The 57,671-nt window shown below is 50.1% G+C and carries 40 protein-coding genes, 1 tRNA gene and 1 riboswitch (1 of these 42 running past the window's edge); of the genes, 20 read left to right on the top strand and 21 right to left on the bottom strand.

What is annotated here, in order from left to right; translation table 11 throughout:
* Nucleotides 1-745 precede the first annotated feature (745 nt).
* The 6 genes from ACO0LG_RS26465 to ACO0LG_RS26490 all read left to right on the top strand — a co-directional run bounded on the left by ACO0LG_RS26465 (nucleotide 746) and on the right by ACO0LG_RS26490 (nucleotide 7,489).
* Entirely contained in the window at nucleotides 746-1,330 is a 585-nt protein-coding gene (locus ACO0LG_RS26465) for a GspH/FimT family pseudopilin (protein ID WP_423031090.1), read from the top strand.
* 14 nt (nucleotides 1,331-1,344) lie between these two features.
* A complete protein-coding gene (gene pilV, locus ACO0LG_RS26470; protein ID WP_423031092.1) occupies nucleotides 1,345-1,881 on the top strand; it encodes a type IV pilus modification protein PilV in 537 nt (178 codons plus the stop codon).
* An 11-nt stretch (nucleotides 1,882-1,892) separates the two neighbouring features.
* Nucleotides 1,893-2,843 (top strand): PilW family protein, encoded by a 951-nt coding sequence (locus ACO0LG_RS26475; protein WP_423031094.1) that lies wholly within the window; start codon nucleotides 1,893-1,895, stop codon nucleotides 2,841-2,843.
* Nucleotides 2,840-3,415: a pilus assembly PilX family protein gene (locus ACO0LG_RS26480; protein ID WP_423031096.1), complete on the top strand. Its 576-nt coding sequence runs from the start codon at nucleotides 2,840-2,842 to the stop codon at nucleotides 3,413-3,415. The genes ACO0LG_RS26475 and ACO0LG_RS26480 overlap by 4 nt, the downstream gene beginning before the upstream one ends.
* Nucleotides 3,416-3,541: 126 nt before the next feature.
* Nucleotides 3,542-7,021, top strand: a complete 3,480-nt coding sequence (locus ACO0LG_RS26485) for a pilus assembly protein (protein ID WP_423031098.1) — start codon at nucleotides 3,542-3,544, stop codon at nucleotides 7,019-7,021.
* Nucleotides 7,022-7,039: 18 nt separating this feature from the next.
* Nucleotides 7,040-7,489, top strand: a complete 450-nt coding sequence (locus ACO0LG_RS26490; protein ID WP_423031100.1) for a type IV pilin protein — start codon at nucleotides 7,040-7,042, stop codon at nucleotides 7,487-7,489.
* 23 nt (nucleotides 7,490-7,512) lie between these two features.
* Here the strand turns inward: ACO0LG_RS26490 and nrdR are convergent, their stop codons facing one another.
* Entirely contained in the window at nucleotides 7,513-7,965 is a 453-nt protein-coding gene (gene nrdR / locus ACO0LG_RS26495; protein WP_110257305.1) for a transcriptional regulator NrdR, read from the bottom strand.
* A gap of 141 nt (nucleotides 7,966-8,106) precedes the next feature.
* On the bottom strand, nucleotides 8,107-9,357 hold the full coding sequence (gene glyA, locus ACO0LG_RS26500; RefSeq protein ID WP_423031103.1) for a serine hydroxymethyltransferase: 1,251 nt from the start codon (nucleotides 9,355-9,357) through the stop codon (nucleotides 8,107-8,109).
* Between the two features lie 89 nt (nucleotides 9,358-9,446).
* Nucleotides 9,447-9,583: riboswitch (ZMP/ZTP riboswitch) on the bottom strand.
* 198 nt (nucleotides 9,584-9,781) lie between these two features.
* Here glyA and ACO0LG_RS26505 point away from each other — a divergent pair.
* From ACO0LG_RS26505 to ACO0LG_RS26530, 6 genes are all read left to right on the top strand, one after another.
* Complete coding sequence (locus ACO0LG_RS26505) at nucleotides 9,782-10,534, top strand: SDR family NAD(P)-dependent oxidoreductase (RefSeq protein WP_423031105.1); 753 nt, start codon at nucleotides 9,782-9,784, stop codon at nucleotides 10,532-10,534.
* Between the two features lie 154 nt (nucleotides 10,535-10,688).
* Nucleotides 10,689-11,087, top strand: coding sequence for a tol-pal system-associated acyl-CoA thioesterase (gene ybgC / locus ACO0LG_RS26510; RefSeq protein ID WP_423031107.1), 399 nt, complete (start codon nucleotides 10,689-10,691; stop codon nucleotides 11,085-11,087).
* Between the two features lie 62 nt (nucleotides 11,088-11,149).
* Complete coding sequence (gene tolQ, locus ACO0LG_RS26515) at nucleotides 11,150-11,845, top strand: protein TolQ (RefSeq protein ID WP_423031109.1); 696 nt, start codon at nucleotides 11,150-11,152, stop codon at nucleotides 11,843-11,845.
* A gap of 15 nt (nucleotides 11,846-11,860) precedes the next feature.
* On the top strand, nucleotides 11,861-12,304 hold the full coding sequence (locus ACO0LG_RS26520; protein ID WP_422979529.1) for an ExbD/TolR family protein: 444 nt from the start codon (nucleotides 11,861-11,863) through the stop codon (nucleotides 12,302-12,304).
* A gap of 115 nt (nucleotides 12,305-12,419) precedes the next feature.
* Nucleotides 12,420-14,204, top strand: coding sequence for an autotransporter assembly complex protein TamA (locus tag ACO0LG_RS26525; RefSeq protein ID WP_423031111.1), 1,785 nt, complete (start codon nucleotides 12,420-12,422; stop codon nucleotides 14,202-14,204).
* Nucleotide 14,205: 1 nt separating this feature from the next.
* Complete coding sequence (locus tag ACO0LG_RS26530) at nucleotides 14,206-18,372, top strand: translocation/assembly module TamB domain-containing protein (RefSeq protein WP_423031113.1); 4,167 nt, start codon at nucleotides 14,206-14,208, stop codon at nucleotides 18,370-18,372.
* Between the two features lie 84 nt (nucleotides 18,373-18,456).
* Here the strand turns inward: ACO0LG_RS26530 and ACO0LG_RS26535 are convergent, their stop codons facing one another.
* The 8 genes from ACO0LG_RS26535 to ACO0LG_RS26570 all read right to left on the bottom strand — a co-directional run bounded on the left by ACO0LG_RS26535 (nucleotide 18,457) and on the right by ACO0LG_RS26570 (nucleotide 29,684).
* Nucleotides 18,457-21,342, bottom strand: a complete 2,886-nt coding sequence (locus ACO0LG_RS26535) for a M16 family metallopeptidase (protein WP_423031115.1) — start codon at nucleotides 21,340-21,342, stop codon at nucleotides 18,457-18,459.
* A gap of 107 nt (nucleotides 21,343-21,449) precedes the next feature.
* The gene (locus tag ACO0LG_RS26540; protein ID WP_423031117.1) at nucleotides 21,450-22,238 is read right to left on the bottom strand and encodes a hypothetical protein; all 789 of its coding nucleotides are present in this window, start codon (nucleotides 22,236-22,238) and stop codon (nucleotides 21,450-21,452) included.
* 130 nt (nucleotides 22,239-22,368) lie between these two features.
* Entirely contained in the window at nucleotides 22,369-22,878 is a 510-nt protein-coding gene (locus ACO0LG_RS26545; protein WP_423031119.1) for a DUF2867 domain-containing protein, read from the bottom strand.
* Complete coding sequence (locus ACO0LG_RS26550; protein WP_423031121.1) at nucleotides 22,875-23,264, bottom strand: DUF6463 family protein; 390 nt, start codon at nucleotides 23,262-23,264, stop codon at nucleotides 22,875-22,877. Before ACO0LG_RS26550 ends, ACO0LG_RS26545 begins: the two co-directional genes overlap by 4 nt.
* The gene (locus ACO0LG_RS26555; protein ID WP_423031123.1) at nucleotides 23,248-24,600 is read right to left on the bottom strand and encodes an ABC1 kinase family protein; all 1,353 of its coding nucleotides are present in this window, start codon (nucleotides 24,598-24,600) and stop codon (nucleotides 23,248-23,250) included. The genes ACO0LG_RS26550 and ACO0LG_RS26555 overlap by 17 nt, the downstream gene beginning before the upstream one ends.
* On the bottom strand, nucleotides 24,597-25,328 hold the full coding sequence (locus tag ACO0LG_RS26560) for a TetR family transcriptional regulator (protein WP_423031125.1): 732 nt from the start codon (nucleotides 25,326-25,328) through the stop codon (nucleotides 24,597-24,599). Before ACO0LG_RS26560 ends, ACO0LG_RS26555 begins: the two co-directional genes overlap by 4 nt.
* A gap of 421 nt (nucleotides 25,329-25,749) precedes the next feature.
* Entirely contained in the window at nucleotides 25,750-28,008 is a 2,259-nt protein-coding gene (locus ACO0LG_RS26565) for a helicase C-terminal domain-containing protein (protein ID WP_423031127.1), read from the bottom strand.
* Nucleotides 28,005-29,684: a VRR-NUC domain-containing protein gene (locus ACO0LG_RS26570; protein WP_423031129.1), complete on the bottom strand. Its 1,680-nt coding sequence runs from the start codon at nucleotides 29,682-29,684 to the stop codon at nucleotides 28,005-28,007. The genes ACO0LG_RS26565 and ACO0LG_RS26570 overlap by 4 nt, the downstream gene beginning before the upstream one ends.
* Nucleotides 29,685-29,903: 219 nt before the next feature.
* Here ACO0LG_RS26570 and ACO0LG_RS26575 point away from each other — a divergent pair, with 219 nt between their 5' ends.
* Both ACO0LG_RS26575 and ACO0LG_RS26580 read left to right on the top strand, forming a co-directional pair.
* A complete protein-coding gene (locus tag ACO0LG_RS26575; protein WP_423031131.1) occupies nucleotides 29,904-30,269 on the top strand; it encodes a hypothetical protein in 366 nt (121 codons plus the stop codon).
* A 60-nt stretch (nucleotides 30,270-30,329) separates the two neighbouring features.
* Nucleotides 30,330-31,268, top strand: coding sequence for a DUF5655 domain-containing protein (locus ACO0LG_RS26580; RefSeq protein WP_423031133.1), 939 nt, complete (start codon nucleotides 30,330-30,332; stop codon nucleotides 31,266-31,268).
* Nucleotides 31,269-31,430: 162 nt separating this feature from the next.
* Here the strand turns inward: ACO0LG_RS26580 and ACO0LG_RS26585 are convergent, their stop codons facing one another.
* The 8 genes from ACO0LG_RS26585 to ACO0LG_RS26620 all read right to left on the bottom strand — a co-directional run bounded on the left by ACO0LG_RS26585 (nucleotide 31,431) and on the right by ACO0LG_RS26620 (nucleotide 43,497).
* Entirely contained in the window at nucleotides 31,431-34,748 is a 3,318-nt protein-coding gene (locus tag ACO0LG_RS26585) for a type I restriction endonuclease subunit R (RefSeq protein ID WP_423031135.1), read from the bottom strand.
* Between the two features lie 41 nt (nucleotides 34,749-34,789).
* Entirely contained in the window at nucleotides 34,790-36,160 is a 1,371-nt protein-coding gene (locus ACO0LG_RS26590; protein ID WP_423031137.1) for a restriction endonuclease subunit S, read from the bottom strand.
* Entirely contained in the window at nucleotides 36,157-37,176 is a 1,020-nt protein-coding gene (locus ACO0LG_RS26595; RefSeq protein ID WP_423031139.1) for a PDDEXK nuclease domain-containing protein, read from the bottom strand. The genes ACO0LG_RS26590 and ACO0LG_RS26595 overlap by 4 nt, the downstream gene beginning before the upstream one ends.
* Nucleotides 37,173-39,506 carry a type I restriction-modification system subunit M gene (locus ACO0LG_RS26600; protein WP_423031141.1) on the bottom strand — a complete coding sequence of 778 codons (2,334 nt, stop codon included), beginning with the start codon at nucleotides 39,504-39,506 and terminating at the stop codon, nucleotides 37,173-37,175. Before ACO0LG_RS26600 ends, ACO0LG_RS26595 begins: the two co-directional genes overlap by 4 nt.
* A gap of 217 nt (nucleotides 39,507-39,723) precedes the next feature.
* Nucleotides 39,724-39,808: transfer RNA gene (locus ACO0LG_RS26605), tRNA-Leu, on the bottom strand.
* A gap of 93 nt (nucleotides 39,809-39,901) precedes the next feature.
* Entirely contained in the window at nucleotides 39,902-41,326 is a 1,425-nt protein-coding gene (locus ACO0LG_RS26610; protein ID WP_423031143.1) for an MATE family efflux transporter, read from the bottom strand.
* On the bottom strand, nucleotides 41,323-43,047 hold the full coding sequence (locus tag ACO0LG_RS26615; protein WP_423031145.1) for an ArnT family glycosyltransferase: 1,725 nt from the start codon (nucleotides 43,045-43,047) through the stop codon (nucleotides 41,323-41,325). The genes ACO0LG_RS26610 and ACO0LG_RS26615 overlap by 4 nt, the downstream gene beginning before the upstream one ends.
* A gap of 183 nt (nucleotides 43,048-43,230) precedes the next feature.
* Nucleotides 43,231-43,497: a type B 50S ribosomal protein L31 gene (locus tag ACO0LG_RS26620; protein WP_422638803.1), complete on the bottom strand. Its 267-nt coding sequence runs from the start codon at nucleotides 43,495-43,497 to the stop codon at nucleotides 43,231-43,233.
* Nucleotides 43,498-44,018: 521 nt separating this feature from the next.
* Between ACO0LG_RS26620 and ACO0LG_RS26625 the strand changes: the two genes are divergently transcribed.
* Nucleotides 44,019-44,648: a trimeric intracellular cation channel family protein gene (locus ACO0LG_RS26625; protein WP_423031148.1), complete on the top strand. Its 630-nt coding sequence runs from the start codon at nucleotides 44,019-44,021 to the stop codon at nucleotides 44,646-44,648.
* 21 nt (nucleotides 44,649-44,669) lie between these two features.
* On the opposite strand, the gene ACO0LG_RS26630 is transcribed toward ACO0LG_RS26625, so the two are convergent.
* Nucleotides 44,670-45,353 carry a TetR family transcriptional regulator gene (locus ACO0LG_RS26630; protein ID WP_423031150.1) on the bottom strand — a complete coding sequence of 228 codons (684 nt, stop codon included), beginning with the start codon at nucleotides 45,351-45,353 and terminating at the stop codon, nucleotides 44,670-44,672.
* Nucleotides 45,354-46,056: 703 nt separating this feature from the next.
* Between ACO0LG_RS26630 and ACO0LG_RS26635 the strand changes: the two genes are divergently transcribed.
* From ACO0LG_RS26635 to ACO0LG_RS26650, 4 genes are all read left to right on the top strand, one after another.
* Nucleotides 46,057-47,346, top strand: coding sequence for an efflux RND transporter periplasmic adaptor subunit (locus ACO0LG_RS26635; RefSeq protein WP_423031152.1), 1,290 nt, complete (start codon nucleotides 46,057-46,059; stop codon nucleotides 47,344-47,346).
* A gap of 72 nt (nucleotides 47,347-47,418) precedes the next feature.
* Nucleotides 47,419-50,574 carry an efflux RND transporter permease subunit gene (locus ACO0LG_RS26640; RefSeq protein ID WP_423031154.1) on the top strand — a complete coding sequence of 1,052 codons (3,156 nt, stop codon included), beginning with the start codon at nucleotides 47,419-47,421 and terminating at the stop codon, nucleotides 50,572-50,574.
* 2 nt (nucleotides 50,575-50,576) lie between these two features.
* Nucleotides 50,577-52,019, top strand: coding sequence for an efflux transporter outer membrane subunit (locus ACO0LG_RS26645; RefSeq protein WP_423031156.1), 1,443 nt, complete (start codon nucleotides 50,577-50,579; stop codon nucleotides 52,017-52,019).
* A 211-nt stretch (nucleotides 52,020-52,230) separates the two neighbouring features.
* Nucleotides 52,231-52,815 (top strand): hypothetical protein, encoded by a 585-nt coding sequence (locus ACO0LG_RS26650; protein WP_423031158.1) that lies wholly within the window; start codon nucleotides 52,231-52,233, stop codon nucleotides 52,813-52,815.
* Between the two features lie 143 nt (nucleotides 52,816-52,958).
* On the opposite strand, the gene rho is transcribed toward ACO0LG_RS26650, so the two are convergent.
* Entirely contained in the window at nucleotides 52,959-54,221 is a 1,263-nt protein-coding gene (gene rho, locus ACO0LG_RS26655; protein WP_110257254.1) for a transcription termination factor Rho, read from the bottom strand.
* 241 nt (nucleotides 54,222-54,462) lie between these two features.
* Nucleotides 54,463-54,789: a thioredoxin TrxA gene (gene trxA, locus ACO0LG_RS26660; protein ID WP_423031160.1), complete on the bottom strand. Its 327-nt coding sequence runs from the start codon at nucleotides 54,787-54,789 to the stop codon at nucleotides 54,463-54,465.
* 276 nt (nucleotides 54,790-55,065) lie between these two features.
* On the opposite strand from trxA, the gene ACO0LG_RS26665 reads away from it, so the two are divergent.
* Nucleotides 55,066-57,671, top strand: the 5' portion of a protein-coding gene (locus ACO0LG_RS26665) for a PD-(D/E)XK nuclease family protein (protein ID WP_423031162.1). Its footprint extends 145 nt past the window's final position; only the first 2,606 of its 2,751 coding nucleotides appear in the window; it begins with the start codon at nucleotides 55,066-55,068; the stop codon falls past the right edge of the window.

Here is a 57,671-nt window from a genome sequence, read left to right on the forward strand (position 1 = left end):
GTGAAACGATTACGCGCCAATGATAGTGCTGCAACCAGTGTGAAAGTAGGTTATCGTCAGGCTTTTATTCCGCATCCCCCCGCTTATTCAGTTAAGCGGGGGTTTTGCTTTTGCGCAAACGGAAAAACATGAAACCTCTTCGCCTCTCACCGCAGTAGGGCGCGCCGTGCGCATCAGCCAACGACTGGGCACAGCCTGCGCTGGAGCGACGGATTCGAGGGCAACTCTCGTGTCATCTGAACGGCTTGCTGCCAACATTCTCAGTGCTATTGGTGATTTGCACGACTTGCTGCCAGTAATTCTGGTGAATCTATGCGCTATCGGCATTGAAAATTAAAATGTGTTTTGCTGTCCTTGCGATTCTTTGTATTCTTTGGGCGCGAATATCCACCTTCGGGATAACTAACCTCGAAATCGTCGCTCCTGCGTAGCTGGAGGCTACCAGGCTGGCGCTTCGGCCGCGCTTGTGGATTAACGGAGGCGTCCGCTTGAGGATTTGCACTTGTCTAGTCACTTAATTGAGGCATATTTTGAGTATGCGTTGTGACAAGTTAATGCAAAAATATTAATTCATCGTTCTAAAGTCAAGGCGAAGAAGAAGACTTGCGTGGTATAAACTGATGCCTTCTGTACTGAGGATATGATTTTCAATATCCACTCATCAGTTTAAGCATACCGCTAATCGACTATCTTTTGATTCCAGGATGCAATTACGCATATCATGTCTGAAACTAAGGTGATAAAAATGACCAATCAACATCAAAACCGATCTGAGCGGCAAAGTGGATACACAATCATTGAGGTGATGATTGTTGTTGCCATTCTCGGAATTATTTCAGTATTTGCTGTACCACAGTTTAGAACCATGCTCAGTGGAGGCCGTGTGCGAACTACGACAGATTCACTGTTGCATGATTTGCTCCTGGTAAAGGCTATTGCAAGGGAACGGGGTGGCGGTGTAGTGATCTGCAAGAGTGATAACGCAGAAGCCGCGACACCTGCATGTTCTGCGGTGGCAAGTAATGCATCAGGCAATACTGGCTGGGGAGGTGGCTGGATTGCATTCAAGGATGCAAATAGTGATGGGCAATTTAATGCGGGTGATGATTTGTTGTTTGTTCAACCTGCAACCATGCGGGCTTTTACCGAAGGCTCTGTCGTTCCAAGCCCAAATGTACAGGCGCTGACTTTTAATGCGACAGGGCAAAATATGGGGGGGGCAGTGCAGTTTTACGTGAAAGGCAATGATCCTGATGCAACTCGTGACCGGTATGTATGTGTCGGCATTGGCGGGCGGATACTGGTTTCTAAAACTGCTGCCTGTAATTGAAAATTGAGAACGCCATGAAACAACATAAATTGAATAAGCAGGCTGGTGCGTCGATGGTGGAGATTGTTGTGACGATCATTATCATTGCAATTGGTTTGCTGGGCGTCGCCAGTTTGCAGGCAAATACAATGCGGTACTTGAAAGTTGCCAATCAACGTACCGAAGCTACTCAGGCCGCATATGATTTGAGTGAGCGCATGCGTGCAAATGGTCAGGGTGTCAAAGATCCTATCTCCGGCGCAGCATCATACACTTACACGACAGCCTATGCGACGACGGTGGCAAGTTTGCCTCCCATTCCGACTTGCGGCGGCCCCCGTTGCACTCCTGCTGAGGTTGCTGCCATTGATGTCAATGATTGGCTAAGGGGGCTGTCAAATCGCCTGACTGATGGTGCCGGATATATCGTGCCCGTAGTACCGACAGGGTACGATGTTATCGTCATGTGGAAGGAGGCTAACCTGACTATTGTTGACCCAGCATGTCCTACGGCTACCGCTCCAGCACCTGGTATAGGTGTGCGTTGTTTCACTGTCAGATTTTCGCCATAACTGAGGTAAATATGAAAATGACGAATTTACGCTATCAGCAAGGCCGGACTCTGGTGGAGTTGATGATCTCCCTTGCGATTGGTTTAATTATTATGCTGGCTGTTAGTACTTTGTATGTAACCAATACACAGACGTACAGGGTAACCGATGACAAAGCGCTCATGGAAGAAGATGGCCGTCTGGCTTTGGCTACTATGGCATTCAATTTAAGAATGGCTGGATATGGACAATTAATAAATGGTGCGCCTTCTACGGCCGCGGGTGGTGGTTTGAGTAATTATACTGGCGCAGGCCAGGCGATCGAAGGATGTACAGGCGGCTTCAATTCTGCCACTGCCGTTCCTCCCGTGTGTGCGGGTGGTACCAACCCCGACTCATTTCTGATCCGGTATGTGATTGATGGCCTCAATTCAAACTCCAGCGGCGGCAGTCCAGCAGATTGTTTGGGGCAGGCAGTGACAACAGTGCCTGCGATTGTTGAAAATCGTTTTTATGTTCAGCTAAATCCTGTAACTGGACGCAGAGAACTTTTTTGTGCAGGGAATGGTGGTACGGCACCGGGTGCAACCAATTTTTTACCTGGACAACCTATTGCAGATAATGTTGTTGATATGAAAGTAACCTATGGTTACGATCAGGATGACAATCAATCTGTTGATGGCTTTTATACTGCGGCGCAGTTGACAGATCCCGCAACGACTGTACCCATGCCAGACTATCAAGTTAAGGATCCAGATAGGGTCCCCGATGAAACCTGGGCACTTATGTCAAACCGCTTTTTTAAAGTACTTTCTGCGAGGGTTTGTATAGTGATGCGATCTGCTAACGACAACATTACGCCAACAGCACAAAAATATCGTGACTGTAGCGGCAATCTTGTCACGGCGACTGACAAAAGATTATATGCAGCTTTTTCTAGTGTCATTTCTTTGCGTGGCCGTACGAATGGGAGAACTTTATGATAAGAAATTACTCATCGCAACGTGGATTTGTGATGCTTACTTCCATGATTTTTCTTCTGGTCCTGACGATGCTGGCGATCACTGCGGTGAGACGTGCTACTCAGGAAGAGCGATTTGCGCGCAGTATCAGGGAGCAGAATCTTGCATTTCAAGCTGCAGAAACTGCTTTACGATATTGTCAAAAAGATTTTGAGTTAACCAATAAAGGTGGTGTGTTGCCAGCTGGGCTGGATAGGACTGTGAATAACATTCCCGTCAATTTATATGTACAGGCCAGCAATCTTAACCCTCCGCCAGTACTTTGGGCAACGAAGGCAAACTGGGCGACTAAAGGTTATCGCTTACCGGCAAACACTGTTCCAAATGTGACTAATCAACCGGAATGCATGATTGAAGAATGGTTCGTACCAATACCTGGGAATAATGCCTCATTTTCAGGTAATGCATCAAATGAGGGTACCAATGACCTTCGTCACATGATGAACTATGTCATTACTGCCAGAGGGGAGGGTAGTTCAAACCTTTCAGTGATCTGGTTGCAAGTGACTTTATACATTGGTTCCGCAACATAAACTGTGTTTTGTAATGCACAACCTGTCAATTTACAGTGTGGGGGCTTTGCCAAACATTGATGCATTAGTCCAATGGTATGGTAAATGGCTACTGGCAGCAGAAGAATGAACATTCAGGGGAAGACCATGAAGAAAATAAATAAACCGCTAATTGCTTGCATGATTGGCTCGTTGATGGGGCAATTGATTGTCCCTGGCTTGGCATACGCCACCATATCGAATGCGCCACCATTGGTGAAACCCAATGTGCCACCTAACATTTTTTATACTCTGGATGATTCTGGCTCCATGATGTGGGAAATGATGCCTGACGATATTCCCAGAACTGGTAACGGTGATGTTACAGGAACAGGCTACGATGATTATTGTGGAGGTTGCTGGGTAACTAACGTATTTCCTAAGCCGGCGAATTTATATAATGTCGGTGGGGCAGGTGATTACGGTATCCAGAACACAATTGTTGTTGGGTTTAACAATAACATTACGGTAGCGCGCTGGCGTTCGTCAGATGTCAATAAGGCTTATTACGACCCTAAGGTTTTTTATCAGCCCTGGGCTGATCCCAATGGCGGGATTATGCCAGCTGCTGTTCCTACCGCAGCCCTCTATAATCCGGTGGCACCAAATGGAGGTACAAACACCAATACGATTAATTTGACAATTAATCAGACATTTCCTGCTGGCGTGTATGGATGGCTGAACGATGCTGCTAATGCATATGATACCAACTCAAGAACCATTTTTCCGGCTCTATACTACGTCTACAAAGGTACCGGTGGTTGTAATCTTTCAACATTAACCTGTTTTGACCGCTATGAAATCAAAGCCGGGACGACATTTCCTGCGAAGGCGCCAACCCGTACAGATTGTCTTGGTAGCGCATGCACCGTAGCGGAGGAGATGCAAAACTTTGCCAATTGGTTTCAATATCATCGTTCACGTATTTTGACTGCGCGTGGTGGCAGTGGACAGGCTTTTTCCAAGCAAAATTCTACGATCAGGGTTGGATTCGGTACTATTAATACGAATGGCACTGTCATCAACAAAGTCTCAAATGACTTCAGCGCCACCAATAAGACCAATTTCTTGAATACTTTGTACAAGCAAAGAATGCCGGCCGCTGGTACATCCTTGCGCAAGGCCGTGGATGATATAGGCCAATATTTCAAAGACACCTCAAACACTGGCCCATGGCAAACTGTGTCAGGTTCTGGTGCTACTTCTACGCAACTTACTTGCCGTCAAAATTACAATATCTTGATGACGGATGGTTACTGGAACGGGTCAGCTGCAGGTGGCGGCCGCAATGGCAATTATGATGGCACCAACGGCCCAACAATGACCAGACCAGATGGATCAACATATCAATATACAGCCGCCAAACCGTACACCGATACTTTTAGCAATACGTTGGCTGATATAGCTTTTTATTATTGGGTGAATGATTTACGTCCAGACTGGACCGCAGCGAAGAAAAATGTGCCGACCACAGGTGCTGATCCTGCTTTTTGGCAACATCTGACGCAGTTCACGGTGGGTTTGGGTGTCAAAGGCACGCTGGATCCAATCAATGATTTACCCGCCCTGACGAGCGGTGCCAAAGTGTGGCCAGATGGTTCAACCAATCAGATTGATGATTTGTGGCATGCCGCTGTTAATTCCCGTGGTAAGTATTTTAGTGCATCCAATCCTACGGAGTTTGCAGCAGCACTTGATTCTTCTTTAAACACGATAGCAGAACGTGTCGGCGATGCTGCCGCTGTTGGCACATCCAGCAATACGGTACGCGCAGGTAGTAGTATCTTTACCTCGACTTACCGCACGTCTGACTGGTCAGGTCAATTGGTGCAAAGATTGTTGGATGATAATGGTGCCATTACAGGTCCTGGCTGGACTGCGACGACTCCCGTTTTCTCCACCAGACAAAATAATGTATTTACCTATATTGATCCGGCCATAAAAGGTAAAGTCTTTAATTACACTAATCTTGCACTTACGGACAAAGCTTATTTTGATACAGAGGCAGCTACTTATCCTGCTACCACCGTCACTGGAGCCAATATAGTCGATTACATTATAGGCGGCCCTGATTTGAGTCGTCTTCGCCCACGTACTGTTCCATTTGGTGATTTTGTAAATTCTGCTCCTCAATACATCAAAGAAGGTGATGACGGTGGCTATAGTTATATGCCAACTGGCACACCTGGCAAAGGTACATATGGCGCCTATTTGTTGAGTAAGTATAATCGTACTCCCATGGTATACATAGGTTCAAACGATGGCATGTTACATGCGCTGAACGGGACCACCGGCGTAGAGGAGTTTGCTTATATTCCTAAAGCAGTTATGAGCAATTTGCCATTGCTGTCGCGCACAACCTATGGACACAGGTTTTATGTTGATGGTACACCTGCAATAGGCGACTACTATGATGGTGGTTGGAAGACTGCTCTGGTTGGCACGACTGGCGCTGGTGGCAGAGCTGTTTACGCCATGGATGTCACAGTACCTACTCGCCCTACCTTTAATGAAGGCAAGATTTTGTGGGAAGTTAATTCTGTAACGCAACCTGAATTAGGATACACCATTGGTACTCCGCAAATCGGACGGATGCCAAATGGTGATTGGGTTGCCGTCTTGGGGAACGGCTATGAAAGCAATTCTAAAAAGGCCATGTTGTTCATCATTCGTCTGAGTGATGGCGTGGTTACCAAAATAGATACTGGTGTGGGAAATGCAACCACACCTAATGGACTGGCCACGCCAAAATTGATTGTTGGCTCTGATGCTACTATTAAAGCGATCTTTGCTGGTGATTTGCTGGGTAATTTGTGGAAGTTTGATGTAACAAACTCAGGTACTACAGTGGCATTTTCAGGGACACCTTTATTTCAGGCAAAAATTGGCGGCGTTCCACAGCCAATCACAGTCCAGCCTGATATGATTCCACACAGTAAAGGTGGAATGATGCTGCTGTTTGGAACAGGAAAAATTTACGAAACTGAAGATGCTTTGAATACTGACGTTCAATCTTTGTATGGCGTGTGGGATCAAACTGGTGTAGCTAGTGTCAGTTCTCCAACCTCCATATCAAGTAGTCAATCTGCCTTGCAAAAACGAACCTTGAGCTGGTCTGGTTCCAGTGCTTACACGGTCAGTAATGAAACGATTGACTGGACAAGTAAACGTGGCTGGTACATGGATTTAAACTTGAGTACAGGTGAACGTCTGACCATCGATCCGCAAATATTCTTTGATGAGATAGTTTTTACCACTATTATTCCGGCCAGTGCGGTAGATACTTGTTCTTCAGACGGTAAATCAACAACATTTATTTTGAATGCCGTGAACGGTAATGTTTTCCCTTACCCTACGTTTGATACGACTGGCGATAACAAAGTGACTTCTGCAGATGCGATTATTGCAGGTAAGCAGGGTGGTCTTACCTTCGGATCTACGTTGTTGAAAAATGGTCCTTCGGCAATTATTTATCAACCGGTATCGTCTGGTGCGGGTTTATCCGGTAACGGAATAAATCCCACAGCTATTGCTCCAAGTTACAACCCGACCAGACGTATCTGGAAACAGATATTGCGTACTGATTAATATCATAGAGGTGATCAAGTGCTAATTAAGAAATCGGAAGCGGGCTTTACCCTGATAGAAATATTGATCGTTGTGGTTATTTTGGGGATATTGGCCGCAATCTCTGTCCCCGCATATACCGATAATGTCAAGCGTAGCCGACGTGCGGATGCGCGTTCTGTGTTAACGCAAAATTCGCAATTCATGCAGAGCTTCATGACTGCGAATGATCGTTATGACAAGATGCGTGATAACACGCCGGTCGCCCTGCCTATGCTGGTGAGCCCGGTTGGTGCTACTGGCAGTAATATTGACTACGACATCAGTTTTGTTGCTGCTCCTACTGCGACCGCTTTTAGTATTCAAGCAGTACCAAGAGCGGGCGGTCGTATGAATGGCGATGCATGTGGTAGTTATATCATCAACCAAGTCGGTGCCAGGTCGAATGCCAGTAACACCTTATCTACGGATACTTGCTGGACGAAGTAAAAAAGTCAGGAAGAGCGCTCGTACTAGCTCTTCCTGACCTCTTGTATAGCCTCGGCAAACTCGGATACATCTTCAAAGCTCTTATAGACAGAAGCGAAGCGGATGTAGGCGATTTTGTCGAGGCGTTTCAATTCGCGCATGACCAGTTCACCCAGGTGACCGGACATGACTTCGCGCTCTCCGCTGGACAATAATTTTTCTTCTATTCTTTGTATTGCAGTCTCGACAGCTTCGGCTGATACCGGGCGCTTGCGCAGGGCCAGCATCAGACTGGCGCGTAATTTGGCGGTTTCATATTCTGTGCGGCTGCCGTTTTTCTTGACGATCACAGGCATCACCAGTTCTATACGCTCATAGGTGGTAAAACGTTTGTCACAGTCGGCACAGCGGCGTCGGCGGCGTATGACATTGCCTTCTTCTGAAACGCGGGTGTCGATGACCTGGGTGTCATCGTTGTGGCAAAAAGGGCATTTCATGACGTATAGTGCTCCAATGGTTTTTATAATTGATTTTATAATTTGATGATACAAAAAAGCCACTCAAGCGAGTGGCTTTTTATTGTGCTGCCTGATACTTAAGCCTTGCTACAGTTGAATCTCTTAAGCTTGATGAATCTATTACGCTTGATAAACTGGGAATGCATTTGTCAATTGTTTGACTTCAGCTTTCACGCGTTCTATCGTCGCTGCATCATGCGGGTTATCGAGTACGTCGGCAATCAGGTTACCCACTTTAATCGCTTGTTCTTCCTTGAAACCACGGGTAGTAAAAGCCGGACTACCGAGACGGATACCGGACGTGACCATCGGTTTTTGCGGATCATTCGGGATGCCGTTCTTGTTGCAAGTCATATGGGCAGAACCTAGTATGGCTTCGGCTTCCTTGCCTGTCAAACCTTTAGGGCGCAGATCGACCAGCATGACGTGCGATTCAGTACGGCCAGAAACGATACGCAGGCCGCGCGCAGTCAAGGTATTTGCCAGCGCAGCAGCGTTCTTGACGACTTGTTCCTGGTAAGCCTTGAATTCTGGTGTCAGTGCTTCTTTGAAAGCAACTGCCTTACCAGCGATAACATGCATCAAGGGGCCACCTTGCAAGCCAGGGAAGATCGCAGAATTGATCTTCTTGGCGATTGCTTCATCATTCGTCAAGATGATACCGCCACGAGGGCCGCGCAGGCTCTTATGGGTAGTCGATGTGACAACGTCAGCGAAAGGCACAGGGTTAGGATACGCACCTGCCGCGATCAGGCCAGCATAATGGGCCATATCGACCATGAAATAAGCGCCGATTTCTTTGGCGATTTTGGAGAAGCGTTCAAAGTCGATGCGCAGGGCAAATGCAGATGCGCCGGCGATGATCAACTTTGGCTTGGTTTCACGCGCCAGTTTTTCCATGGCGTCGTAGTCGATATCTTCTTCTGCATTCAGGCCGTAAGAAACAACGTTGAACCATTTGCCAGACATATTCAAAGGCATGCCGTGCGTCAGGTGACCACCTTCAGCCAGGCTCATGCCCATGATAGTGTCGCCCGGGTTCAGCAAGGCAAAGAAGACGCCCTGGTTGGCTTGGGAGCCTGAGTTAGGCTGTACATTGGCGAAATTGGCATTGAACAATTGTTTCAGGCGGTCGATGGCCAGTTGCTCGACAACGTCTACATGCTCGCAACCACCGTAGTAGCGCTTGCCTGGGTAGCCTTCAGCATATTTGTTGGTCAACTGGGAGCCTTGGGCTTCCATGACTGCTGGGGAGCAATAGTTTTCAGAGGCGATCAACTCGATATGCTCTTGTTGACGGACGTTTTCTTTTTGTATCGTAGCAAACAGTTCTGGATCTACGTTGGCGAGGGTATGATTTTTTGCAAACATGGCGGTTCCTGATTATTCCTGTTAATAAACAATGATTGTTGTTAATGAGGTGTCTGAAACGGATAGGGGCAGCCTCATTGCTCTTACCATCAGGCTACCCAGGCGCACGGCTGGAGTCAGATAGACTCCGAAATCTCACGCTTCCCGATGGATCTCCATCTTGGGCCAGGATGCTTGCCCGTCTAACAGGGCAGATATGGCCACTTCGCCAGTCACATGAGATGAAATGGTCTGAGGATTTTACGTGATGCCGTTTGAATGGGCAAGTGCCAGCAGTGTTATAGTAAAAATTAATTTTCACACAAGTATTGCCTTGAAATTTTTAGCTTCCCGATATTGGATAGCAAAACCACTTAAAATAGTATGCTTCAGAGCTGCAAACGTCAGCTAGGCAAATTACCCACAAAAATTGAAGGAATTCAGCATGATCGTCTTGATTACAGGTGCAAGTTCAGGTTTTGGTGAAGAAATGGCACGCAAATTTGTCCGCGAAGGTCATAAAGTCATTGCTGCAGCACGCCGCACAGACAGACTGAGCGCCTTGAAAGCAGAGCTTGGCACTGCCTTGTTGCCAGTCACGCTGGATGTGACCAGCAAAGACTCCATCAAACAGGCTTTGGCTGGATTAAGCGTTGAATGGAAGAATATCGATGTGCTGGTCAACAATGCTGGTTTGGCATTGGGCACAGAGCCAGCCCATCTGGCCTCCCAGGATGAATGGGACACCATGATAGATACCAATACCAAGGGCCTGGTGACAGTCACCAGAGCCATCTTGCCAGACATGGTGGCACGCGGCACTGGTACGGTCATCAATATAGGTTCAGTGGCTGGTGAGACGCCTTATCCAGGCGGCAATGTCTATGGTGCTACCAAGGCTTTTGTAGATCAGTTCACCCGCAACTTGCGCGCTGATCTGGTTGGCACTGGTGTGCGGGCTACCAATATTGCTCCTGGCCTTTGTGGTGGTACTGAGTTTTCCAATGTGCGTTTCCGTGGCAATGATGATGCTGCCGCCAAGGTCTATGAAGGCACGGTGCCATTGACGGCTGTTGATATCGCTGAAACAGCCTACTGGATCGCCACTTTGCCTGCGCATGTGAATATCAACCACATAGAAATGATGCCTACTTGCCAAGGCTACGGACCTCTGGTCATCAAGCGCACCACGGCATAATCCTCAAGCAATTTCTGGGATCGCTGATTTGCTCTGCTTGCTGCCAATTTATAGTGGCAGCAAGCGCTGCTTGAATGCGGCACGCACATTATTGAGCTGGCTTTGAGTGACAAAGAGTAAATATACGCACTGAATAGCTGGTAAAGTTTATACTATGAAAACAGAATTTGTATGGCCGGTCAGGGTCTACTATGAAGATACTGATGCCGGTGGCATCGTTTTTTATGCGAATTACCTGAAGTTTTTTGAACGTGCCCGCACCGAGTGGCTCAGGGCTGCAGGGATCAACCAGCAGCAAATGGCAGATGAGCATGGCTTGATGTTTGTCGTCAAAGCTACCGCAGTCGAGTATCATGCACCCGCCAGGCTGGATGATGAACTAAGACTCACCGTCGTGGTCGAAAAGCTGGGCAGGGCATCTGTACAGTTTGTACAAGAGGCCTGGTGTGGCCAGCGTTTGCTGGCCTCTGGCAAGATCAAGGTGGGCTGCGTCAGCAAGGCAGAAGTCAGGCCAGCGGCGATACCTGCTGAAGTGCTCGCAAAGATAGGCTGAGATTATTTTTATTTTAGGGCCGCAGCAATGCGCCCAGTGTTTTGTTTTTGAATTGATTCAATATGACTGTTACCCAAGACCTCTCATTTTTAAGTCTGATCACCAATGCGTCGATACTGGTGCAACTAGTCATGGCACTGTTGTTAGGTGTGTCGCTGACGAGTTGGACTTACATCTTCAGTAAAATGTTCGCCATCAAAAAAGCGCGCGGGCAAACTGAAGAATTTGAACGCAATTTCTGGTCTGGTGGCAACCTGGTTGATCTGTATGCTGCTGCGACCAACAGCCGCCGTACTGGCCGCGACACCAGTGGTGCGCTTGAGCGTATCTTCGAAGCCGGCATGAGCGAATACCACAAGGTAAAGACAGCCAATAAATCAACGCTGGATGCTACTGCCATGCTTGACGGTGCGCGCCGCGCCATGCGTGCGTCCTACCAGCGTGAGATGGATTTGCTGGAGTCACACCTGTCCTTCCTTGCTTCTGTGGGTTCGGTTTCGCCTTACATAGGCTTGTTTGGCACTGTCTGGGGCATCATGAATTCTTTCCGCGGTCTCGCGAATGTGCAGCAAGCCACACTGGCTGCTGTTGCCCCAGGTATTGCAGAGGCGCTCATCGCTACCGCAATAGGGCTGTTTGCCGCGATTCCTGCCGTGCTGGCGTATAACCGTTACTCTCACGATATAGACAGGCTGGCGATACGCTTTGAAACTTTTATCGAGGAATTCTCCAACATTCTCCAGCGTCAGTCACGCTAGGAAGAGTGAGATAGCATGAGTACCCTGCGTGGCGAACGTAAACGCAAATTCAAGGCAGAAATCAACGTCGTTCCATATATCGACGTGATGCTGGTGTTGCTGGTGATTTTCATGGTGTGTGCACCGATGACCAATCCCAGTGTCATCAACCTGCCTACTGCCGGGCAATCTACCCAGCCGCCTTCGGATTACATAGAAATCACTTTGCGACCTGATGCGGCTTCAACCATCAGCATCAATAGCAAAGCGGGCAACAATGGCAACAACCGCCAGGAAAGCAAGGAAGAAGCCAAAGACCGCAAGCAACTGATGCAAAAACTGCGTGAATACCATGACGCCAAGCCAGAGTTATCTGTGCTGGTGTCTGCCGATAAGGGCATCATCTATGACGAGGTCATACAAGTGATTTCAGAAGCAAAAAAACTGGGTATCAATCGCGTTGGTCTGGCGACCAAGTGAGTTTTTGCAGATGCAGATAAAACTGCGCCCTCTATTGCTATTATTCTGTGCTGCCGGTTTATGCGGTGCAGGCTTGGTGAGAGCGCAGCAGTCAGCCCAAACTGAAGCCCCGTCTGTGCAATCTGCTCCAACTGCTCCAGCTGCTGCATCTGCTCCACCTGTGCCAATGCCTGAGGCAGACAACGAAGCAGTTTCCACCACCAGCAGTGGCCGCTTGCAACTGGTCGCAGCCAAATCACACTGGGCTGATTTGCTAAGGGAACATATCCCTGAATTTGCCAGCAATACCGAAGCCCAGAATATTACGCCTGCACTGATCAAGAGATTACGCCTGGATATCAGCAATATCCTCACTACTGAAGGCTATTTCTCGCCGCAAATCCAGTTTGATAATCCTGATCAGGCTCTAGCGCCAGCCTCCACAAACAAAATCATCCATGTGACTGTAGAGGCAGGTCAGCGCACCATTATTGAAAATGTGTCTGTGAAGGTGCAGGGCCCCATGGCAGACGCGATTGACGCTGGCGACAAGGCTGTCACCAAAAGGCGACGGACTCTTCAGGAAGACTGGGGCCTGGCAGTCGGCCAGCCATTTCGTGATGCTGACTGGAGCGATTCCAAAAACCATCTGCTGGAGAGCCTGCGCTCAGATGCCTATGCTTCAGCGAGCATGACTTCCAGTGAGGCAAAAATTGACGCTGACCAGCATAGTGGCATTCTGCAAGTAGAGGTCGATAGCGGCCCGGTATTTACGCTTGGAGACTTACGTGTTACTGGTTTGCAGCGTTACCCCTCCTGGCTCATAGAGCGTTATCAGGCGCCTAAAAAAGGAGAGGTCTATTCACGTTCTCGTTTGCTGGATTTCCAGCGTTCCTTGCAAAACTCCGCTTACTTTGCCACTGTCGCTGTCGGTATAGACCCTGATCCAGAAAAAGCCGAGGCCGTACCCGTGGATGTGACCGTGGTAGAGCGCCAGGCCCGGGACCTGAGCTTTGGCCTGGGTTACAGCACCAATACCGGTTACCGCAGCGAAGTTGCTTACCGTGACCGTAACATACTTGACCAGGCCTGGGATTTACGTACTGCCGTCAGGCTGGAGCAGCGCAGGCAATTGGGATATGCCGATATTTACCTGCCACCGCGTGAAAGCAAATTCCTCGATTCTTTTGGTGTGCTGGTGGAGCGCGAAAATATCGCCGGTGTGCGCTCCAGCCGTTACGCTCTCGGCATCAAGCGCACTAGTACGCGCGGGCATCTCGAACAACGGCTGGGTTTGAATATCGTCAGGGAAAAAATTTCTTCTGATGGCGAAGCAGAAGAAATCAACAAGGCACTGGTTGCCAGCATAGGCTGGACCTGGCGTGATGTTGATCAGCCTTTTGATCCACGTAGCGGGCAGATTTTGCAATTTGATCTTGCCGCGTCTGAAAAAGCGTTGCTGTCTGACCAGCGCTTCATACGCAGCTATGCCAAATATCAGCGCTGGATACCCGTACGCAAAACAGACACCGTGATTTTGCGCGCAGAGCTTGGCGCAGTTTTTTCCAAAGACGAAGAGGGCATTCCTGAGGACTACCTGTTCCGTACCGGCGGCAGCACGACAGTGCGTGGCTATGGCTATCAAACCCTGGGCATACAGCACATAGGCAGCACACGCGGTGGCCGCGTACTGGCAACTGCCAGTGCTGAATATGTGCATTGGTTGAATTCTTCCTGGGGCGCTGCAACTTTTGTTGATGTGGGCAATGCCGCCGACAATTTCCGTGAATTGAATTTAAAGCAGGCCATCGGCGTAGGCGCACGTTACAAAACCCCGGCCGGGCCAATCGCACTTGATCTGGCTTATGGTCGCCAGACCAAGAAAGTCCGGCTGGATTTTTCTATTGCGATTGCTTTCTGATATGAGTGAAAACGAAAAAAAACAGACGGAGAAAAATCAGCCCGTTAAAAAAAAGCGACATCATTTGCGCAGGTTAAGCCTGTTCGTCCTCAAGCTGTTTTTTCTATTGATCGTCGTGTCCGGCCTCGTCCTGACCTGGATGTACAAAACTGAGAGTGGCACCAGAACTGCGCTGGCATTGATAGAAAATATCAGTCTTGGCAGCCTCAAGTTCCATGGTGTACAAGGTACTCTGGATGGGGAACTCAAACTCGACGAATTCAGTTTGATATCCCAGGATTTGCATATCAATGGCAGCGCCATCTCCTTGCGCTGGCGGCCGGGCGCTTTATGGCAACGTCAGCTTGATATCACCAGTTTGCAATTAAGCGCTTTGACTATCGCCAGTAGGTCCGGCAAAAAAGCCGCCAGCGTACCGGCTGATATAGGGCTACCCTTTAGCCTGAGTGCGCCAAAGCTGGCACTGGGGCGCTTGCACATCGCTACCCTGGCTGATGATGGCAAACAGCTGGAAACCCTGAAGCTCAGCGCACTGACTGGCAGTTTTTTTTATCAGGACAAATTATACAAAGCGCAAGCCGCACTGAGCAGCCCCTGGGGTAATTTGAAAGGTGAAGCCTCAATGGACAGCCGCACACCTTTCAAATTGGATAGCCACCTGAGCCTGCAAGGCCAGATCCAGGAAGGCATACCACCCGTCATCTTGCAGGGGATAGTTTCTGGCAATCTGCATGATATGCAACTCGCGCTGGAAGCTGCATTGGATGGAGCGGCAGAAAAAAATATACGCAATCAAAACCTGCAAGGACATGCCAGGGGACGTATCGATGCATTTACTGCACCGTATGTGCGCGAGCTGGATATCGATGTCCAACACTTCGACCCGTCCGCCTGGCAGGGAAATTCACCTCATGCAGACTTGCGTATATTGACGAAGTTGAAACCGGTAATGGGTGAGAAAAATGCAGAAAAAAATACTGAAAAAAACGCGCAAAAAATTACTGTATTTGGTTTGACGGGCCCTATCAATATTCAGAATAGTCAGGTTGCCAGCATCAATAAGCAAGGCTTGCCAGTGCAGTCACTGAGCACCAAATTATTCTGGCAAGGCCAGCATCTGAGCCTGACAGACCTGGCAGTGCAATTGGCAGGCAGGGGCAAACTGCAAGGACAGGCCGACGTTAATTGGCAATCGACACAATTGCAGGCTGACCTGAAATTGAACCTCTCCAATATCGACCTGAACCAGATCGACCAGCGGCTGCACGCCAGTAATATCAAGGGCCAGTTTTTTGCGCAGACTGCTAAAGACAAAAGCATCAATCTGCAAGCACAGTTGCAAGATGCCCGCGCCAGCCTGAAAGCAGAAGCCAGTTACCATCCTGAGAAACTGCGACTGGATTTGAACAAGTTTGATCTTCAGGCAGAAGATACACACCTGCAGGGTGCGGGCGACATCAGCTTTGCTGGCAAGCAGGCATTTAACCTCAAAGCCAGCCTCAAAGATTTTGACCCTGCGCGCTGGGTGGCAACACCGGCAGGCCGTTTAAAGGCAGACTTGAGTGCCCGTGGCCAACTGTCACCGCGCCTTGATGTGCAAGTCAATCTGCAACAATTGCAGGGCCAATATGCAGGGCAACCCGTGCAGGCAGCAATGGATGCGCGCTGGCTGCAAGACCAGCAACTACAAGTCAGGCAACTAGAGGCGCATTTTGGTAAAAATACAGTGACAGCACAAGGCAACTGGGGCGGTACTGACGATGTGCTGAAGTTCAATATTGATGCCCAGGATTTGAGTCACCTGAATCCCTTGCTCAGCAATTGGCAACTGGCATTAGGCGGCAACCTGAAGGCAGATGCCGTATTGCGTGGTCGTTTCAACGAGCCTGCAGGCAGTCTGGACGCGCTTGCACAGCAAGTCGTGATCAAGCGTGGCAAGCAGCAATTTACCATTGCGCAGTTAAAGTCCAATCTGAATCTGGCCAACGGTGCCAAAGGTCAATTTGATGGTGAGATCGTAGCCCAGCATCTGGGCGGTGATCTTCCAGCCCTGAGTTCAGCATCTGACAGTCCGGACAAGCTCGCGCAAGTCAGCCTCAAATTGCAGGGCAGGCGTGATGCCCACAAGCTGAGTCTGGAAACCGTCTTCCCTAATAAGCAGGCGCTGAGCCTGGTTGCCAATGGCAGCATGCAGACCAGTGAAAAAAATGACACTGCCTGGTCATGGAGTGGGCAATTGCAGGCCCTGAATTTAAATGGCAAACCGGACTTGCGCTTGCAAAGCGCAGCACCATTGCAGGTATCTGCACAGTCTGTGCGCCTGGGTAGCCTGTCGCTGCAGAGCGCACTGGGCAAGCTGGAACTGGAAGAGCTGGAGTGGACACCTGCCGCACTCAAGACCAAAGGTCAAGTCAGCGATGTGCAGGTGCTGGAAATTGCCAAGCTGTTTTACCCGCAAAATGCAGTCACAGGTAATCTGCGCCTGAATGCGCAATGGAAATTGCAATTGACTGAGCAGGCCCAGGGAGAAATCAAATTGCAACGCCAGAGCGGTGATTTGCGCTTCAATGATCCTGAAGGAACCGGTACTTCAGTCGCCCTGGGTATACGAGATATGCAATTGCAAATGAAGCTGGGGGGCCTTGTCGCCGGTAGTGATAGCGAAAACCTCAGTCTTGATCTGCTTGCTGATGGCAGCCGCCTGGGCCAATGGCAAGCGAAACTCAATTCCCGCTTAAGCAAACAAAACGATGCCTGGACCGTGCTGGCCAGTGCACCGCTCAATGGCCAGGTCACGGCAGCCGTACCTGACTTGCAGTGGCTGGGGCCCTTTATCAATTCCGGGCTGGTACTCAAGGGTAAACTGAACGCCGATGCTCGCTTGTCTGGCACCATAGGCAAGCCTGGCTATCGCGCCAACTTGGCGGGGCGTGAGATGGAGATCGCCTTCGCCTCAGAGGGTTTGTTATTGCCAAACGGCAGCCTGGATGCACAGATAGAAGACAAACATCTGAAACTGACGAATCTGCAATTCTCCAACACCGTCGCCAACATGCCGCGTCATGCGCAGTTCAGGGATGAGAACTGGATAGGCCGCAAAGGTGAGTTCAAGGCCAGTGGTGATATCGACATGGGCAAAGAGACTGGCAGCATACAGGCACAATGGACGCAGTTTCCACTATTGCAGCGTAAGGACCGGTGGTTGCTGGTATCCGGCCAGGCGAATATCGTTGAAGCCAATAATATCTGGAGCCTGACTGGCAAAGTGCTGGCTGACGGCGCCTACTTCAGGTTGCCCAAATTGCCACCGCCCAGCCTCTCCAGTGATGTCGTTGTCATACGCAAGACTGACAAGGCAGTCACTAAGGCAGCAGAATCAGACAACAATAGAAAAGGTCTCAAGACCCGCGTTGATGTCAGCTTCGATATGGGGCCGCGTTTCGTGTTTGTTGGTCGTGGCCTCGATACCGGCCTGGAGGGTAGCCTGCGCCTGCGTTCCAGCGATGGCAGCCCCTTGCAGGCGAACGGGTCCATACGCACCGTCAAGGGCGCGTATGAAGGCTATGGTCAGCAACTGGCGATAGAGCGGGGTATCCTGAACTTCCAGGGGCCTCCATCCAATCCTGGTTTGAATATCCGTGCCTTGCGCAAGGGTTTGCCTGTAGAAGCTGGAGTAGAAGTGGTAGGCACAGTCAGTGCACCGCAAGTCAGGCTGGTGTCAGAACCAGAAGTGCCGGATGCGGAAAAACTCTCATGGCTGGTGCTCGGGCGCGGCTCAGATCAGCTTGCCAGTGGCGATGCATCATTGCTGATGTCGGCAGCGACAGCGATATTTGGAGGTGATGGCAGCCGCAATGTACCGCGCGATATTGTGCAAGGTCTGGGCTTTGATGAATTCTCGATAGGTTCTTCTTCGAATGGATCGGGTAGCCGCCTGCCAGTGCAGACGATTGCCGGCTCAACCGGTACCACCAATGCTACTACCGACCAGGTAGTCAGCGTTGGCAAACGCATCATGCCGGGGCTGGTGTTGTCGGTGGAGCGTGGCTTGTCAGATGCCAGTGGCGGTATCAAGCTAAGCTGGCAACTGACCCGGCGCATCAGCATCACAGGCCGTACCGGTACTGAGTCTGCTGTCGATGTGAATTACACCTTCTCCTTCAATTAAGCCAATCTGAAAGCTAATCTGAAAAAGAAAAAGGGAGAGGCAAGCTGATGGATTCTCTCCCCCACATCTACTAGATAAATTAAATTACTTTGCGTCGTTTTTCTTTTCAGGGTACATGACGATCTGCGCATAGTTCTGGAAGTTGAAATAACGCTGCGCCGCTTCTTTGATCTGCGCCGGTGTAATTGCACGTATGCGTTTTTCCACCGTCAATATAGAATCGGGATCGGTTTTGTAATAGACCGCGCTTTGCAAGTGATTCAGCCAATTTTCATTGCTGCGTAACTCTTGCTGGTGTTCTTTTAGCCAGGATTGTTTGACCTTGTTCAAATCGTCCAGCTGTGGCCCGGATTGCTGTATTTTTTTGATTTCGGCAAACAGGGCAGCAATGACCTTGTCCACATTTTCAGGGCTACATGGCAATTCTGCATCTATGCTGTATCTGTTGGATGGAATACGTTCAAAAGAACCATTCAGGCCGCCGCTGTATATCAGCCCCTGCTTTTCGCGCAGTACATCAATGATCTTCAGATTCAGGATATCCACCATCGCATGAAAGCGCGCATTTTCTTCCCGCGTGTAAGTGGATGTGCCATTGAAGCTAAGCACCACAGTACTTTTTTCTTCATTGCCGGCGTAGACGTCTTTCTTGACGACGCCTTGAACGGGATCGATATGCAAATCCTGATACTCGGTCTTGATATCCGCATGGGGCAAGCTGGCGAGATATGTGGCGATCAATGGCCTGATCTTGTCGATTTCAAAGCTGCCGACAAAAACAAAGTGCAAGTCCTTGGCACTGCCAAAACGGGATTGATAAATTTCCATACTGCGGTCCAGCGAAATCTTGTCAAAATCCTCCACTCTTGCGAGGCGCGGCACGCGTGGATTATCTTTGTAGATTGTCGTGGTAATCGCTTCCGAGAAGATCGCCTCAGGGCGTGCCCAGGTGTTTCTTGCCAATTCCTTCTGTGAGCTGATCAGTGACTGGAACAGTGCTTCATCCTTGCGTGGGCTGGTCAGGCGCAGATACAGCAGCTGTAGCATGGTCTCTATATCGCTGGCACCAGATGCACCACCTATACTTTCAGAATAATTGTCCATGCTGGTGCGCACATTGGCTGATTTGCCTGCCAGCGTTTCCTGCAAATCTTTCTGGCTGAAATTGCCCATGCCCATACCCCAGACGACGGGATTACTGTAGTACACATTAAAGTAATCGGCATCAGAGAACAAAGACATGCCACCTGCGCGGCGTGCAGCCATCAAGACCTGGTCATTCTTGAAATCGGTTTTTTTCAAGGTAACTTTAACGCCATTCGATAAAGTCATCTCCACCAGACCCAGCAGTTTGTTTTCTTTTTCAGAAACAATCTTGCCGGGTGTAGGAAGGGTGCTCATCAAACTGGCGCTGGCCGCTTTTTCTGTACGGGCCTGCAATGGTTTTTGTTCTGCCGTCGCAGTCATCGCCAGCAAATCTGTTTCACTTGGGATAGTTTCGCCAGCCTTGTTCGAGCCCACGTAAAACGCCAGCCTGGTAGTGTCATCTGGCGTTGCATTCCTGGCGAACTGGTTCATTTCTTCCAGTGAAATACCTTCGGCAAATTCCTTGAAATACAGGTATTCATTCTTGATGCCGGGAATAGGTTCATTGGTCAGGAAATTGCGTATGTATTCTGCGGCAAAGGTTGCAGAATTTGATTTGCTGCGCTCATTGAACATGCTTTCATATTCACGCGCTTCAATTTTCTTGGCGCGGTCAAACTCCGCCGCCGTGAAGCCAAATTGACGTATGCTGTTTTTCTCTTGCATCAAGGCATCGAGCGCTGGCTGTATGCCAGCCTGTGACAACATCGCTGTCGAGATAAATGAATCATAGCCAGGCACGACTTGTTCACTGCCGGCAGAAGCACCCAGGAAGGGCGGGTTGGCCTGCTCAGTCAGTGCGCCCAGGCGACGGTTCAGCATGGACTTGTAAAAGCCGGCAATAATATCTTGCCGGTAGTCGGCAATGACATCGTGCGCGGGCTGCTTTACCAGCGGGTAACGCAGCATCAGCAGGTTATTGGTGGCCTCTTTATCGGTAATCACCATGGCCTTGGAGGCAGTGTTCTTCGGTATGTTGATTTGTGGCCTGACGCGGGCAGGCACAGGATTTTGCAAGCCTGAAAAATACTTGCGTATCATCTTCTCCGCTTCTGCCGGTTGCACATCACCGATAACAACCACGGCCATCAGGTCTGGCCTGTACCAATCCTTGTAAAAACGGCGCAGGGCATCATGCTTGAATTGCTTGATGATGTCCTCTTTACCTATGGGCAGGCGTTCTGCATATTTGGAGCCATTGAATACCTCTGGCAAAAACTGGCGCATCATGCGGTCACTGGCACCTTTGCCCAGCCGTGCTTCTTCGAGGATGATGCCGCGTTCCTTGTCGATATCGACATCCTTCATTTCCACGCCTTGCGCCCAGTCAGCCAATACCTGAAAACCTGTTTTCAGGTAGGCTGGCTTGTCGGTGGGAATAGGCAGGATGTAGACAGTCTCATCAAAACTGGTATATGCATTCAGGTCAGCACCAAATTTAACGCCTATGGACTGCAGGTAAGAAATCAGTTGATGCTTTTTAAAATGCTTTGAACCATTAAAAGCCATGTGCTCGGTAAAGTGCGCGAGCCCCTGCTGATCATCATCTTCCAGCACTGAACCTGCTTTCACCACCAGGCGTAACTCCACTTTCTTTTGTGGGCTATCGTTTTTCTGGATATAGTAAGTCAGCCCATTATCCAGCTTGCCCCGTTTCAAATCAGGATTGATGGGGAGTGGGTCATTCAGCCCTATCGCCGCCATTGCAGGCATGCTGAATGGCAGGCTGAACGCCAGCAAGAGAAGGCCGGCTAATGAGCTTTTGCTCAGCCTTTTGGCATAATTGGATGAAGATAAGGCTGAGGTATCGAGGGTATTCGGCATAAATAGCAGCGCGGGCTAGATAAAAATGCCAGTGTACTCTGTTGGCAGAAGGCTGGTGAGATGGGCTTTGTATCGATTTGCTACAGAAGCAGGTAGCTGCCAATTTTTTAACTGCCGCAACCCCCGCCACAGCCACCACCGCAACTGCTACCGCAACTTGATCCGCCGCCATCGCAGCCGCCGGAATCGCTGCTGCCACAGCTACTTCCCCCGCCACCGCAGGACGAGCCGCTATTGGCCGCCTGAGCCTGTTTCTTGATCATTTCTTCGTAAGCCAGGGTAGAAATCAAACCTGCGGCCAGCAACTGGGCAGCGCCAAAGCTTTCCGGGTAGGTGGATTCGCCGGTCCCAACACCCCGTGCACTCATATGTTGAAAGCCTATCCGGGCATATGTACCAAAGTAGGAATAACCCTGCGGCATGTGCAATTTTCGGTCAAGGGCAAACAACCGGGGTACGGATGGGCTGCCTGGCACGCTGCCTTCTGCCTGCTGTGCAGTGATCAGGCAATTGGCCAGTGCAGCATCCATTTCGCTGGCCATTTGTTCTGCTTCCACATGTGGTACCGTGCGTTGGTAGTGTTTGAGGCAGAAGTGATCCAGATTGATGGATGACCAGCTATTCCATGCATGCCAGACAGAATCTGCCGCCTTTGAGGGCAGGGCATAGGCCTGTTTGCTACGGCTGACATAATCGAAGAACATCATCAGTCCCTCAGCGGCGCGGGCAAAAAAAACGGCATCACTAGGGATGCCGGGGAATTCATCTTTTGCTGTTGCCTGCCAATGCAAGAATACTGCATTCGGTATGTCAACTAACTGACGCCTGTAGTCGGAAAATTCGGTGATATTTCTCGCCCGCATCATTTGGTATTTTTGTTTCAATTTACTTAGCATCGTCTTTAATCTCCTTTTCTCTTTTGTTTTAGTGATTTCATCTTAGAGGGAATTTATGACAAATGCATGACAAAAATGATGAGGGAAAATACGTATATGGTTTATCTCCTGCTTAATGGAAAATTCTGCTTTATGCTCTGGCGAGAATTGCAGGCGCAATGACTTTATGCGCTGGCCCGACGAAAAACATATACGCTCTCCCCAGATTATTGTGTACATGCACCACGGTGCTGAGAGCGATAAAAGGCTGGCCATCCCTGGTTTGCTTGGAGACCGATACCTTGACATCCAGATGCTTGTCAGAATCGCAGAGTATGACTTCTTCATCTGACTTGTACACCAGAGTAAATATCCCGGCCTTGTCACCGACCTGATAGGCTTCTGCAGGTTTGCTCTTGCTCAATGCCTTCATCCCACCTACGTTTTTTAAACCAAATAAAACCACCACTCGATTACGTATTCCCATCATGGCATTGACCCAGTCTGGTGTTTTGGCAACGGTATCCATATAGATTTGCATGGCGCTTAGGTCTGCATGATCGAAGCGCGTTTGAAAACAATCATAAAAATAGGCACCCGGTACATCCTCGGCGATGTTGCTATTGGCTGGGACTGCGGTTTCTGTGGTCTTGTTCTTCATGCTGCTTGTCCTGGGTTAGAAGGTATGTTCATCAAAGCGATTGCCGCAGGCATGGCCAGCCAAAAGCCGGACAAGGGCATCAGTATTACTGCCAGTATGCAGCAGAGCAGTAAGCCCAGACCCATCATGCCGGCTTCAGTAAAGCCCGATTTGCGCTCCAGGCTATTGATGCACATACCCAATAGTAAAAGCGGGGCGCCAAACAGCAGGAACCATGTTGCAGCGGATCGTAATGGATCGCGATTGACGGTATTAAATACTCCTCGCTCCAGCATGCCCATAAAAACAGGACCAAAGAATAAAAAGGCCGCTATCGTGTGCAAGGCTGCAACGCCGATCAGATAACGGCCTATCCAGATTTTCCGGGTTTTAGTTTGTGCTGACATGCGCTGCTCCTTGTCGGGTCCAGGCTATTTGTGTATTGACGACGGCACCCATTTTCCTGAGCATATTCATCAACCCCAGGTAGGCACGGTCAAAATAAGGTACGTCTTCATGCCAGCCCGCCAGGATGCCCGACAGCAGCCTGCTATGTTCGGCATTGATGGTTTTGGGATAGGGCGATTTATTGCTGAAGTCAAACCGCTTACTTTGAAATGCTTCCATCTTCCACGCATGCAGGTCAGCAAGTGCGGTTACGACACTATGATCAAATTCATCTTGTGTGACCGTATCTGAAAACAGACCCAGATCTATATACGCCAGCCGCAGGACACGATTACGTTCAGCAACATCGGTCATCAGCAAGGCACGCCAGCTGCGCGCCATGGCATCACAAAAATTGTACGAAATTTTATTCGTGCAACCAAAATCCAGTATTGCCAGGCGGCCCTCAGACATGAATAAAAAATTGCCAGGATGCGGATCTGCATGTATGCGGCCCAGCTCGCAAACACTGAACCAGAACCAGTCAAACAGCAGTTGCCCGTAGTGATTGCGCTGTGCCTGATCAGGCGCTGTCGCCAGCCATGCATCCAGGTGCAGGCCGTCGAGTCTTTCCATCGTTAGTACTCGCTTGCTCGACATCTCGTCCAGGCATTTGGGAATGACAATACCGGGCAAGTTCACATGCTCATGAAACCAACTGAGTTGCATTGCCTCATGCTCATAATCAAGCTCTTCCCCCATCTTGATTTCAAGCTCACTCATGAAGCGGTCTATGACCTCTTTACGCGGTAAGATAGTGCTGCCCATTGCCATAGTCTGAAAGATGCCGCGCAGCATACGCAAATCGCTGCCTATGGCAGATGCAATGCCGGGGTACTGTACCTTCACCGCCAGTTGCCTGCCATCGGCCAGTTGCGCATGATGCACCTGGCCCAGGCTGGCTGCGGCAAAGGCATGGGCATCAAATTGCGCATACAGATGTTCTGGTGCCTTGCCGAATTCTCGTTGAAAGACTTTATGGATCAGTGCACGGTTCAAGGGTGTCACCTGGTGGCAGCCTTTCGCTAGTTCACGGCGTATGCCTTCCGGCAAAAAATCCGCTTCCATACTCAGCAATTGCGATACCTTGAGTGCACTACCTTTTAGCTGGTTGAGCGCCCTGAACAGTATCCGACCAAGCTCAGCCTCATGCCGTTCTTGCGCAGCTTGCTTGTCATCATCGCTACGCAGCATTTGCCTTGCCTTGTGCCCCAGCTTGCTGGCACCTGCATGCGCCAATGCCAGACCAGTAATCGCAGTTCTGCCCAGCTTGCTGGCAGGCGGTGCCTTGTTCATCGCGCATCCCCCAAGCCATTGCGCATCAGCTTGACCATCTCCAGCAAACCAGAACCATTTTGCATGATGCGCGACAACTGGTTGCGCAGCATGAAGCTGGCCAGCTCGGATACCTTATTGACGATACCACTCTTCAAAGCCATCACCAGTATCGCCAGCGTCATGTCGACCAGTTGGGTTGTATTCGAAAATTCTTCAGAATCATCCTTGAGCCAGTAAGCGATGACAGCAAACAGATAATCTCCAAACAAACCACCTATCAGGTTCTTGAAATCGCAAGGGGAGATATCACCACGCTGTTCTGCTTCATCCAGCAAGCTGATAATTTCCTGTTTCAGGGTTTGCTGGCCTGGCATATTGTCGCGCATCATCAGTAGCGGAGATTTGCCAAAGATATCGCGCGTAATCTCGACAAATTCACGATCACCCAGCAAGAGTTCCAGCAAGGCATCTACCAGCCTTTGCAGCTTTTCTTGCAGGGTAAATTCGTCCCAACCCGGTGTTTCCTGCACCACTTCCAGCGTGATTTCTATGCACAGTTCGTAGTAAGCCAGCAGGATTTTTTCCTTGCTGGGGAAGTACTTGTAAATCGTCGCATCCCCTATACCCGCCTCACGGGCGATCTGCTTCATGGTGGCGGCGTCATAGCCTTTTTCTGTAATCAGATCAACGGCAGTGCGTATCAACGTGCGCCGAGTTTGCTCTTGCTGGGACTTGGAAGTTTTCATAATCGACACGAACTTCTATAAAAATGGTGATTGAGTTCCATTAATATATACTTTGTTTCGTTAAATAACAAGATTTACTTGTTTAATGGCGTGTTTGTGTTGATTGGGCGAGTTGGAGTATAGGTTGTGTTACGGTTTACCAGCCCAACTCTGGGCGTTTCAATAATGCATTCATTATTAAAAACCAAATATCGAACTCAGGTCGTTTACCCAGGTAGACGCCTGAGTGATTTAATGGCGTTTGTCGATAAACAGATGAATTATTTGGAAGCGTGCAACAAAGTGCGTAGGTTGGGCTACGCTTCATCAGCCCAACACTGTGCCTTTGCAAACGTATACGTTTTTTAAACGCAGAGTGTTGGGCCGGGCCTCGCTAGGCTGATACCCCGTAGCCCAACCTACGGGCAAAGAAGCATTTGCTTCAATTAACCACCCACCACCCAGGCAACAAAGCCCGCACATCCACCCGCCCAAACCGGTCATCAATCAAGTACACCACACCCTGATCATCCGTCTGCCGTATCACCCGCCCGGCAGCTTGCACCACCTTTTGCAAACCAGGGTAAAGATAAGCATAGTCATAACCCGACCCAAAAATCTTATCCATGCGCAGCTTGATCTGCTCATTGATGGGGTTCAGTTGTGGCAGACCTAAGGTAGCAATGAACGCACCGATCAGACGCGTACCCGGCAAATCTATACCTTCGCCAAACGACCCGCCCAGCACTGCAAAAGCAATCCCCTGGCTATCTTCAGTAAATTGCGCCAAAAACGCTTCACGATCCGCTTCATGCATACGCCGGGTTTGCAAACGCACAGGAATATCAGGGTGCGCTTTGACGAAGCTGCTGCTGACCTGCTCAAGATAATCAAAGCTGCTAAAGAACGCGAGATAATTGCCAGGCTGCGCGTGATACTGCCGCGCCATCAAGTCAACGATAGGTGCAACAGAACGCACACGATCGGCATAGCGGGTAGAGATGCTATCCACCACATGCACCTGCAATTGTTCAGCAGAGAAAGGTGATTCCACATCCACCCAGGCCGTGCCATCTGGCAGGCCAAGCGTATCGCAATAATAATTCCACGGGCTGAGCGTGGCAGAGAATAGGGTAGTCGTACGGCTAGCAGCAAAACGCGGCGTCAAAAAAGCAGCGGGCACGATATTGCGTATGCATAGCGTCGATGTGCCATGCGTTTTGCTGACATCGAATATCGAATGATCAGCAAAACTTTCTGCCAGGCGATTGAACAACAAGGCATCCAGATAAAACTGCTGCAAATCCGGTGCGAGTTGACTGGGATTGTCCGCAAAGTAAAGACCAATTTCTGTGCATAGTCGCGTCAACGCTGACAGGAGTTTTTCTGGTATCTCGGCATGGGGTTGGTAATCAGTTTCCTGTTCTTTTTCGAGTTGCCGCCAGGCGCGGTACAAACTGTCCAGAGTTTTCTTGAGCGCTGGCGGCGGTGCCTTGCGCAAGCGTTTCAGGCTATCGCGCTGCAACTCAGCGCTATACATCTGCCGCGCCCGCGTCACCAGATTGTGTGCCTCATCCACCAGCACAGCGACACGCCAGTTGTTAACTATCGTTAAGCCATGCAGCAATGCATAGAGATCAAAATAATAGTTATAGTCGCCTATGATGACATCCGCCCAGCGTGCCATTTCTATGCCCAGATAATAAGGGCAAACCTGATGTGCGAGGGCGACGCAACGCAAGCTTTCTTTGTCCAGCAATTGCTGTTCGGCAGCGGCGGTACGCGCAGCAGGCAGGCGGTCATAAAAACCTTTTGCGAGCGGGCAAGCATCGCCATGACAGGCTGCTTGGGGGTATTCGCAGGCCTTGGTCTTGGCGACCAGTTCCAGCGTGCGCAAGCACAGGTTTGGTGTGCTGTTCTGGATATTGCCCAGCGCATGCAAAGCCAGTTGTCGCCCCGATGATTTTGCGGTCAGATAAAAAATCTTGTCCAGCTTGTGCTCTGCCGCCGCCTTTAACAAGGGGAACAAACTGCCTATGGTTTTGCCTATGCCAGTCGGCGCTTGCGCCAGCAGACAACAGCCGCGCTTGCTGGCTTTGTACATCGCTTCGGCCAGTTGCCTTTGCCCTGGCCGAAAATTCTCATGTGGAAAGACCATCGTACCCAAAGCCAGATCCCGTGCAATGCGGTGCGCCACTTCCTGCTCTGCCCACGCGATAAAGCGGCCACACAGCAAAGCAAAAAAATCTGCCAATTCAGCCGCACTCAGCTCTTGCTGCAACACCGTCTCTTTCTGGCTTTGTATATTGAAATACACCAGTGCGACGCTGATCTGTTGTAAGCCTAGTTTCTGACATAGCAAATGCCCATACACCTTAGCCTGCGCCCAATGCAAATGACGGTGATTATCTGGCATGGCATGCAAGTCGCCCAGATAAGTCTTTATCTCTTCTATCTGCTGCAAATCAGGGTCATAACCATCAGCACGGCCACGCACATGCAAGCTGCCATGCTGGCCGTCCAGCTTCACTTCACGCTGGTAACTACTGTTTCTACGCAAGGCCACCGTTGCATGCCCGGCCATGCCCTGCTCGGCAGTGGGCGAGGGCGTAAAGCGCAAATCCAGGTCACCTTGTTTTGCCGTGAACTCGCACAAGGCACGCACGGCCACCGTATAGCTGGCTAGGCTTGTCGTGTTCACTGCCCAACCTCTTGCCACTCCAGGTAACAAACGGCCACTGGCATATCATGCCTAGCACAAAAGTCCAGCCAGCGTTTCTGGTTATCCTGCAATTTGTCTCCAGGCCCTTTGACCTCTATCATCTGGTAGCGCTGCTCTTGCGGCCAAAACTGTATCAGGTCAGGAAAGCCATTACGATTGGCGCGTATATCAAGCAAGATGCGCTCAAAACTATGTTTCAGATGATGTGGTGGTATGCATGCCAGCGCCATGTCTAGCAAATCCTCAGGCAGCGTGCTCCAAAACACAAAGGGCGATTGCAAGCCAGACTTGGCCGCATACGTTTGCCGTATGGTCTGGTGATAAGCACCTGACTCCAGTTGCGCAAAACAGGCAGCAAAATCATCTGCCCGCCGCGTTTGAAAATCCGCACTCAACAAATCCACCGGCTCACGCTGGAAAGGATGAAAAAACGCCCCCGGTATCGCCTTGAAAATCACAGGCCAGCACAACAAACCAAACAGGGAATTGATAAGCGCATTCTCCACATAAAACACCGGCGCATCATCACTATGTAAATGGTCTCGCACCACATACTCGACCACATAATCCTCTTGCGGGAAGGGCAGGCGCAAGGTCAGTTCTGTCGGTGATGTACGAGCCGCTTTGGTAACTTTAGCCAACCCAAGCTTGCGACTGAGGCGCGGTGCAATACGCAACATCTGCTGATGTTCTGCCTCACTCTCAGGCGCTTGCTGTGCCAGCGTCAGCAAATCATAGGCAGCCTGCGTCTGTTCGCTTTTCTCCAGCACACGTATGGCCCGCAAGCGCGCACCAGGGTAAGTGCAGCCCGCATACACTTGCTGCGCCAGCGCCCAGTCCTTTTGCTTTTCAACGTACTCGCCAATCTGATACAACAAGCGGTTACGGCGGCTTGCCAGCCAGGCATTGTCCAATGCATGCAAACCAGTCGCAGCCAGTTGCGCCAGCACCTCAGGCACAGGCTGCTCCGCATGAAAAGCCTCACGACAGGCATGCAAAGCCAGATAAGCATCGATATCCGCCCGCTTGCCAAAGCCACGCGAAGCAGCAGAAAACTCCACCTTCTCATACTGGAAAATACCCAGGTCAGACAACACAAACTCAGACCAGTCCTGATACAGATTGCCAAAAAACAGCAACCGTAAACGGTCACACAAATCCTTGTTCAGCACCTGATAAGCCACATCGTCCAAGGCACTCACAGTACCCTCGGCCCCCGCACACCAGGCAGAAAAAGCCTGGCTACCCGTATGCCGCAAGCTAAACACGCTCAGTTGCTCAGCCTTGGGCAATTTCTTTTCACCAGGCTTCATCGCCAACACCAGCGCCAGCTCAGGCTTTTGCAGCAAATCAAACAAACCAGCAATATCGACCACAGGATCAGCCTGCACCCAGCCCACATCCTCCAGCGCCTGCATGGCAGCCCTCATTTCACCAATCTCGCCATACACCAGCTTGCTGGCCCTGAACACACAACCCTTGCGCATCACCATCCGCACAAATAAAGCTCGCGAAGCTTGCGGCAGGCTACCAAACTGTGCAATAAATTCTTGCTCATCATCAGCCAGCAAATCCGCATAGCGCCCACCCACCCAGTCCAGCACGGCCTGGAAGTTTTCAAGGTAGTAAAAAGGATTATCCAGATTGGCAAGCATGGGGCAGGGAGAGCGTTTAAATAACTGTATATGCATACAGTTTAACGCAATGTGGGATGAAGGGTAAACGAGAACTGTGGCCAATTCCGTCTGTATTGAAGCTGCAACGGTTAAAATACCGCCATTAAGGGAAAGGCAGGGACAGGGATGGATTTCCATCGCAGACCCAGTAGCAATTTAACTACTGCTTCCCCAACCCAAACGCCAAAGAAGACAAAAATGAACAAAGCCGAAGCCATCCAAATCGCCAACGATTCCCTGCAAGCCAACGTCCTCAACGAAGGCAACACCCAATTCTCCCAAGTCGTCCGCTACGGCACCGACGAAGGCTGGTGGCTCAACATCCCCCTGACCAACTTCAGAAAAGAAAACCACTTCCTCATCTGCAGCGAAAAAGCCAAAATCATCCGCCACCTGATGATCAAAGCCAACAACATCCTCAGCCCCGCGACCAAGTTCCGCGTCAAGGACGGCATCGCCGACATCTTCATCTCATCCGCCAACCCCAAACGCCTGACCGACGTACTGCAAGGTGGCAGCAAGTACAGCTTTAACAAGCATTTGGTGGATGAGCATAGGTATTGAGTTATTGGCGCTTCGCTCTGATAATGCGTCAATTGCTACTTTAAAAGACAACAAAATAAAATGAGTGAAATCAGCTTATTCCGCCTGAGCGATGGCAAAGCCAACATGTTGCAAGGCGATGCATCCGGCCTTGAGCGGCCTTTGCAGACCCTGATAGAAAATAATCTGACAAACCTGCTGCGCATACGTTTTCTGGCATCTGAGTACAGTACCGGTAAAACTCACGGCGGGCGCATTGATACGCTCGGCCTGGATGAAAATGCCTGCCCAGTGATTTTGGAGTACAAGCGTTCTGTGTCTGAGAACGTCATCAATCAAGGCTTGTATTATCTTGATTGGTTGATGGATCACCAGGCAGAGTTCCAGCTATTGGTCGCTAGAAAATTGGGTGATGCTGCCGCAGCCAGCATAGACTGGAGCGCCCCACGCCTGGTTTGCATAGCCGCTGACTTTACCAAGTTTGATGCACATGCAGTCCAGCAGATAGATCGCAATATTGAGCTAATACGCTATCGCTTATTTGGTGAAGATTTACTGCTGTTGGAACAAGCCAACGGTGGCAGCAATCCCACACCTAAAACGATCAACAAGTCTGTCAGCGAGGCCAGTCCAGTCAATCGACCTAGGAGTACAGACAAGTCATACGCAGAATGGCTGAATGAATTATCACCACATCTAAGGGAATTATTGACGACAGTTGAGGACTTCATTGCCTCGCTTGGCGATGACGTAGAGCGAAAAGAACTCAAGCTGTATTCCGCATTCAAGCGACTGAAAAATTTTGCCACTGTTGTTTTGCAAAAGAATCGCATCGTGTTGTATTTGCATGTCAACCCAGAGCAGTTTGCTGTCATGCCTGCCAATTGCAGGAACGTAAGCAATAGCGGCCACTGGGGAACTGGTGATTTGGAAGTGTCGGTTTCAAATAGCGATGACTTTGAAAATGCGAAGTCGCTCATATTGCAAGCGTATGAGGGTAGGGTGACTAAACCTTTTTGATTCAGTTCATCAGCGCAATTCTCTCCACGCTGTGGAGAGAATTGGAAACTCCAGATAATCATGTCTAAAATTTCACAGGCTTTGCGGCGAACGACTTCTTCCATATTCGATATAAAGCATTTGCAATAGTTGTTGCAAGTTTGCTTGCTATACCTTAGAAAGTCACGATGCTGGTCGCCTCATCAAATCAAAAACCAATTTTTTAAATCCAGCATAGCGTACTGGATCTGATAATAATTGCATTTTTTGGTTTTCATGCACATCGCTGCTGTCTAAAATAGCGTCGTCTAACGCCTTGGAAAAATCACCCAGCATGGCTTGTTCTGCACTGTTGTTGGCGAATTGCTGCATGACGCTGGAATTCTCCCTGACCTTGTCGCTAACGGTAAAAAAATAATTGACCATGTCCTGATCAGTCAAATGGTCAGTGATGAATAATTCGTTTAGCCTGTAGACTATCTGCGACAAGAATTCAGTTTTCTTGTCCTTGGCCTTGGCGGTGCCTGCGCCTTCACCTGGCATCAGTTTGTATTCTTCCTGATCTTCTTTCAGCATCAAATGCTGCTGGCGGATTTTGGATACGCGATAGTGGCTCAAAGAGATGGTCGATAAATCGATATCATCTTCATCAACGATAGTTTCTCGCAACATGGGGCGCAGGTTGCGGGCGTACAGGCTGAGTTTTTCCAAATCCTTGTCGTCATAATCAACGATCTGCGACATGAATTCATAAAAGCGCACGAAAGTGCCCAGGTCTTTTTTAAAAATCTCCAGTGCGTCCCTGGCTTTCTTGCAGTCTTTAAGACTGTTTTCAGCATTGGCAATCAGTACCGCGTCATTGAATTTCTTTGTGCGTTCAAACATGTCCTTGGCTTGCTTGTAAGCCTCTACTGCATGTTTATAGCGCTTTTGCCAGCGCTCTATTGCTGGCTTACAGATATTGGCAATAGCGGCGTTGCTCTTGCTTTGCACAAAGAAGGCTTTGCAGAACTGCTCAACTTCTGTCCATGTGAAAATATCCGCAGTACGCAATTTATCAAACAGGTCAAAAATCAGATTGGGGTTAGATACGTCTGCCAGTTCTGCGGTCTGAAAGTAAGGCTGGAAGGAGGAAAGGATATCTTCCGGTGCATTAAAAAAATCCAGTACAAAGGTGCCAGTCTCTTTTTTACCGGGGTAAGTGCGGTTCAGGCGCGACAGGGTTTGTACACATTCCACGCCACCCAGTTTTTTATCCACATACATGGCACACAGTTTGGGCTGGTCAAAACCAGTTTGGAACTTGTTGGCGACGATCATGAGTTGATAATCATCCGTATCAAAAGCCTTGCGCATGTCGCGGCCTTTTAAGGCCAGGTTCATATTCGATTCTGTGAATTTTTGATCCAGCAGTGCTTCGATATTCGGGTCTTTGTCGTTAAATTCCACCTCACCAGAAAAAGCCACCATGGCACGTATCTTTTGATAGTCAGGCTCGCTTTCACTTTTCTTGGCAATATACGTATCAAAAGACTTTTTATAGCGCACGGCTTCTTTGCGTGAACTGGTCACGACCATGGCCTTGGCTTGCCCACCCAATAAGCCCATCACGTGAGTCTTAAAATGCTCAACGATGATCATGACTTTTTGGCTGATATTGTGATCATGCAGGCGCACCCACTGGTTGAGCCTGACCGTGGCTTTCTTGCTTTCTACCTGTTGATCAGCATCGTTGATACGCATTGCCAGGTTGTATGCAACCTTGTAATTGGTGTAGTTCTGCAATACATCCAGGATGAAACCTTCTTCTATCGCCTGGCGCATGCTGTACACATGGAAGGCCGCAGGCTTATTGGTTTTTGACGCCTGTTCTTCAGGGCGAGGGCGGCGGCCAAATAATTCCAGCGTCTTGGTTTTAGGCGTCGCGGTAAATGCCAGATAACTCAGGTTCTTGGAAGCGCGGCGCGAGGCAACCGCAGCGTCGATGATATCGTCAGAGGTGATTTCGTCTTCATCACTGGCACTACCATCCACCATCAAGACTTCTTTTAACTTGCGTGCTGTCGAGCCGGTTTGTGAAGAGTGCGCCTCATCAGCAATGACTACATAGTTACGCTCTTTCAGGCTCACACTGTTTTCTATCGCCTGCAAAACAAAAGGGAAGGTCTGTATCGTCACGATAATAATAGGCTGTGAACTTTCCAAAGCCTTGGCCAATTTTTCTGATTTTGAACCATCACCTTCCTGGTTATTGATGCGGCCAACCACGCCATCGGTATGTTCAAACTGGGCAATCGTGTCTTGCAATTGCGCATCCAGCACAGTACGGTCTGTCACCACAATGACAGAGTGAAATTGCTTATTTCCCCGCTCATCGTACAAAGACGATAACTGGTGCGCGACCCAGGCAATGGAATTTGATTTACCCGAGCCCGCACTATGCTGTATCAGGTATTTATGCCCCGGCCCCTCGGTATGTGCTGCGGCCAGTAATTTATTCACCACATCCCACTGGTGATAACGCGGGAAAATCAGGCTTTCTTTTTTATACTTGCGGCCTTCCCAGTCTTCTTTTTCTTCTATCTGCAAATGCACATAGCGGCCCAAAATCTTCAGCAGATTGTCGGGCAATAAGACTTCATTCCACAAATAATCAGTCGCATATTGCGTGACATCTTCAGGAACATCGTTGCCAGCGCCACCGTCATGTGTGCCCTTGTTGAAGGGCAGGAAGAAAGTATCTTCGCCCTCCAGCCGGGTCGTCATATAGACTTCATACTGGCTCACCGCAAAATGCACCAGTGCACCACGCTTGAAGGTGAGTAGAGGTTCAGGTTTTTTTGCGACAGGGTCAATAGGCAGGCGCGTAGTACGATACTGGCGCATGGCATTGTGTACCGCCTGTTTAAATTCTGACTTCAATTCCAAAGTTGCAACCGGGATGCCATTGACAAATAAGACCAGATCAATGCGCCAGGCTTTTGCTTTCACACTGTTTGCCTCATCCGTACCCGTAGCGTCCTCATTCCCGCGCAGGCGGGAATCCAGCGGCGTACCATCCACTTCTTTCACCCAGGGGCTGTAAGTCAACTCAGGCACCACACGCAAACGGTTCTGCTTATAACGCGCCAAAGTATCCGGGTTCAACTTATGTTCAGGCGCAAACTGGCAAAGCGAAAAGCGCGTGCCACGGTCTTTAAGCTCATGCCGCAAGACACCCAGAGTGCCAAAGGTACGCATCTCTTTATTCGCCGCATTCGGGTCAGCCTTGTTGAGCTGCTGCGCCAGCCGATCCAGGAATTTTTGCTCAGGCTGCATTGGATACAAGGCACAAAACTTTTGCCATTGCTCATCTTGCGTGTCTTTGACAAAACCCAACACATCTTCAGGATACAAAGCCAGTTCGCGGTTGTAATGCTCCGCCTTGCCGAGCAGCCAGCCATTGGCTTGCAACTGGCGGATCATGTCGTTTTGGAAGGTCAGTTCGTTGGCTTTGCTCATAAAGAGGTTCTCTGGTGGAGGCTTGGTTTAATCACACGCTATCAGGCGGCTAAGGCTGTGTCGCTGATTGCTTGCCAGTCGCGCACGTCTATCTTGCCTGTGACGGCTGCGGAGATTAGGGCTGTGCGGCGCTCTTGTAATAGCATATATGAGACTTCGCATTCATTGATCAATCTATCAAAAGTGGGAATCTTTGACTCAATAAATTCGACTATTTTGAGTGCTTCATCCTTAACCGGAATTGGAAAAGATAAATTAGCTAAGGTGCCTAGTCCCAATGTTTGCTGTGTTCCGAATGTCCAAGACACCTGAAAGGCATCGCGAACATGTACTGATTGAAGTAAGTAAAAAACGAATTTTGATGGGACATCATTTTTTGTTCTGATTGTAGCCAGTGGCACCCAAACGTTAAACGCCTCGTCCGTCTCAACAATAGCAACAGTGCCAGTGGTTGCACCTAGTTTAACAACTAAAATATCCCCGCGTTGAGGGCAATAGCGCTTGGAAAATAGTTGATGATCTTCTTCTGAAATATACCCCCATTTCTTCTCAAAATTTATATATCCCTGTGAGACAGCTTCTGCCGAAATAAACGGAATACCTTCTTCCTTTCTGGTGGGGGTTAGATGTGGCCCATCAATAATTGGTGCGGATACTAAATACTTCAACGATGCAACTTTCCAGTGCAACGGCACTTCGCCCAACCACTCCACGCCAGAGTCGCGCATGGGGGCGTTGGGGTTGAGGCCTTTGGTGACGGCATGACTAATCACCGCCTGTCGTTTTTCTGTCAGCAGCTTGATCAACTCTTGCTGCTTCGCGATCAGGGTATCGATCTTGGCGGTTTCGTGGTCGAGGAAGTTGGCGATGGTTTGCTGCTCTTCTATCGAGCCGACGGGAATATGAAGATTTTCGATTACTCCCATTCCGATATTTGGTTGAGTGCCTTGACTCCACGATAATTCAACACTCGTCTTAAAGTAGTCCGCACACATCGAATAGAAAACAAAGCGAGGTAAAACTTTACATTTATCAGAACGTATCAAAGCTAGTGGCGACCAAATATTAAATTCTTCATTTGTCTCAACGATTGCTATGTTGCCGGTTGTGTTTCCTGACTTAATCATAAAAACATCGTCAAGTTGCGGTAGACATTTTTTACTATAGACTTCGTGCAATGCTCTCGTAATACAGCCACGCTTTTTCGTAAAGTCTAACTTATTATTCTTTACTGCTTCTGCGGAAAGAAATGGCACTCCTTCATCAACAAATTCCGGAGTTTCGTGTGGCCCATCTGTAATTCTAATAGCAACTAAATATTTTAATGGCGCACGCTTCCAATCCTTGGGAAGAATATCTAACCATTTACTCTCTGCATCCTTATAATCAGGATACGCCTTATACCGACTCATACTCCATCCTCCTGCGCCAGATTCAACAGATAAAACTCATGCAGCTTCGCTTGCAGCAGTTTTTTATCGGGCAGTTGTGTCTGGTATTCAGCAATCATGGCAGGTGAAAGGCTGCGGCTCAGAGCGTATTCAACGACTTCATCATCTTTACTCGCGCATAGCAGCACGCCGATGGCGGGGTTTTCGTGTGGTTTTTTGTGGTCGCGGTCCAGGGCTTCCAAGTAAAAATTGAGTTTGCCTAAGTGCTCTGGCTGGAATTTGTCCACTTTGAGTTCTATCGCCACCAGAGCGTTTAAACCACGATGGAAGAATAAAAGATCGAGTGCAAAGTCTTGTTTGCCGACTTGCACAGGATATTCGCTGCCGACAAAACAAAAATCGCGCCCAAGTTCGAGCAAGAAATGCTTTAATTTGGCGAGCAGGCCCTGGTGCAAATCAGCCTCGCTGTGTTGCTCTGGCAGGCTCAAGAAATCGACGATGTAGCTGTCTTTGAAGACGTTTAAGGCTTCGGGGTGTAATTGTGTCAGCACTGCTGACACTTTTGGCGGTTGCAACACCGTACGCTCAAAAAGCGCGGCATTGAACTGTCGTTCAAGATCACGGCTAGACCATCCCTCTTGTATAGACATCCTTAAATAAAATTCACGCTCTTCGCTCACTTTGCTACGACTGAGAATCGTCAGGTTATGTGTCCACGGCAATTGTCTCACCAGTGGTGCGACAATTTTATCATCTTGATAAGCTTCATAAAACTGGCGCATCCGGAACAGATTGCGACGTGTAAAGCCCTTTAAATTAGGCTGCGTGGTCGCTAAATGTTTCGCCAGCGCATCGACCACACCATCACCCCATTCTGCGGCCTTGATTTTGTTGCTGATGTAGGCTCCCACTTGCCAATACAGCTCGATCAGGGTGGTGTTGACGGCTTGATAGGCGTGCTGGCGTGCGGCGGTGATCAGGTGGACGACTTCAGCAAAATCGGGTTGCGCGACATTGCTCAGGTTTGATTTGCTCATGAATGCACCTCTTGTAGCAGCTTCATGATCTCTGCACTGACTGCATCCAGATCAGCATCTATCTCAGCCAGATCGCGCGGTGGCTGGTATTGGTAGAAGTGGCGGTTGAACGGGATTTCATAGCCAACAACGCCTATTTGCTGGTCTTTATCATCTTTTTTGCTGGCATCGATCCAGGCGTCTGGTACGTGGGGTTGCACTTCTTTCTTGAAGTAGGCTTCGTTGATCTCGTTGACTGTCTTCGATGGATCGAGTGCGACGTTTTCAAAATCTCGCAGGTCCCCATCGGCTTTGTACTCTATGGTTTTGCCTTCCACGTTAAACAGGCCATAGATGGGATCAACCTTGGTTTTGTGGATTTTTTTGATGACGGGCAGGGCGACTGGGTTTTTCCAGCTCACTGCAGCTTCAATGACTTTTTTATCTTTGGCGTCCAGGCTGATGTTGGCCAGCTTGGCTGCTTTGGCAATGGCGTCATCGTAGTCGTTCATGTCATCAAACTGTGACTTTCCTATCTGTGCTTGCAGGGCTTGGGCTTTGAGCATGCTGGCTTTGGCGCTTAACCAGATATCACGGTTGAGCAGGTCTTTGATTTGCTTTTCTTTGAGGTCGGCAAAATGCGTTTTGATATAACGGCGTATGGTGTCTTCATGCAGGCCAAGTTCGCCATAGTGTGAGCAATCTGGTGCATCGCTCCATATAGCAGCTGGTAGAGTGGCGAACTCTGCGTATGCCCATTGCATGATGCCGTTCAATGCGCCTGATTCAAAGCGCAGCGTGGTAGTGCGCTCATCAGAGAACTGGTAAGACTGTCTTAGCGGGCGTTCAATGGTAATGCGGCGGTAGCCAAATTCATGGGTCTTGAAAATCTTGGCGGCAAAGGTCTTGGCTGCCTCAGTCTTAGTGTTTGTCGATTGCCTGCCGCGATTACTTTTTTGTTCGGTGGGCTTGTCCAGTTCACGCGCATCAACGGCTTCAAAATCACCAAAGCAGCGGATGATGGTGGCGATGTCGTCGGCACTCATTTCATTGCGCTTGTTGCCCAATGACTTGCGCATTTTGCTGTAGAGGTTGCTGCCGTTGATCAGTTGTACCAGGCCCTTTTTTTCGCCCGGCTTTTTGTTGGACAGTATCCAGACATAAGTGGCGATGCCGGTGTTGTAGAACATATCGGTCGGCAGGGCGACGATGGCTTCCAGCAAATCTGCTTCCAGAATATAACGGCGTATTTCTGATTCACCCGAACCTGCACCGCCTGTGAACAAAGGGGAACCATTCAAGATAATGCCTATGCGGCCACCGCCTTCTTTGACATCGCGCAATTTGCTAATGAGGTGCAACAGGAACAGCAAGGAGCCATCTGACACTCTTGGCAGGCCTGGGCCAAATCGACCATCGTAGCCTTTGAGGTCATGTTCATCATTGATTTCTTGCTCTATCTTTTTCCAATCAACGCCAAAAGGTGGATTAGACAGCATATAGTCAAACTTGGTAGCATAAAGCTGGTCGTTCGACAACGTATTACCGAGTTTAATTCTATCCACCAATTGCCCTTTGATAAGCATATCGGCTTTACAGATGGCGTAACTTTCCTGATTCAGTTCTTGACCAAAGGCGCGTACGACGGCATTGGGGTTTAATTCATATACATACTCCATCCCTGCAGACAAGAAGCCGCCAGTTCCTGCTGTAGGGTCATAGATGGTGCGAATGATGCCTGGGGTGGTCAGCCCTTCATCGTCTTCAGTAAACACCAGAGAGGTAGTCAGACGCACGATATCGCGCGGAGTGAAGTGTTCACCAGCCGTATCGTTTGAACTTTCAGCAAAACGACGTATCAGTTCTTCAAACACCAGGCCCATATCATGATTTGAGACAGCCTTAAGGCTGAGGTCTATCGTACGTACTTTTTGCACGACTTTATAGAGTAGGTTGGCGTCGTTTAGCTGGCCTATAAACTCAGCAAAATTAAAATATTCAAAAATCTCACGCGCATCTTTGGAAAAACTTTGTATATAACTTTCCAGATTGGCCTTGATGCCGTTTTCACCTAATTTGGACAAATCCATTTTGGAGGTGTTGAAAAAACTTAAGCCGCCAGTCGCACGCAGCAGCAATTTTTCTTGAGCCTCTTCAGGCAGTTTCATACTTTCTATTTTTTGCTGCTCTGCTAGTACGGCTTCTTTGCTGGCTTCCAATACACACTCCAAGCGACGCAATAAGCAAAACGGCAAGATGATGCGACCATACTGACTCTGCTTGAAATCACCACGGAGCAGATCGGCGATTGCCCAGGATTCAGTAGCGAGGTTATTTGATATTTGTGTCATGGATGATTCTTTGTTCTTCAAAGTCGGTGAACAGAAGCAGTCGGAGCGTTGCTTGCATTTGTTTGATTTGTATCTTACCCGACTGGCAACTGGCTGCCTATGGGAATGCACTTGGCCTAGCTCAAAAAAAGCTACTGAAGAAGGGGAAAGTAGAGAAGGGAAATTGTTCGCCAAAAACCAAAAAAGCCCTTGAGTAATCAAGAGCTTAATCAGTATTTGGTGCCGAGAGCCGGAATCGAACCGGCACGCCTTGCGGCGCGGGATTTTGAGTCCCGTGCGTCTACCTATTCCGCCATCTCGGCAACGCAGAACGAAATTATGACAGAGCCGTCAAAATTTTGCAAGCGGCCTGCTGCTTTTGCCGGGTTGGCTGGTTGTGTTATTTTTGTTATTCATCATGGGTTTCTGCCTGGCTGGTCGAAATTCACGTTCCTGCGCCACATGGCCGGGGTGGGGAAGCGTTTCTGGACGATGCGCAGGTAGTACCACAGGCTGAAGGCGACGATGGCGAGGCTGGTGCTGTTGGCCATCCAGAAGCCTGCTGCGCCGTGCAGAAAGGCGGGGCTGATGTTGTAGGGGTCCAGGCCGAGTATGACGCCGCCGCCGAGGCCGCAACCCCATAGCGCGAAGGCGTACAGGATGGTGGGGACGATGGCGATTTTGTAGGCGCGCAGGATGAAGGCGGTGGTGACTTGTATCGCATCAAAAATCTGGTACACCGAAATGAAGGTGAACAGCGGGAAGGCTGCTGCGATGATGACGGGGTTGGATGTGTAGGCATGCAAAATCAGGTCGCGGCTGAACCAGATGGTGATGCCGATGGGCACAGCCAGCATGGCAGCGAGGATGATGCCGGCATTGCCGGTGACGCGGGCAGCCTGCATTTGCTTGGCGCCTATGGCTTGCGCGACCAGTGTACCGGTGGCGCTGGCGATCGCCAGGGGCAGCATATACAGGATGGTGCCAAAGTTGGCGGTGAGCTGGTGGCCGGATACGGCAACTTCACCCAGACGGGCGATGAACAGGGCCATGAAGGCGAATGCGGTGACTTCGATGAGGTAGCTCAGGCCCATGGGTATGCCGAGATGCAGCAGGCTGCGCAGTGCTTTCCAGTTGGGTTTGACGAAACCAGTGCCAAACAGGGCAAATAATTCATAATATTTGACGTGTTTAAGCATGAGCCAGCCAGTGATAAGCATGAGCCACGCATTGACGGCGGTAGCAGCCGCGCAGCCGGGGCCGCCCATGGCGGGTATGCCAAGGCCACCAAATATGAACAGAGTGTTGAGCGGGATTTTGATTGCCAGCGCAGCGAGTTGTATGGCCATGACCATCTTGGGGCGGCCAACTGCATTATTGAGTGCGCCATAAATCCTGAAGCCCAGTGTGGCGGGCAGGGCGATAGCCAATATTTGCAGGTATTGCGCGGCCTTGTCATTCAAGGTCGGTGAGGCTTGTGCGATGGAGAGCAGGCTGTTCGGGAACAGCAAGATCAAACAGCCTATGCAGGCGAGGAAGCCGCCCAGCCATACGCCTTGTTTAATCTCTGCGCCTATTTTTTTGAATTTGCGTGCGCCAAACAATTGGCCGACGACGGGGGAGATGGCTTGCAAAATGCCGTTGAGGCCGACAAAGATGCTGACGTAAATCGAGATGCCGATGGAGAGTGCAGCCAGGTCAGTCGCCGAGAAGCGCGAAGTCATTGCTGTGTCTATCACCCCGTTGCCCACCACAGCCATCTGGCCGACCATCATGGGCCATGACAGTGAGGCGATGCGTTTGATGTTGCCGCGCAGCGTGCTGGGGTGTTCGGTCTTCATCGCTGCTTGCGCTGGTACAGGGTAAACAACTCATCGTTGTCAGAACTGCGGTGGCCAGACCAGATGACGGTCCATTGATCCAGATTGTATTCTGCTGGCAATGGGTTTTCATGGCGGGATTTTTTACTGTTTTGCAGCAGTAAAAGATGGCAGTCATTGTCAGAGAAACTGGCAAAGTGCAGCTCGCCAAAATACGCAAATGAGGCGCGTTGTGAGGGGCCGATATGGGCTTGTATGCAGCCAGCACCTGCGGGCACTTTTTGTGCGAGTTCTCGCGCCAGTGGTGCGTAGCTGATGCGTTGATCTATCCAGTGCAGCCCCAAACTTTGCATCAGCAGCCAGCACAAGATTACACCGCCGCTGGACAAAACCACGGCACGCCACAAGACGGCAGGTTGCCTGGAGATACGCCAGTACACCAGGCGGAACCAGGCTATCGTCGCGGCCAGGGCGATGATGAAGACAAAGATATTGAAGCTGGACTGGTAACCTGGCACTATGCGCGTGGCTTGTTTTGCCATGAGCGACGGCCAGCCTGTGAGGTCAGCCAGCCAGTACAGCCAGATCGTCGCGGCAGCTGTGGTGAAGACAATGACTGAGAACCAGTCCACGGCGTTGATGGCGCTGCGCTTCATGGTCGGCAATCCAAAGGCGGCGAGTATGGCCAGCGGTGGCAAGATGGGTAAAAGTATCGCTTCTTCAGACTGGTGATTGAGCATGCCCAGCACGCCAAAGCAGATCAAAAAGCTGACTGGCAATGAAATATGCAGGGCTTTTTCCTGCTTGCGCCAGGCATAGATGGCCCAGGCAGCAAAGGGCCAGGCAGGCCAGCTGAACCAGATACCGTAGCGGAACAGGTAGCTGATACTGTCAAAATCAGGGAGATTGAACTGGCGATAATTCCACAGCATCCATGCCTGATAGGGTGAGCTGTCGTAGGGATTAACCAGGGTGATGGCGCAAATCCAGACGCCTGCTACCACAATGGCAACCGGCAGGGTGATGTAGAGCAGATACTTCAGCGGCTGGGGTTGCTGGCGATAGGCGCAGACTGCCAGCAGGCTGATCCATAAGCCAGTGGGCAATACCCAGCCACGGGTTAATACCAGCAAGCCGAGTATGCCGCCGATTTTTGCGGCAGTGAGCTTACCTGGTTCATCCAGCAGGCGTATGCACAGATACAGAGTGCAGGCGATCAGGGATATTTGCAGGGCTTCTGCACTGGTTTCATGGCTGCGTAATAGCAGGCCCAGGCAACCAAGGTAAATCAGCAGGGCACCGTCTGCCAGTGTGCGGCCAAAATCGCGCGCTTCTGGCTGGCCGCCAAATGCGAGTTTCAGTGGTTGCGCTTCTGGCCTGCGGCCTAGCAGATAAGTGGCATACCAGACTGAGAGTGAGCCTAGCAGGAAGCATACGCCAGTGCTCAGGCGGGCGGCCATGGGTTCCCCGACCAGCCAGCCAAATAATTTAATGCAGATGGCACCGAGCCAGAAAGCCAGCGGGCCTTCTTCTGGCATAGGCAGGCCGACGATGTGTGGCCACAGCCAGTCAGCCAGGTTGCCATGCGCCATCGTCCACATGATGCCAAAACCGGCGGCGTCGTCGCCTTTCCACGGGTCACGGCCTATCAGGCCGGGCAGGATATACAGGAGACAGAGGGCGATGATTCCCCAGCGCGGTAGCGCAACTGTTGCGGCAGCAGGAAGTCGGACTGGCTTCATATCTGGGTGGTGGAGGGAAAGGATGCTTATTGTAGGGTAAAGCTGTAGTAAAAAAGGCAGCCTGAGCTGCCTTTTTTACTAAAAATTCTTGGGAACCACAGATGGTCTTGCGTACTCCACAATTTTGTATTAGCAGGGCAGGCCCTGCCAACGCATGAAACCGTGCTGTGTTTCCCTGGCCAATTAGTTGGCGACAGAAGTCTTGGAACCGACTTTGCCGAACTTTTGACGGAATTTTTCAACGCGACCGGCTGTATCCACGATTTTGTGTTTGCCAGTGTAGAAAGGATGAGATTCTGCAGAAACCTCGATCTTTACCAGTGGGTATTCTTTACCTTCAAACTCACCTTTGTCGCGAGTGTTGATAGTTGAACGTGTGATGAATTTGAAATCGCAAGAAACGTCGTGGAACAGAACTTCGCGATAATTTGGGTGAATGCCATCTCTCATGCTTGCCTCGAAAATAGTGTAGGTAGCCAATAAGCACTTCGTCGGTCGTCTTGCTTCTTGACCCGATTGCATTATCACTTGCCAAAGGTTAAATAATTGTCTGGATTTTGGACGCCCAAAATGCCAAGCCGATGATTATACAATGAAAATTGGGTTTTTTGCGATGGGATGTTGTGGGGAAGGGTTGCTTATCGCAGATAAATTTGAGGTAATTAATATGGGCTTGAATGAAATAATATTGCTTATTTTATATTTTATTGTTTTTTTGTTGTGACCTAGTCTAGTTTACTACGAGCGTCGCTGGGTTCCTGCCTGCGCAGGAACGACGAATTTGAGGGTGGTTTCTTTGCATGAGCTTCTGGATATCTTCGATTTTTCTCAGTCTTTCTCTGTGATAGCTCTGTGTCTCTGTGCCTCTGTGTTGAGAGGTCTTGAATTTAAAGAACCATAGACTATCGGACCCAAAATCACCCCTAACTTGATAAAATCCCCATTTTTGCACCAAATCCTGAAGGAGAAACATGACGACGAGCTATCTGGGTATGAGTTCGATGTTGCATACCATTGAAGTCGCCGGGATACTGGCTTTTGCCAGTTCAGGATTTATTGAAGCGCGGCGCAAGCGTATGGACGTGGTGGGGGTATTTACGGTGGCCTTTATTACGGCTTTTGGTGGCGGCACGCTGCGTGATCTGTTGCTGGACAGGCGGCCCTTGTTTTGGGTAGAGAATCAGGAATACCCGATCATCATCTTCGTGATGTCACTGATCGCCATCCCGTTTTTGCGGCATTTGCGTAATGCGGTGACTGAAAATGCCATCGTGCTGGCTGATGCGCTGGGACTGGGCTTGTTCAGTGTGACAGGAGCATCATTGGCGCAAGAAGCGCAGATGCCGATGTTTGTCTGCGTCATGATGGGTGTCATTACCGGCATATTTGGCGGCGTTTTGCGCGATATTATCTGTAATGAAATACCGCTGGTATTCAGGCGCAGCCATTTGTATGCGACTTGCGCCTTTGCCGGTTGCTGGACTTATTTGATATTGAACTGGCTGGAGGTCAATGAAGGTGTTGCGCTGGGTTTTGGCGTGGGCATATGCTTCGTATTGCGCATGATGGCGGTACGGTTTGACTGGAAATTGCCGGTTTAGCCTGCATTTGCCTGATTTTGTTTAATCCTGGTTATTGACTACCAGTTGCAGGCCGCATTCTTTTTCTGCTGGCCTGACTTTTTTCAGGGGCGGGCGGGCGATCAGGCCTGCCAGGAACATGTCTATCATGTCTTCAGCATGCAGCATCAGGCAATAGGCGGAAGAGTCTTCCAGCCATTCATGGACTATGCCTATGACATAGGCGTGGATGGCTTGCATGGCGATCCAGGTGTCAGTCTCAGGATGCAGTTGCCCCTGATCAACAGCTTGCTGGATCATGGCCTGGACTTTGGACAGGCATTCCACCCGCTTCTCACTCTCGGCGCTAAAGAAGATTAGTTCGCTATTCTTTTCGCAGCGATGAAAAATGATGTCAAACACGTTTTGCTGGCGCGCATTGCCGGTGACGAGGTTGAGGAAGTGGACATTTAATTGCTTGATACCCGCCAGCGGGTCTTTGTGCGGTGTGGAAACAATCTCGTTGAGCAGGGCTTCCATGGGAAGGAAGGCGCGGTCACACATGGCCTGAAAGAGGGCGTTTTTATCCTTGAAGTGCCAGTAAATAGCGCCACGCGTCATGCCTGCTGCAGTGGCAACATCATTGAGTGTGGTGCTGGTGACACCTTTTTCGGCAAACACTTTTTCTGCTGCGTCGAGCAGAGTATTATAAGTTTCTTGTGCTTCTTCTTTCGTCTTCCTGACCATGTCTGTTTCCTTTGCGTACGCCGCAGATTTTTTTATCGCTACGTACAATTTTTTTGCTGTCTCTTCGTCATGTATGTATTCGCCTGAGTGAAATCGTTAAAAGCCGTTAGCTTTCTCATTTCCGCCCTGATGATCAGGTATATATATACCGTTTGTGTTTTTGCCAGACCTGCATTGTTACTGATTGATACTGAAGCACATTTCAACAAGCTGAGCTGTTTCATATCAAATTAATTGCTGCAAAGCAGAAATTTTTTTCCTGCTTTATACTTGTTTAATTGTTTAAGCATTTAGTCCATGTCAACACGTACTGCCAGCTTGTCATGAGGCTTTAACCATACCGCGCTATAAGTAAATTTATAAGTAATAACGCCAAGCAGCATTTGCCTATGCGTTGCTGATATCGCTGACTGTTAGCATCAAATTTTGTTAATTTGAAAACAACTCACGAAGAGTCAAACGAAATAAGAAACACGATCTAGAAAAAAAGCTGCAGCCTGCGGCGTTTTCTCATAGGTCAGAATAAATCCAGTATTGCCAAAATCCCTGTAATACCGTAGGGCTGTATAAAAACTTTATTTACAAACATTCGTGAATGTATATAATAGCACACCGCCTTTCCCTTTAGAAGAAAGAATCTCCCATGCGCTCCCCTGCAAAACCAATAACAAATGTATTTAAGCTATCTTCGATTACCAGCCATATGACGCAGGCTTTACCTGCTTTGCGCATCGCTGCTGTGAGCCTGCCTTTGCTGGTATTGGCTGCCTGTGGCGATAAAGGTGCTGCAAACGCCGGTGGTCCAGGCAAGATGCCGCCGCCAGAAGTGAATGTCGTTACCGTACAGCCACGCAACCTGGGGTTGGATTTTGAATATGCGGCGCAAACCGCAGGTTCACGCGAAACAGAAGTGCGTGCCCGCGTTGCCGGTATCCTGGAAAACCGTTTGTATGAAGAAGGTTCCCGCGTCAAGGCTGGCACTGTCTTGTTCCAGATTGATCAGGGTGCTTACCGCACGCAACTGGCATCTGCCGAGGCTGCCGCTGGTGTGGCTGAAGCCAAGCTGAACCAGTCCAAGCGCGAATTTGCCCGTTTGACGCCACTGGCAGCAGAAAAAGCGATCAGCCAGAAAGAATTTGATGATGCCAAGTCTGCACTGGAAACAGCAGAAGCCAGCTACAAGCAAGTGCAGGCACAGGTGAATGAAGCCAAACTCAATCTGGGTTACACCCGTGTTGTGGCACCGATTGATGGTGTAACAGGCGTTGCGGCTAAATCCAACGGCAGCCTGGTGACAGCAGCAGATAGTTTGCTGACTACCATCGTGCAAACCGACCCTGTGTATGTCAACTTCAGCGTGCCAGAAGCGGATTATCTGAAGCTGAGCAAGGACGTGGGCGCAGGTAAGATTGCCCTGCCTGGCAAGAAAACCAATAACGGTAGCCTGGCGTTCGACGTGCAGTTGAAGCTGGCAGACGGCAGCACTGCCCCAGTCACAGGCAAGATGAATTTTGTCAGTGAAAAAGTAAACCCGAACACAGGTGGTTTTGATGCCCGTGCACAAGTACCTAATCCTGAAGGTACATTGCGCCCAGGCCAGTTTGTACGCGTGATACTCAGCGGTGCTACCCGTAGTGCAGCGATTGCGATACCACAACGTGCTGTCATCGACAGTCCTATGGGCAAGATCGTGTTCACGGTGTCGCCAGACAACAAGCTGGTGCCAAAACCGGTTGAGCTGGATGGCTGGTCACATGGTGAATGGATAGTCACCAAGGGTTTGCAAGGTGGCGACCGCGTATTGGTGGATGGCTTCATCAAAGCGCATGATCCAGGCATGACGGTAACGCCAATCGCGATTACAGCCAAGGCAGCGAATTCTCCGGCAGCACCGACTGGCGCGCCACCAGGAGCACCTGCGGCAGAAGGCAAGCCAGCAGCTTCCAGTGCATCTGCATCTGCACCAGCAGCCAGCGCCGAAGCAAAACACTAAGCCCTATATTAAGCCAAAGTATCAAGCTGAAAATCCGCTGCATAACAAAGCTAAGGCTACAAGGAATAATTCATGTTCTCAAAATTTTTTATTAACCGGCCGATCTTCGCGACTGTCTTGTCGCTGATCATCGTGCTGGCCGGTCTGGCCGCCTTGCGCGTCCTGCCGATTTCGCGCTACCCGGAGATTTCTCCGCCGGTAGTGAATGTGACTGCGATCTACCCAGGTGCTTCTGCCGAGGTGGTTGAGCGTACTGTCGCCGGCCCTATCGAAGAGCAGATCAACGGCGTCGAACACATGCTGTATATGGACTCGGTCTCTTCCGCTGACGGCCGTGTATCGATCAACGTTACCTTCGAAGTTGGTACTGATCTCGATATTGCTGCCGTTAACGTCAACAACCGTGTACGTCAGGCAGATGCAAAATTGCCACAAGAGGTAAGACGCCAGGGTGTGACGGTTTCAAAGAGCTCGTCCAACTTCCTGGTGGTTGCTGCGATATTCTCGCCAGACAATCGCTATGACGCACTGTATCTGTCCAACTATGCAACGCAAAACGTACTGGATGCATTGAAGCGTGTGCCCGGTACCACCAATATCCAGATTTTCGGTGCCAAGGATTATGCGATGCGTATCTGGATGCGTCCTGACCGCATGGCGCAACTGGGTGTGACGGTGGGTGATATCTCTACTGCCATTACTGAGCAAAATGCCCAGTACGCAGCGGGTAAAGTAGGCGCACCGCCAAATAACACAGAAGAACTGACGATGACAGTCACGGCCAAGGGCCGTTTGCTGGAACCGTCTGAGTTTGCCAATATCATCGTCAAATCTGCCAAGGGTGGTTCTGCTATCCGTATCAGCGATGTGGCGCGTGTTGAACTGGGCTCCAAGGATTACAACCTGTATGGCCGCGTCAATGGTCACCCATCTGCGAATATCGGTGTGTTCTTGCAGACTGGCGCAAATGCGTTGGAAACCCGCAAGGCTGTAGAGCAAACCCTGAAAGACCTGAAAGCGAAGTTCCCCGAAGGCATGGAATATGCCACGCCTTATGACACTACGCCTTTCGTGACAGAATCGATTGCCGAAGTGTTGAAAACCTTGGGCGAAGCGATGGTGCTGGTGTTCATCGTGGTGTACCTGTTCCTGCAGAGCTGGCGCGCGACCATCATCCCCACATTGGCTGTGCCGGTATCGCTGATTGGTACCATGGCCGGTCTGCATTTGCTGGGTTACAGCATCAATACACTGACCTTGTTCGGTATGGTGCTGGCGATTGGTATTGTGGTGGATGATGCGATTGTGGTGCTTGAAAACGTCGAGCGTCTGATCAATGAAGAAGGCATGACGCCGAAAGATGCAGCGATTGAGGCCATGCATGAAGTGACTGGCCCGGTTATCGCGATTGTGCTGGTACTGGTGGCAGCGTTTGGCCCTATCGCTTTCCTTGGTGGTCTGGCCGGTGAATTGTATCGCCAGTTCTCGGTCACGATTTCTATCGCTGTGGTGTTGTCCGGTATCGTTGCTCTGACTTTGACACCCGCTTTGTGCGCGATCTTGCTCAAGCCGGGTTCAGAAAATCATAACCGTTTCTTTACCTGGTTTAACGCAGCCTTCCTGCGTTTGACCAAGCGTTACACCAATGGCGTGACCTTCTTTATGAAGCGTGCGGTGCTTGGTATCGCACTGGTACTGGGTATGGTTGCCCTGACCGGCTTGTTGTGGAAAAACGTACCTGGTGGTTTGGTGCCAGATGAAGATCAGGGTTATTTCATTGGTGCGGCGATCATGCCGGATGGTGCTTCGCTGGACCGTACTGATGCGATGGTGCGTCAGGTTGAGTCCATCATGAAAACCAACAAGAATATCGACACGACTTTTGCCCTGGTTGGTCTGGATTTCCTGGGTGGTGGCGGTTTGAAATCGTCCGCTGCAACCATGTTCTTCCCTTTAAAACCTTGGGAAGAGCGTACCCAGTCTGCCCAGCAGATGGTGGGCGAAAGTTACATGAAAACTGGCCGTATCAAGGAAGGTTTGCCTTTGTTCTTTGCCCCGCCTGCAATCCAGGGTCTGGGTCAGACTGGTGGTTTTGAGTTCTATCTGCAAAATGCGGGTGAAGGCGGCGTCAAGCGTCTGGCACAACTGCTGCCTTTGCTGATTGCTGAAGCCAACAAACAGCCTGAGCTGGCGGGTGTCAAAACCTTGTGGCAAGCCAATTCACCACAGTTGTATGTGGACGTGGACAATGAAAAAGCACGCTCCATGGGTGTGGCTTTGTCCGACGTCTACAACACCCTGGCTGCGACCATGGGCAGTTACTATGTCAATGACTTCAACAAGAACGGCCGTATCTATACCGTGCAGTTGCAGGCAGAAGGTCAGTACCGTGCCAAGCCAGATGACATAGGCAGCATGTATGTGCGTTCTGCGACTGGCCAGATGATACCAGTACGTGCTTTCACGACCATCAAGTTCATTACAGGTCCTGATTCTGTACAGCGTTTCAATGCCTTGCCATCGATTAAATTGCTGGGTGATGCCAAGCCAGGTTTCAGCTCTGGTCAGGCGATTGCTGCGATGGAACGTGCCGCGAAAAACGTCTTGCCTGCGGATGTAGTCTACGACTGGGGCGGCGCGTCCTTCCAGGAGAAACGTAGCAGCAATGCCGCTGGCCTGGCACTGGGTGCCGGTGTACTGATGATTTTCCTGATCCTTGCTGCACAGTATGAAAAATGGTCTCTGCCATTCTCAGTCTTGCTGGCGATGCCATTCGGTATCTTCGGTGCCTTGCTGGCGGTGTACTTGCGTCACTTCAATAATGACGTGTACTTCCAGATCGGTCTGGTGACGCTATTAGGTTTGTCGGCGAAGAATGCGATTCTGATTGTGGAATTCGCGGTCATGAAAGTGCATGAAGGTTATGCACCTGTGGCTGCGGCGCTGGAGGCGGCACGCTTGCGCTTCCGTCCTATTTTGATGACTTCGCTGGCGTTTATTTTGGGTGTGGTACCACTGGCTTTCTCGCACGGTGCAGGTGCTGCTGCGCGTCAATCTCTGGGTACTGGTGTATTGGGCGGTATGTTGGCAGCGACTTTCCTGGCGATCTTCTTCGTGCCTTTGTTCTTCAAGCTGATCAATGACAGACGTTTGAAAACGACTGAGCAGGATTTTGAGCACCCTGTCCATATTTTGCACAATGCGCCTCAAGCAGATGTGAAGGAATAATAATGTCTGGAACAAAACTTATATTATCAACGCTGGTCGCCAGTATGGTGCTGGCAGGCTGTGCTTCAGTCGGGCCGGATTACCAGCGCCCGGCGCTGGAAACCCCAGCCAACATCGGTCCATTGGCAACAAAAAACAAACAGGTCGCAGTTGATTACGCAGCCTGGTGGAAAAGTTTTCAAGACCCGGTACTGGATAGCCTGCTGGATGAAGCATCAAAAAATAACCAGGATCTGGTTCTGGCCGCGGCCCGTATAGAAGAAGCGCGTGCCCTGGCAGTAGGTGCCAATTCAAATCGCTTCCCCAGTGTGGATGCCAATCTGGGTGCAAATCGCAGCCGTACCAGTGAAAATGCAGGCAAGCTGGGCACTGGAGTCAGCCCTTACAGTAAAGACTTTCAACTAAGCCTGACTGCTTCGTATGAGGTGGATTTCTGGGGCAAGCTGGCTCGTGCGGATGAAGCAGCCCGTGCCCGTTTGCTGGCGCAAGAGGCCAGCCGTGGTCTTGTGCAAAGCAGTTTGTATGCGAATGTTGCGCAGACTTATTTCAGTTTGCGAGCAGCAGATGCACAACTGGCCCTGGCTGATTCGACCCTGAAAACTCGACAGGAAAACCTGCGCCTGCAACAGCGCCGTTTTACGGCAGGCGCGACCAGCGAGCTCGATTTGCATGTGGCCGAATCTGAAACTGCGGCAGCAGAAATCAGTTACGCTCAAGCCAAACAGGCCTTGTCGAATATAGAATCGACGCTGGCAGTTTTGCTTGGCCGTTCTGCCAGTGCCATTGCCCAGCCAGTGATCGCGCGTGGCAATGAAATTGACAGCCTGCATCAGCAACTGATCATGCCGGCAGACTTGCCGTCTGATTTGCTGAACCGACGTCCGGATATCTTGTCGGCAGAGCAGGCACTGGTAGCAGCTAATGCAGATATCGGCCAGGCCAAAGCGCAATATTTCCCTAGCGTTAAATTGACGACGACTGCTGGCTATGAATCCCGCGTATTCCAGGATTTGCTGAACCCTGCTTCGCTGTTGTGGAGCCTAGGCAGCAGCCTGGCGCAACCGGTGTTCCGTGCTGGTGCAATTTCTGCTCTGGTGTCGGGTGCCGAGGCGCGCAAGAACCAGGCGCTGGCGCAATATGTGCAGGCAGTGCAGGGCGCTTTCCGCGATGTGCATGATGCGCTCAACAACACGGCAGCCAATGAGCAGGTGAATGTGGCTTCCGAACGCAGGGTCAGTGCCTTGAAAGATTCATTGCGCCTGGCAGATTTACGCTACAAGAACGGCTATAGCAGTTACCTGGAAGTCTTGAACGCGCAACGCGACCTGTTCCAGGCTCAAGCTAGCCTGATCGACAGCAAGCGCGCGCAATTGTCTGCCGTGGTCAGTATTTACAAGGCGGTTGGTGGTGGCTGGAGCAAGCCTGAGACTTTGGCTGGTAAGTAACACTTGAGAGCAGGTAAGTAAAAGAAGTGAAGGCGGGCCGGTCTCATGATTGGCCCGTTTTTTTTGCGTTTGTAATTTTTAAAATTGTTACATTTCGCTACTTACTATTGTTACGCTCTCTTACAGCTTCGCTGTCATCGGCACGTTCTGGCGAGTCGTTATAGGCATGTGACTAGCACAAATAAATTTAACACTGCATAAGGACATCATCATGAAAACGAAATTCATTCCCTTGTTATTGGCAGGTTTGCTGACAGGTTCTGTGTTTGCACAAAGCGTCAGCACAGATGTACAGCGTAATGTTGACCAGCAAACTCGTATAGAAAACGGCTTGAAAACAGGGCAGTTGACGACCAAAGAAGCCGGCAAGCTGGAGCACGAACAGGCTGCGATCGCGCACGAGGAACATGTTGCCTTGAAAGATGGAAAATTGAGCCAGCAAGAAAAAACCAAACTCGTCAGAATGCAGAACAAAGCCAGCTCTGATATTTATGCTGAAAAACACGATGCTCAGACCGGTAACCCACATTCAGTCTCCAGCAAGCGTATGCAGGCCGATGTACAAAGAAATGTGAATCAGCAACAGCGCGTTGAAAATGGTGTCAAGTCTGGGGAATTGACCAATCATGAAGTGGCAAAACTGGAGAAAGGTCAGGCAAAAGTTGATCACAAAGAAGCCGTTGCGGCTAAAAATGGACATATCGGCGCTGCTGAGCAGCGAAGCATCGAGCACGCTGAAAACCATCAGTCCAAAAAAATCCACAAAGAAAAAACAGATGATCAGGTACGTGGATAATTTGTAAAATGGGTAGTGTAATAAAGCTGGCTTTCCTGTCTGGAAGCCAGCTTTTTTGCTTCTCCAGCGCTTTGAGCAGGTGCCGGGCAATAAAAAAGCCGCCACAAAGGTGACGGCTCTTCAGCAAGAAAACAAAAGGAGACTTATCCGCCTCTGCGCATCATTTCGAAAAATTCTGCGTTGTTTTTCGTGGCTTTCATCTTGTCGAGGATGAACTCCATCGCTTCGATTTCGTCCATGCTATACAGCAATTTGCGCAAGATCCAAATCTTTTGCAACTGATCCGGCTTGATCAGCAATTCTTCACGACGGGTGCCGGATTTGTTGAGGTTGATGGCTGGATAGACGCGTTTTTCAGCAAGACGGCGTTCCAGATGAACTTCCATATTGCCTGTGCCTTTGAATTCTTCATAGATCACGTCATCCATACGGCTGCCGGTTTCGATCAGGGCTGTCGCGATGATGGTCAGTGAGCCGCCCTCTTCTACATTACGTGCTGCACCGAAGAAGCGTTTTGGTCGTTGCAGGGCATTTGCATCCACACCACCAGTCAATACCTTGCCGGAAGCAGGGATGACGGTATTGTAGGCGCGTGCCAGACGGGTGATGGAATCCAGCAGGATGACCACGTCTTTTTTCATTTCTACCAGGCGCTTGGCTTTTTCCAGCACCATTTCAGCAACTTGTACGTGACGTGTGGCTGGTTCATCGAAAGTCGATGCGACCACTTCACCGCGGACTGAGCGCTGCATTTCTGTCACTTCTTCCGGACGTTCATCGATCAGCAAAACGATGAGGGTAACGTCAGGGTGATTAGTGGTAATCGCGTGTGCTACGTGTTGTAGCATGACAGACTTACCGGATTTGGGAGACGCTACCAGCAAACCACGTTGACCGCGACCGATAGGGGCGATCATGTCGATGATACGGCCCGTGGTATTTTCTTCGCCGCGCATTTCGCGTTCGAGTGTCAATACCTTGTTCGGGTGCAGCGGCGTCAGATTTTCAAACAGGATGCGGTGCTTGGAGGCTTCTGGCGATTCGCCATTGACCTTGTCCACCTTCACCAGTGCAAAATAGCGTTCACCGTCTTTTGGTGTACGCACTTCACCTTCGATGGAATCGCCAGTATGCAGATTGAAACGGCGGATTTGCGAAGGAGAAATATAGATATCGTCAGTCGAGGCCATGTAGCTGGCATCTGGCGAGCGCAGGAAGCCAAAGCCGTCAGGCAATACTTCAAGGGCGCCATCGCCAAAAATTTGTTCGCCTGATTTTGCACGTTTTTTGAGGATCGCGAACATTAATTCCTGCTTGCGCATACGCGCAGCGTTATCGATATCGAGTCCTATGGCCATTTCCAACAAAGCGGATACGTGTAAGGCCTTTAATTCAGATAGATGCATGGTGAGTGTCCCGGGATGGGATTATGGGGTGGGGGAGTGAGCAGAGGAACTACGGATTAAACAGGATAGAAAGAATTTCTGTCTTGGTTTCGTTTTATTTAATATTATGTAATTCTGGTCTGAATTTGCATGCAGCAGTTGAGGGTTGTCAACCGGGGCAGCTGTCTCTTCATTTTCTCTACTTTAAGGCTGCTAACAATCTTGTTGTTGGCAGCCTTAAGTTTCAGACCGCAATAATACCTTAAATATTACTGTCAATGAAAGAGGTTAATTGGCCTTTTGCCAATGCACCTACTTTTTGTGCTGCAGCAGCACCGTCTTTGAACAAGATCAGGGTAGGGATGCCACGGATGCCGAACTTGGCAGGAATTGCCTGGTTTGCATCTACATCCATCTTGGCGACGACGATCTTGCCATTATATTCTTTGGCAACTTCTTCCAGGATAGGGGCGATCATTTTGCAAGGGCCACACCATTCAGCCCAAAAATCGACCAATACTGGTACGTTTGATTTCAATACGTCTGCTTCGAATGAAGCATCGCTTACATATTTGATGTTTTCGCTCATGGAATCCTCAACGAGAGGGAAAAATTAAGGGGTAACAGCGCCACTGAATGTCGGTATTTTTGGACAGCGCCGCATTCTGATTTGAATCTGGGGGTGATAGTCACGAATTCAATGGTGTTGAATAGTGCTGCACCGTGACTAAAGCAAAATGAGTCAGGCGTGGTTAGCTATGCGGTAGATAATAACCTATTTTTTAGAAAAGTGTCATGCTTGAACCTAAAATGCCAGGGTCGTCGCATAGTATACTTGCTCTACCGGCAAAACCACCACTTCTCGATGCTACATAATCCCCTACTGATACCCGCTGGCCCTTTATTCTGGCAACAGGCTGCCCAGGCGTTTTTGCGCGCTGCCAGGGAGCAAGGCTGGGGACTTGAACAAGAGCGGGATTTTTCTGCGGTGCGGGTCATCGTGCCTACCTATCAGCACGCTCATCTGTTATTAAGGGCATTGGGAACAGTATTCCAGGGCAATTTCATCCCGCCACGCATACAAACCCTATTTGCCTTGCTGGAAATGCAGGCGCCGGATGTTGCGCTGCAAAATAATACGGGTGGTGATACCAGTGAAAGACTGATGGGGCTGTATGCTGAATTACGGCAACATCCCTGGTTAAAGAAGTTATTTGGTGCGCGCCGTAACACAGACCTATTGCCGCTGGCGCAGACCTTGCTGACGCTGTCTGATGAATTGACAGCCGTGTTGCTGCCCACCGTTGGCAAAGACAAGAACAAGCTGGAAAAAGACTGGCAGGCCGCTCTGGCGCAATTGCCCGCGCCTGCGCAGGCGTTATTGTCTGAAGAAACACAATTGGTATGGTCAGTCTGGCAGAGTCAGCTGGATGGCAGTGACCCGCAGGTAAAACGTTATGCCCAGTTGCTGCAAATTGCGGGGCAGGCCAGTGAGCCTTTGCTATGGATAGCCCCGACCTTGCCTAATCCCATGGAACAGGCTTTTTTACTAGCCTGGGCCAAAGAGCAAAGCGTATTGCAAATCAGCCTGGACTGGCGCGCGCATACCTTGCCGCAGCCGTATTACCATGCCTGGCCGGGTTTGCAGGATACTAGCAGCCTGCATCAACAGGCTTTGACCGAATATGTAGATACCTCCCATATCCGCCTGTGCCGTGCGACATCGCTGGAAGATGAAGCCGTGCAGGGCGCGCAAACCATTATCAACTGGCTGCAGGCAGGCAGGCAAAGCGTGGCCGTGGTGGCGCAAGACCGCGTCGTGTCGCGCCGCATACGCGCCTTGCTGGAGCGCGCGCAAGTCATGGTGGCCGATGAAACTGGCTGGAAGCTGTCGACCACCCGCGCTGCGGCTGCCATCGCCGCCTGGCTCGAAGTGGTTACCACGCGAGCCGATACCATGGCCTTGCTGGATTTTTTGAAGTCGCCTTATCTGCTATGGAAAGACCCGGACAATACCGAGCCTGAGCAAGATGCCATTGCCGCCAAAGCTGATCTGGTCATGCGCATAGAACTGGTCTTGCGCCGCACCAATGTGCTGGGTGGATGGGAATCGGTATTGGCTGCGCTGGATGCGGGCAAGGATACGGGACCAGCCAGCCGCTGGATCAGGTCCATGGCCAGGCAGGCAGGCAATTTCGCTGGCAGGCGCAGCCTGTCTGAATGGAGTGCCTTGAGTCTGCAGGTGTTCTTTGATCTCTCCATGTTCAATGCCTTCCAGGCAGACCCGGCTGGTGCGCAAATCATACAACTGCTACAAAAATTGCAGCTCGCTTGCCAGGAGTTGAAAACGCCATTCGCCTTTGCTGAATGGCGTGCCCTGATGAATTTACAACTGGAGAGTACGGCATTTGTGTTCGCGCATACCGATAAACGCGTTGTCATGTTGCCGCTGAATGGTGCTCGTCTGCGTCCCTTTGATGCAGTCTTATTGGTTGGGGCAGATGCTTCCCACCTGCCATCGCAGGCCAGCGAGATTTTGTTTTTTGCGAATGCAGTCAGGCGTGAATGTGGGCTGGAAACCCGCGAGTCGCGCCAGCAACAGCAATTGCGTGACTTTGCTGAGCTATTGCTGAGTAATACTGACATCGTTTTATCCTGGCAGGGCAGCCTGAATGGCGAACATAATCCCGTTAGCCCCTGGTTGGAGCAACTGGGTTTGACGTTGGAGCGTACCCAGCAAGGCGTGCTTGATAGTCACCCCCTTGATTTGCCCGTCAGGACTATGCAAGTCAGCACTCAGCAAATGCCGACGCCCTCTGCTGCGACGTTGCTGCCAGCAACCTTGTCTGCCAGTGCCTATACCAGCCTGGTAGTTTGCCCTTACCAGTTTTTTGCCGGACGCATGCTAGGTTTGAGTGCGCTGGATGAACTGTCTGACATGCCAGAAAAGCGTGATTATGGCGACTGGCTGCATGCCATTCTCAAGCGTTACCATGAAGAGTTGAAAGCCACTCAAGTCAATCAGCCTGACGTGGACAAGGAAGCTTTGTTGCGCAGCATATCCGCTGTTTTTTTTGCCGATGTCTTGCAAAAAAGCCCAGCGGCATTAGCTTATAGTGTGCGCTGGGAAAAAGTCATCCCCGCCTATGTCGCATGGATGCAGGCGCATGAACAAGCTGGCTGGCAGTTTGAGATGGGCGAAATCAAGAATGAAAAGGCGCTGGAATGGCAGGGTGGCCAGGTCATGCTGAAAGGTCGTATAGACCGCATAGACAGAAATGTGAATGGTGAAGTGGCAGTGCTCGATTACAAGACTAAAAACCTGAATGACTTGCGCAGGAGACTCAAGGAGGGTGAAGATCACCAACTACCATTTTATGGTTTGCTGACGGATTTGCCTGTCAGCTCTGGCAGCTATGTGGCGCTGGAATTGAGCCAGGGCAAGGCTGGCGATGTGGCTGCCGACGATTT

Origin of the sequence: Undibacterium sp. Ji42W, assembly GCF_049340405.1 — a bacterium.
GTDB lineage: Bacteria > Pseudomonadota > Gammaproteobacteria > Burkholderiales > Burkholderiaceae_D > Undibacterium.

Coding starts and splice junctions, on each gene's coding strand:
- ACO0LG_RS26465 (WP_423031090.1), top strand. CDS start 746: ATGACCAATCAACATCAAAACCGATCTGAGCGGCAAAGTGGATACACA.
- pilV (WP_423031092.1), top strand. CDS start 1,345: ATGAAACAACATAAATTGAATAAGCAGGCTGGTGCGTCGATGGTGGAG.
- ACO0LG_RS26475 (WP_423031094.1), top strand. CDS start 1,893: ATGAAAATGACGAATTTACGCTATCAGCAAGGCCGGACTCTGGTGGAG.
- ACO0LG_RS26480 (WP_423031096.1), top strand. CDS start 2,840: ATGATAAGAAATTACTCATCGCAACGTGGATTTGTGATGCTTACTTCC.
- ACO0LG_RS26485 (WP_423031098.1), top strand. CDS start 3,542: ATGAAGAAAATAAATAAACCGCTAATTGCTTGCATGATTGGCTCGTTG.
- nrdR (WP_110257305.1), bottom strand. CDS start 7,965: ATGAAATGCCCTTTTTGCCACAACGATGACACCCAGGTCATCGACACC.
- glyA (WP_423031103.1), bottom strand. CDS start 9,357: ATGTTTGCAAAAAATCATACCCTCGCCAACGTAGATCCAGAACTGTTT.
- ACO0LG_RS26505 (WP_423031105.1), top strand. CDS start 9,782: ATGATCGTCTTGATTACAGGTGCAAGTTCAGGTTTTGGTGAAGAAATG.
- ybgC (WP_423031107.1), top strand. CDS start 10,689: ATGAAAACAGAATTTGTATGGCCGGTCAGGGTCTACTATGAAGATACT.
- tolQ (WP_423031109.1), top strand. CDS start 11,150: ATGACTGTTACCCAAGACCTCTCATTTTTAAGTCTGATCACCAATGCG.
- ACO0LG_RS26520 (WP_422979529.1), top strand. CDS start 11,861: ATGAGTACCCTGCGTGGCGAACGTAAACGCAAATTCAAGGCAGAAATC.
- ACO0LG_RS26530 (WP_423031113.1), top strand. CDS start 14,206: ATGAGTGAAAACGAAAAAAAACAGACGGAGAAAAATCAGCCCGTTAAA.
- ACO0LG_RS26535 (WP_423031115.1), bottom strand. CDS start 21,342: ATGCCGAATACCCTCGATACCTCAGCCTTATCTTCATCCAATTATGCC.
- ACO0LG_RS26540 (WP_423031117.1), bottom strand. CDS start 22,238: ATGCTAAGTAAATTGAAACAAAAATACCAAATGATGCGGGCGAGAAAT.
- ACO0LG_RS26545 (WP_423031119.1), bottom strand. CDS start 22,878: ATGAAGAACAAGACCACAGAAACCGCAGTCCCAGCCAATAGCAACATC.
- ACO0LG_RS26550 (WP_423031121.1), bottom strand. CDS start 23,264: ATGTCAGCACAAACTAAAACCCGGAAAATCTGGATAGGCCGTTATCTG.
- ACO0LG_RS26555 (WP_423031123.1), bottom strand. CDS start 24,600: ATGAACAAGGCACCGCCTGCCAGCAAGCTGGGCAGAACTGCGATTACT.
- ACO0LG_RS26560 (WP_423031125.1), bottom strand. CDS start 25,328: ATGAAAACTTCCAAGTCCCAGCAAGAGCAAACTCGGCGCACGTTGATA.
- ACO0LG_RS26570 (WP_423031129.1), bottom strand. CDS start 29,684: ATGCTTGCCAATCTGGATAATCCTTTTTACTACCTTGAAAACTTCCAG.
- ACO0LG_RS26575 (WP_423031131.1), top strand. CDS start 29,904: ATGAACAAAGCCGAAGCCATCCAAATCGCCAACGATTCCCTGCAAGCC.
- ACO0LG_RS26580 (WP_423031133.1), top strand. CDS start 30,330: ATGAGTGAAATCAGCTTATTCCGCCTGAGCGATGGCAAAGCCAACATG.
- ACO0LG_RS26585 (WP_423031135.1), bottom strand. CDS start 34,748: ATGAGCAAAGCCAACGAACTGACCTTCCAAAACGACATGATCCGCCAG.
- ACO0LG_RS26590 (WP_423031137.1), bottom strand. CDS start 36,160: ATGAGTCGGTATAAGGCGTATCCTGATTATAAGGATGCAGAGAGTAAA.
- ACO0LG_RS26595 (WP_423031139.1), bottom strand. CDS start 37,176: ATGAGCAAATCAAACCTGAGCAATGTCGCGCAACCCGATTTTGCTGAA.
- ACO0LG_RS26600 (WP_423031141.1), bottom strand. CDS start 39,506: ATGACACAAATATCAAATAACCTCGCTACTGAATCCTGGGCAATCGCC.
- ACO0LG_RS26610 (WP_423031143.1), bottom strand. CDS start 41,326: ATGAAGACCGAACACCCCAGCACGCTGCGCGGCAACATCAAACGCATC.
- ACO0LG_RS26615 (WP_423031145.1), bottom strand. CDS start 43,047: ATGAAGCCAGTCCGACTTCCTGCTGCCGCAACAGTTGCGCTACCGCGC.
- ACO0LG_RS26620 (WP_422638803.1), bottom strand. CDS start 43,497: ATGAGAGATGGCATTCACCCAAATTATCGCGAAGTTCTGTTCCACGAC.
- ACO0LG_RS26625 (WP_423031148.1), top strand. CDS start 44,019: ATGACGACGAGCTATCTGGGTATGAGTTCGATGTTGCATACCATTGAA.
- ACO0LG_RS26630 (WP_423031150.1), bottom strand. CDS start 45,353: ATGGTCAGGAAGACGAAAGAAGAAGCACAAGAAACTTATAATACTCTG.
- ACO0LG_RS26635 (WP_423031152.1), top strand. CDS start 46,057: ATGACGCAGGCTTTACCTGCTTTGCGCATCGCTGCTGTGAGCCTGCCT.
- ACO0LG_RS26640 (WP_423031154.1), top strand. CDS start 47,419: ATGTTCTCAAAATTTTTTATTAACCGGCCGATCTTCGCGACTGTCTTG.
- ACO0LG_RS26645 (WP_423031156.1), top strand. CDS start 50,577: ATGTCTGGAACAAAACTTATATTATCAACGCTGGTCGCCAGTATGGTG.
- ACO0LG_RS26650 (WP_423031158.1), top strand. CDS start 52,231: ATGAAAACGAAATTCATTCCCTTGTTATTGGCAGGTTTGCTGACAGGT.
- rho (WP_110257254.1), bottom strand. CDS start 54,221: ATGCATCTATCTGAATTAAAGGCCTTACACGTATCCGCTTTGTTGGAA.
- trxA (WP_423031160.1), bottom strand. CDS start 54,789: ATGAGCGAAAACATCAAATATGTAAGCGATGCTTCATTCGAAGCAGAC.